Genomic DNA, 56,521 nt, shown 5'->3' on the forward strand with positions numbered 1-56,521 from the left:
AACTCCTGGCGCACGTCGCCGATCTTCTTTCGCACCTGGTACCAGGCGTTCTCCAACTCCTCCGTGCTGCTGCCGCCCTTCATCCACAGCGTGATGCCGCCGTAGCCCTGGCGCGAGAAGCTGCGCACGTATTCGAAGTGATCCAGCTCCTGCAACCGGCGCTCGATGCGGTTGAGCACCTGGTCTTGCACGTCCTGCGCGGTGGCGCCTGGCCACACGACGATGGCCGTCATCTGCGGCACGTCGAAGTTGGGGTCCTCCAGGCGGCCGAGCCGGCTGAAGGAAATGCCACCGACGATGAGCGTCGCGATGATCAGGAACAGCACCATCGGCCGGTGCGTGACGGCCCATTGCGAGAGGTTGAAGCGTTTCATGGGCTGCTCTTGGCGAGGGGAGCGGGACCGTTCTGGAGCGCACGTTCTGGTGCGCGTTCGATGGGCCGCACGGTGATGCCGGCATCGAGCTTCTGGGCACCAACGCTGACCACCCGGCTGCCGACGGTCAGGCCGGTGACGTGCACCGAGGCGTCGTCGCTCGATACCACCTGGACAGGGACGAAGACGAGGCCGGAGCCCTTGTCGTTGAGCATCCAAACGCCAGCTGGTCCGCTGGCCTTCACCAGCGCGGAGACCGGCAGCACCGCGGCCGCCGGCCCGGTGGACTGTCCCGACAGGTTCAGTTGCAGGGTGCTGCCCAGGGGCAGGGCACTGACCTGGGCGCGGGACTCCGGCGCTGCGGCGTAGCGCACGCGGAAGGTCCGGCCCTGCGCGCTGGCCAATGGAGAAAGCTCACGCAGCACCAGCCGCAGCGAGGACTGGGTGTCGGCCCAGGGCGTGGTATCCCGCCAGGGCGTTGCCGTGGCGGCCAGCGTGCGCACCCGGCCCACCCATTCCTCCGGCAGGTCGGCGACGATCTCTCGCTCACCTTCCCGGGCCAGCGACAGCACCGGCAGGCCTTCGGCGACCACCTGGCCACGCTCGAAGCGCAGTGCGGTGATCACGCCGGCATAGGGCGCCACCAGGGTGGTGTAGCCCTCGCGGTTGCGCGCCAGATCGAGTTGGCGGCGCGACTGCGCCAAGCGGGCCGCGGCCGCATCGGCGCGCGCCTTCTGGCGTTCGTGGTCGGCACTGCCCACCGAGCCATCGGCCAGCAGGCGGCGAAAGCGGGCCTCGTCGGCTGCGGCCTGCTGCGCATCCACGGCCGCGGCCTGCACCTGGTCGGCGGCGCCACTCACGGCGAGCTGATAGTCGGCCGCATCCAGCCGCGCCAGCGGCTGGCCGGCCTTTACGACGTCGCCCAGCTCGACCAGCCGGTCCACCACCTTGCCGCCGGTGCGGAAACCCAGGTCTGTTTCGACACGGGCCCGGACGACGGAGGTGAACGAGCGCGTTTGCGAGCGCGATGGCGAAGACATGGCCCCGGTCACGGTGGTCACGAAGACCGGCTTGACGACCGCAACGGCGGCGGGAGGGTCACTGCAGGCAGTCAGCAGCACGCTGGCGGCGACAACGGCCGTGAGGGACATGGTGGAAAGGGTCCTGTTCACTGGGGCGTCCTTGCGGTAAGAGAAGTCGTGGCAGTGCCGGCCCGGGCCGGCGCGAAACCGCCGCGAAACCCGCCACCGAGGGCCTTGTAGAGCTGCACGTCGGCCAGCACCTGCTGGAGGCGGCTGTCCGATAGCGCGAGTTCGCTGGACAGCACCGATCGCTGCACGTCCAGCAGCACCAGCAGATCGATCTGTCCTTCGCGCCGCAGCGATTGCGCGCGCTGCAGCGAGCGGCGGCGGTGGTCGACGGTGCTGGCCAGCGCAGCGGCGCGCTCGGCCTCCTGGGCGCGCACGAGCAGGCTGTCCTCGACCTCCTGAACGGCCACCAGCACCGCCTTCTGCCAGACCAGCAGTGACTCGTCGGCCCGCGCCGACTGCGCGCGGATGCCGGCGTCGATGCGGCCGGCGTTGAAGATCGGCGCGGCAAAGGCCAGCGCGACGTTCGAGAAGTGCACCGGCGAGAGATCCAGCGCGTTCAGTTTCAGGTCCTGGCGGCCGAGCAGTGCGCTCAGGAAGAGCTTGGGCCAATATTGGGCTCGGGCCTCGGCGCCGCGCAGCGTCTCGGCGGCGACGCGCGACTCGGCTGCGATCAGGTCGGGCCGGCGCCTCAGCAGTTCGCTGGGCTGGCCAGTGCCGATCTCGCGCGCCGCAGGCCAAACAAAGCCATCGTTCTCGCCGACGACGCGCACCGATGGACTGCGGCCGAGCAGCACCGCGAGCCGGGTCTGCGAGATGCCCGCCAGCATGCGCAGTGGAGGAAGCTGCGCATCGAGTGCGTCGGCCTCGGCAAGCGCGCGGTCCAGGTCGAAGGCGCTGGCCTGGCCCTCGCGCTGTCGGCTGGCCACGCGCATCGCCGTTTCGCGCTGCGCGGTGGCGAGGGCTTGCACGATGCGCAGACGCTCTTCGGCGCCCCGCAGCACGAAGTACTGCCGTGCTACCTCGCTGGCCACCAGCAGCCGTGCGCCTTCGACACCGGCTGCCGCGGCGGCTGCGTCTGCTTGTGCCGCGTCGCGCGCTGCACGCACACCACCGGCCAGGTCGATCTCCCAGGCCACATCGACGCCGACGCGCAGCGCCTGTGTGTCGGGCATGCCTTGCTTGACCGGAGCGGGCAGTCCGCTGTCGCTGCGCGAGGCGGACGCCTGCACGCCGACCGTCGGCCACAAGCGAGAGCCCTGGGCATCGCGGCCTGCGCGCGCCTGAGTCACGCGTTGCAACGCGATCGCCACATCCTGGTTGGCGATCAGGGACTGCGCGACCAGTGCTGTCAGCGTCGGATCGCTGTAGCCGGCCCACCAGGCGCCATCCAGGGCTTCGGGGGCAACGGCCACCGGCCCGGCCTGCGCGAATGCGTTGGGTAGTGGCACCGATGTCGCCGGTGCTTGCATCGGCGGCACAGAGCAGGCCGACAAGATTGCCAGCACTGCTGCGCTCGGCATGACGCGGATCGGCCGGTCACCGGGGTGTCGGTCGCGGTGCAGGGCGGGCGTTGTGAATGGCTTCATATGTTGTACCTGTGAGTACAGTAAGTGTAGTCGCATATAATGGACTGTCAAGTACAGAAAGTAGCCGATGTCTCACACCAAGGACGATGTCGCGCACCCGCCGCGCCGCGGCAGGCCGCGCGACCCCGAGCGCTTGCGGCGCATCCTGGAAGCGGCGCGCAGCCACTTCGATGCGCACGGTTTCGAGCGGGCCAACGTCGACGCCATCGCCGCCGAGGCCGGTGTCTCGAAGATGACCATCTACAGCCACTGCGCTTCGAAGGAAGGGCTGTTCGAGGCGGTGATTCGCGATCGCACCGATCGTGTGGTGGGCGGGCTCGCCGGCCTCGAAGCGCTGGACCCGAAGCAGCCCCGCAAGGCGCTGCTGGCCATCGGAGCGCAGTTCCTCACGCTGGCGCGCGAGGAGGCCACGCTGGGCCAGTTTCGCTCGGTCTACGGCGCCGCCGCCACGCAGCGCGAGGCGTGCCGAGCCTTCTACAGGCAGGGGGCCGACAGGCTGATAGGCGACCTCGCGGCCTATCTGCGCCGCGCCGATGCGGCCGGCACGCTGAACATACGGCAGCCGCGTCAGGCGGCGGACCTGTTCCTGGCCATGTTCCTTGGCGATGGCCACATCCGCGGGCTGATGATGCTCGATATGCCCGACGCGCGGGAAGACAGGGCGCTGCTGCAGGAAGCGGTGCGAGTGTTCATGGCGGCCTATGCGAAAGCACCTTGACCGAAGAGCACCAGGGTGAGATGAACTCACAGGCCCCGACGGGGAAGTCGTCGCCGCCTGATCCGTTGCTTGAGCGGGCAGGGTGATGTCGAGGCTGGCCGTCCCGGTAGGGAAGTCGGGCCCTTGGCGGAAACCTCAGGTGCTTCTCTTCTTGGTCTCCGTGAAAGTCGGGGACCAAGACTTGGCACGCGATCCGAACACTGCCCGCGCCACTGCAACAAAGGGGTCGACCAAGGGACTGACGAGGTCTAGCCGCCAGCACGCTGCCACGTCAAAACTCTCAGGCACGTCCTGCAAGGGCCGCAGGACCACGCCGGTCGGTGCGCTTGCCGCGGCACAGGCCGGGACGATGGCGTAGCCCTCGCCCGCGAGCACCAAGGCCATCGCCGCGTGCACGGTCTCGACGCGCTCGACCACCTGCATGCTCACCTGATGGCGCCGCAGCAGTGAGGCCACCAGGGACGTATCGGCGTCCTCCTTGAACGTCGGCAGACCGATCAGGCGCAGGCCTTGCAATTGCGGGACGGGCACGGCCTTCAACCGGGACAGGCGCGCGTTGGACGGCATCGCCAGGCGCAGCGGCTCCGATCCGACGACGGCGGTGGCCAGTTCGGCGCGCGTGGGCTGTGGCATGCACAGCCCGATCGTCACCCTGTGGCTGAGGATCTGTGCCTCGCAGGTCAGCGCACTCATCTCGACGAACTGCAGCTCGACGTTCGGCAGCGCCACGCGCAGTGCGGGTACCAGCCGCGGCAGCCAGGCGTAGCCCAGCGAGAACATGTAGCCGATGGACAGGCGGCCGCGATGTCCGCCGGCGATCGCCCGGGCCGACTCGAAGCCCTCGTTGGCGAGCGCCAGCGCTTCCCGAGCCCGTACATAGAGCGCGCTGCCCGCGTCGGTCAGGCGCATGCCGCCCGGCTCCCGGTGGAACAGCGCCGCGCCGATCTGGGTCTCGAGTTTGCGGATGTGGACCGAGAGCGGCGGCTGCGCCATGTGCAACTGCTGCGCCGCCTTGCCGACGCTTCCCGCCTCTGCGACAGCGACGAAGTGCCGCAGGCTCTTGAGTTCGTAGGGCATATGCGTTTCGTATGGGCCGATGGTTATCGAGTATTTGATCCTGTGCAGTCCGCGTGTCAATCTTGATCCACACGCAACGTTGCGTGCTTGCACAGCATCCGAAATGAACGAGGAACTTTGTCTCTTGCCGGCCACCCGATTGCGTGAAGCGATCGGTCGCCGGGACTTGTCGCCCGTCGAGCTGGTGCAGGCGGTCCTGCAGCGGGCCGATCGCCTGCAGGCGCGGCTCAATTGCTTCATCACGATCTGCCATGACGAAGCCCTGCGTGAGGCGCGCGCCGCAGAGAGCGCGGTGATGCGCGGCGAGCCGCTCGGCTTGCTGCACGGCATTCCCTACGCCTGCAAGGACTTGGTCAACACGCGCGGCGTGCGCACGACGCTCGGATCGAAGCTGCACGCGTCGACCGTTCCGGACCACGATGCGGTTGCGGTGCAGCGCCTTCGTGCACAAGGCGCCATCCTCATCGGCAAGACGACGACCTCGGAATTCGGTGCCAAGTGCCTCACCGACGCCCCCTTGTTCGGGCGCACGCCCAACGCTTGGAACCCGCTGCACACCAGCGGCGGGTCCAGCGGCGGCGCGGCCGTGGCGGTGGCGAGCGGCATCGCGCCCATCGGCGTGGCCACCGACGGTGGCGGCTCCACGCGCATACCGGCGGCGTGCAATGGCGTGGTGGGCTTGAAGCAGAGCATCGGCGTCGTGCCGCATTCGCAGGCGCTCGATGCCATCGGCAATCTGACCTACGTCACGCCGATCTCGCGGACGGTCGCCGACACGGCCTTGATGCTGCAGGCAATGGCCGGTGAGGATCCGTCGGATCCCTGGTCTGCCGGCGTGCGGCCGGCCGCTTATCTCGACGCTGCGCAATCCATGGCGGACCTGCGCGGCAAGCGGGTGTTGTTCGCCTTCGCGCCTTCGGGCCGCCCCATTGCCTCGGACGTTCGCGCCTGCTTCTCTCGCGCCATCGGCACGCTGCAGGATCTGGGTGCCGAGCCGATCGAGATGTCGACGGAAGGATGGGACATCGAGCCGATCTGGCGCACGATCAACCACACGGTATGGCGTGCACGATTCACGAGCCTGGCCGAAGCGCACCCCACCGAGTTGAGTCCCTCGCTGATTCGTCAGTTGGCGTTGGCCAGTGAGTACAGCGCGGTGGACTACCAGAACGCCAATTTCGAGCGCACTCGGCTGTTCCGTCGTGTCCAGGATCTGTTCGCTAAGGCCGACTTCATCGCCGTGCCGACGCTGTCGCGAACCGCGCCATCGATCGAACAGGACTTGTTCGATCCGCTGGAGATCGACGGTCGCTCGTACGCCGAGATGCGACCGAACTGGTTTCCCTGGACCATGCCTTTCAATCTGAGCGGCCATCCGGCCGTCACCTTGCACTGCGGATTCGGTGCCGACGGCCTGCCCGTCGGCGTGCAGCTGATCGGGCGCCTGCACGGCGAAGCCGAACTGCTGCAGGCCGCCACGCTCTTCGAACGGGAAAGCAATCTGCTCGGCCACTGGCCCAACCTGGACGCATCATCATGACAACTACCATCTTTCGTCGCCCTGCGGCCGCATGGCTCGTGTTCCTGCTCGTGGCCCTGGGTGTGTTCACGCTGCCCGTCTCGGCCCAGACCCCGGCATCCGCTGCGGGGGTGCCGTTGCGCCTTGTCGTCGGCTTTGCGCCGGGAGGTGCGCTCGACATGCTCGCGCGGGCGGTTGCAGAGCAACTGCGCGCCGGCGGAGAGGGGCAGGTGCTGGTCGAGAACAAGCCCGGCGCATCGTCGCGGATCTCGATCGACTACGTCCGCACCTCTCAGGCCAACGGCCGCACCGTGCTGCTGTCGTCGAATGCGCCGCTGATCCTCTTTCCGATGACCTACCGCAGCCTGAGCTACGACGTCGATCGCGATTTCATTCCGGTGGCGCATCTGGTCGAAGTTCCGACTGTCGTCTCCACCGGCGCGGATCAACCCTTTCGCTCCCTGCCGGACTACATCACCTGGCTGCGCGCCCATCCGGCCCAGGCGAATGTCGGCCTGACCTCGCTGGGCGGCGCGCTGCATTTCGCGGTGATCGGCATGGGACGCGAACTGGGCCTGCCGCTCACGCCCATTCCGTACAAGGGCGGCGCACCGCTGGTCACCGATCTGGTGGGCGGCCAGGTCCCGTTGTCGACCGATGCGCTGGCCAGCCAGTTGGAGCTGCACCGAAGCGGCAAGGTGCGCATCCTCGCGGTCTCCGGCCTGACGAGAAATGCCGCGCTGCCCGAGGTGCCCACCGTGCACGAGGCCGGCATCAAGGCCTTCGATCATGCGAACGCGGCCTACGGTGCCTATGTGCCGACCGGCACGCCGCCCGAGGTGGTGCGCAAGCTCGAAGCGGCGCTGATCGCCGCAATGCGCACGCCGCAAGTCAAGGAAGCGATGAGCCGGGCCGGCATGGGCGCCACCGGGCTGCCAGGCAAGGACTTGCGCCGGATTCTGGACGACGAACGCCGCTTCTGGCGGCCGATCGTGCAGGCCTCCGGCTTCCGCAGCGAAGACTGACCCGGGGAAACAGATGAAGACCACCGACATGGACCCCGCCGAATGGCAATTGCGCTGCGAGCTGGCCGCTTGCTATCAACTCACCGACCTGTACGGCATGTCCGACCTCGCATCCACCCACATCTCGGTGATGCTGCCCGGCCCGGCGCACCACTTTCTGGTCAATCCGCTGGGTGTGCTGTTCGACGAGATGCGCGCCTCCGACCTGCTGAAGGTCGATCTGCACGGGCGCGTCATCGACGGCGATCCGGCGCTGCTCAATCCCGCCGGCTTTGTGATTCACAGTGCGATCCACATGGCGCAGTCGAACATCGTCTGCGTGATGCACAGCCACACCGTGGCCAACAACGCGATCGCGATGCAGGCGGCGGGCCTGCGCCCCTTGAGCCAGAAGGCCTGTGTGATGCTCGACTTCCTGGGCTACCACGACTATGAAGGCGCGGCGCTGGACGAAGACGAGCGCGAGCGTCTGGTGCGCGACCTCGGCCTCGAGGGCCGGGTGCTGATCCTGCGCAACCATGGTGCCCTGACCGTCGGCCGCAGCGTGGGCGAGGCCTTCTGCTGGATGCACCGCCTCGAGACGGCCTGCAAGTACCAGATCGACGGCCAGGCCGGCGGACTGGCGCTGCATGAGTTGTCGGAAGCGACGATCCAGCACACGCGGGCCCAGGGCCGCAGGATGCTCGGGCCGGGCGGCTTCCTGGAGACCGGCAAGGTGGAATGGCCTGGCTTGCTGCGCAAGCTCGAGCGCGAGCGCGGAAGCGGCTTTCGGACCTGAATCAGAGAAACGAAAACGCCGTCGATTGGGCGAACGCATCGCGAATGTGCTGGATGCGTTCGCGGTTGAGCTGCTCGGCCGATGCCGCGTCGCCGCGCGTGATCGCGGCGAGCAGCTTCTCGTGCTCGGTGATCGAGGCTTCCATGCGGCCGGGCAGTGCGGCCGTGCGGTTGCCCACCAGGCGCAGGCGATTCTCGATCGCGAGCACGTGTTCGGCCAGCGACTCGCTTCTGCAGCACTCGACGAGCGTGCGGCGAAACGCCAGCGCATGATCGAGGTACGAGACCACGTCGCCCTTGTGTGCGGACTCGGTCAGGCGGCGCAATGACGCCTGAAGGCGTTTCAGGTGCGCATCGTCCATGTGCCGGGTCGCGAGCCGCGCCACCAGGCCTTCGAGCACCTCGCGGATCTCCAGCAATTCCAGCACCTCTTCGGGCGAGAGTTGCCGAACGGTGACGCCGACGAAGGGCACGCGCGTCAGCAGGCGCTCGACTTCGAGCTGTCGAATCGCCTCGCGGATCGGCGTGCGGCTGACCTCGAACTCGGCCGCCAGATCCTGCTCGGTCAGCTTCGTGCCCGGCTTGAGCTCGCCACGCAGGATCGCGGACCGGATCTTCTCGGCCACTTGCTCGACCGACAGGGCCTGGGGTTGGCGCTTGCGCGCAGTGCTCAACTTCTCGACGCTCATTTGCCCCTTATACAAGAGAAGTCGCCCGGGCCATGCGCTGTGCCGGGCGCGCGGTTCCAACGACGATCACGCGCCTACTCCAGCTTGGCGCCCGACTCTCTGACCACAGCGCCCCAGCGAATGACTTCGCTGCGCAGAAAGGCCTTGAACGCTTCAGCGGAGCTGGCGCGGGGCCGGCCGCCGAGCATCACAATGCGCTGCGAGAACTCGTTCGAACGCACGACCTTCTCCAGCGCCTGGCTCAGCTTCTCGACCGTGGGTGCCGGTGTGCCGGCCGGGGCCAGCATGCCGACCCACGGGACCAGGTCGAATCCGTCCAATCCGCTTTCCGACAAGGTCGGGATCGCCGGCATGGCGGACAGGCGTTCCGACGAGCTGACGGCAATCGCCCGCACCTTGCCGCCGGCCAGGAAGGGCTGCGCCCCGGCATAGGCATCGAAGGACACCTGGACTTCGCCGGCGGCGAGGTCGGTCAGGGACTTGGCGGCCCCTTGATAAGGTACATGGGTCATCGCGATGCCGGTGCGCCGCATCACTTCAGTCATCGCGAGGTGCGACACCGAACCATTACCGGGCGACGAGTAGTTGATGGTGCCGGGATGGGCCTTGACGTAGGCAACCAGTTCGCGGAACGAGTCGACCGGCAGCTTGCTGTTGACCATCAGGATCAGCGGCGCGTCGTAGACCAGGCCGATGGGTTCGAAGTCACGCACGCTGTCGTAGCGGAGCTTGTTGTAGAGGAAAGGGTTGCCGGCCAGCGCGGCCGATGCCGACAGCGTCAAGGCCGACCCATCGGCCGGCAAACGCGCGACCGCGGCGAGCGCGGCACTGCCCGATTGCCCGGGCATGTTCTCGACGATCAGCGTGCGCCCGAGCGCCGGGCCGAGCCGTTCGACGAGCAAGCGCGCCACCACGTCGACGGACTGCCCCGGCGGATAGCCGACGATCAGCTTGCCGACCTCGTTCTGCGCCTGTGCGCTCGCACAGGCGAAGAGCAGCGGCAGGGCGACGCTCAGGATGCGGGAGGCGATGCGCATGGGGTCTCCTTCGTTTCGGCGCGTGAGCGCGACGGGTCGAGCAACAGGATGATCGAAGAGAAGTCGAGCCGCCCTCGCCCGTTGGCGCAGTGCACGGCATACATCGCCGCCGCGGCGGCGCCGAGCGGTGTTGGCGACTGGCCGGTGATGGCTGCCTGCTGCGCCAGCCGCAAGTCCTTGAGCATCAGCTCGGAGGCGAAGCCGCCCTCGTAGTCACGGTTCGACGGTGCGCTCGGTACCAGGCCCGGCTCGGGCGCGTAACTCGTCAGCGCCCAGCACTGCCCCGACGATTGCGAGGCGATCTCGAAGAATTTGTGGCTGTCCAGGCCGAGCCGTCGTGCCAGCGCCAACGCCTCGGAGACCGCGAGCATCGAGATGCCGGCGAGCATGTTGTTGCAGATCTTGGCGGCCTGGCCAGCGCCCGCGGCCCCGGCGTGAACGATGGTCTTGCCCATCGCCTGCAACAGATCCTGAGCCCGATCGAAGGCGGCTTCCATGCCGCCCACCATGAATGTTAGCGTCCCTGCCGCAGCGCCGCCAACTCCGCCGGAGACCGGTGCGTCCAGCGTGGCGAGCCCTCGCTTGCCCAGCGCTTCGTGAAACGCGGCGCAGGAGGCGACGTCGATGGTCGAGCAGTCGATGACCAGTGCGCCGTCGCGAAACGGCAGATCGCCCGCGACCAGCACGTCGAGCACCAGCGGCCCGCTGGGCAGCATCGTGATGACGACGTTCGCGCCATCGACAGCGGCTGCGGGCGAACTTCTCGTGGGCAGGCCCGCCTGTTCGGCGCGTCCCGCTGCCGCCGCGCTGGTGTCGAAGCAGCGGACCTCGTGTCCCGCGTCCTTCAACCGGCGCGCCATCGGCAAGCCCATGTTGCCGAGTCCAATGAATCCGATGATCGCCATGTGGCCTCCGAAGTTGAAGACTTCAGGTCATGCTGAAGATGACCGTCTTCTTGTGCGTGAAGTGGTCCAGCATTGCCTCCAGCGAGGCTTCACGCCCGAGGCCCGATTGCTTGATGCCGCCGTAGGACAGGCCGGGCTGCACGACGATGTTCTGGTTCACCTGCACGAAGCCGGCCTGAAGACGCTTCGTGGCGTCCAGCGCGGTCTTCAGGTCGCGTGTCCAGATCGTCGCCGCCAGGCCGAAGTGGCTGTCGTTGGCCGCCGCGATGGCTTCGTCGTAGCTGCGAAAGCGGATCACGCAGGTGACGGGGCCGAAGATCTCCTCGCGTGCCAGGCGGCAGCTGTTGTCGACACCGGTGAAGATCACCGGCCTGACGAAGAGCCCCTGGCGCAGGTCCTCGTGCGTCGGCAGCGTGCTGCATTCCAGCGCCTGCGCGCCGGGGATTGCCCGGCCGCTCTCGATGTAGTCCAGCACCTTGGCCAACTGCCCGCGCGAGATGATGGTGCCGATGTCGGTGGCTTCGTCCAGCGGATCACCCATCTTCAGCGCATCGACACGCGCCTTCAGTGCCGCGACGAAAGCATCGTGGACTTTGTCGTGCACGAAGATCCGGCTGGCTGCCGTGCAGCTCTGCCCTTGGCGCGTGAAGCGCATGCCGGCCACCGCGCCGGCGACGGCCTTGTCCAGGTCGGCGTCGTCCATCACGATCATCGGGCTCTTGCCGCCGAGTTCGAGCGTGACGGGGATCAGCTTCTCGCCGGCGGTGCGAGCGACGATGCGTCCGGTCTCCACCGAGCCGGTGAACGTGACCTTGCCGACGGAGGGATGCGCGACCAGCGGCGCACCGCACTCCGGGCCGAAGCCCGAGACGATGTTCAGCACGCCGGCGGGCAGCTTCTGGTTGAGGATCTGGCAGACGCGCAGCACGGCCAGCGGCGCCTCTTCGGCCGACTTGACGACCACCGTATTGCCGGCCACCAGCGCCGGTGCGATCTTCAGCGCCATCAGCATCATCGGCGCGTTCCACGGGATGATCACGCCGACGACGCCGATCGGCTCGCGCTGCGTGACGGTCAACATCTCCGGGTGGAACGGCACCGATTCGCCCTTCAACTCGGAAGCCAGCCCGCCGTAGAACTGCAGCGCATCGGCGACGACGCCGGCCTCGACGCGACTCTCGGTGCGCAACGCCTTGCCGGTCTCCAGCGCAACCAGCCGGCCGAGCTCTTCGACGTGCTCAGCCAGCAATCGCGCGCAGTCGCTGACGAGTGCGCCCCGCTTGCGTGCCGGCATCGCCGCCCAGGCGACTTGCGCACGCGCCGCGGCGCCGACGGCGCGATCGATGTCGGCGGCATCGCTGAAAGCGGCGCTGGCGATCTCGCGGCCGGTGGCCGGATTCACGACCGGAAACGTCCGGCCGGACGCGGCGCGAACCAGTTGGCCGGCGATCAGGTTGTGTCCGCCGATGGCGGCGGCAAGCCTGTGGGGATCGGTGTCGGGAATGAGGGGTTGCGTATTCATCGGGCGATCCTTCAAGTGGTCTCACTCGGCGTCGGAGCCAGCGGCGGCCAGCGCTTCTTGACCTTGATCACCCGCGCGCTGCCGCGGCGCACGAAGCGCTTGCTGTCGTCGACCTGCGCCTGGTAGTCCCACACCGGCTGCGACTCGGCCGGCAGCGCGTTGATGAACTTGCGGCGTGCCTGGCTGGCCAGCACCTGCGTGGTGATGGCCTGCGGATCCCAGCGCGCCAGCACCGCGGCCTTCAGCTCGGCCAGCACCTCGGGCCGCGTGGCTGCGATGTCGTGCAGCTCGTTGGGGTCCTGCGCCATGTCGTACAACAAGTCGGGGTGGCCATGCGTGTAGATGTACTTGTAGCGGCCGCGCCGCAGCATGCAGCAGGGGCCGGTCACGCCCTCGGCGGTGTATTCGACGAAGGCCTCCGCCGATTCGACGTCTTGTCCGCTCTCGTCGCCGGTGGCCACCAGCGGCGCGAGGCTGCGCCCGTCGATTTTCTCGACCCAGGGTGGCGATCCGCCGCCCTCGGTTGCGAAGTCCAGCAAAGTCGGCAGCAGGTCGACATGCGACACAGGCTGTGCAATGCGCCGATGCCGAGGCTTGCGGGGATCGTGGATCAGCAGTGGGACTTTTGTCGACCAATCGAAGAACACGCGCTTGAACCACATGCCGCGCTCGCCCAGCATGTCGCCGTGGTCGGAGGTGAACACGACGATGGTGTTGTCGTCGAACTTCGTGCGCTTCAGTGTTTCGAGCAGGCGGCCGACCTTGTCGTCGATGTAGCTGACCATCGCGTAGTACGCGTGGCGGGCGCGCCGCACCTGCTCGTCGGTGGCGCCTGCGCGGTCCAGGCCGTGCGAGTACTGCACCCACTGGCTGAGCTTGTCGCGCTGATCCATCGGCATGTCGCCGACGATGGGCAGGTTGATGTCGTCCAGAGAATAACGACCAAGGTACTCGGGCAGGATGTGGTACGGCGGATGCGGGTGCGTGTACGAGACGCACATCATGAAGGGCTGCTCGTCCTCGCGCGCCAGGTCGTACAGGCGCTGGATGGCCTTGGCCTCCACCTCCTCGTCGAAGTCCAGCTGCAGGCTGCGGTAGCAGGAGCCGCTCTCGTCGACCGTGCTCAGGTTGTGGCCCGGTGAATAGAAGCTGAATTCACCTTCCGCCCAGTCGGCCACCCAGCCGAAATCGGCGGGGTAGATGTCGGTGGTCAGCCGCTCCTGGAAGCCGTGCTTCTGGTCCGGGCCGACGAAGTGCATCTTGCCGCTGAGGATGGTCTTGTAGCCCTGCTGGGCCAGGTAGTACGGCAGCGTCGGCGTCGCGGCCTGGAACTCGCAGGCGTTGTCGAAGGCGCCGATGCGCGAAGCGAACTGGCCGGACAGCAGCGAGAAGCGCGCCGGCGCGCACAGCGGGAAGTTGCAGTACGCGTTGTCGAACACGGTCGATCGCTGTGCCAAGGCCGCGAGATGCGGCGCCTTGACGGCGGCGTTGCCATGGAAGGGCAGCACCGGCGCCGACAACTGGTCGGCCATCACGAACAGGATGTTGGGCTTGCGGATGTCGGGCTTGCGCATGCGGGTCCTTGGTTGCGTTGGATTGAATAATAATTGAATAACGGTTGTATGCAATGTAGACTGTGGTCCTCCGTCGAACATGGGGACAAACCATGAGTGATGCCCAATCGCCTCACGCCCATTCGCTGCCTACCCACTCGCTTCCGTTGGCCGGCGTTCGTGTGCTGGACCTGACGCGGGCCTTGGCGGGCCCCTTCTGCACAATGATCCTGGGCGACCTCGGGGCCGATGTGATCAAGGTCGAGCCACTGGCCGGCGACATGATCCGCCAGTGGGGCCCGTTCGACCGCGGCACCAGCGCCTATTACCTGAGCGGCAACCGCAACAAGCGGGCGATGGCGGTGGACTTCCGCGATCCACGCGCGCTGGAGTTGCTGCGCGCGATGGCCGTGCGCTGCGACGTGGTGGTCGAAAACTTCAGGCCCGGCGCCGCCGAGGCCATGGGCCTGGACCACGACAGCCTCGCCGCCCGCAACGAACGGCTGATCCATGCCAGCGTCACCGGCTTCGGCCGCACCGGCCCGGCCGGCGATCGTCCCGGCTTCGACCAGATCGCGCAGGGCTATTCGGGCCTGATGAGCGTCACCGGCTCCGAGGCGTCGGGACCGGTTCGCGTCGGCGTGGCGATCGGCGATCAGACGGCTGGCATGTGGTGCGCGATCGGCATCCTGGCGGCGCTGGCAGAGCGCAGCACGACGGGCAAGGGACGGCGCGTCGAGACCTCGCTGCTGGCCGGCCTGGTCGGGCTGATGAGCGTGCAGGCCCAGCGCTACCTCAGTCTGGGCGAGGTGCCCGGCCTGGCCGGCAACACGCATCCGGTGATTGCACCCTACGGTGTCTTCGAGACCGCGGACGGGCCGCTGAACATCGCACCGGCCACCGACGACATGTGGAAGCGGCTGTGCGCGGTACTCGGCTTGCAGCACCTGCCCGATGACTCGCGCTACGCGACGAATGCCGCACGCATCGAGCGCAGGCAAGCGCTGAAGGACCTCATCGAAACGAAGCTGCGAGAAGGCACGCGCAAGCAGTGGTCGGACAAACTGCTGGCCGCCGACATTCCGGCCGGCCCGATCAACACGCTGGCCGACGTGTTTGCCGACGAGCAGGTGCAGCACCTGCGGCTGGCCGAGGAAGTCGAGCATGCCGAACTCGGCCGCATCCGCCAGGTCGGCAGCCCCATCGTGCTCGACGGCCGGCATGGGCAGAGCATTCGTCGCGCGCCGCCGGTGTTGGGCGAGCACACCTTCGAGATCCTCGAGGAGTTCGGTTACTCACGCAGCGACCTCGATGCGCTGGCCAGCGCCGGCGTGATCCGGCAGCATGGGCAGCCCGCATGAGCGCCGACGTGGCTCCCACGCTCGACATCGAGGGCGATACCGCGACGATCACGCTGCGCAGGCCGTCGCAGCACAACCGCATCGACCCTGACGATCCGCCGCTCATCTGTCGGTATATCGATCAGGTTCGCGCGCAGGTGTCGTTGCGGCTGCTGGTGCTGACGGGCGAGGGCGGCAAGACCTTCTGTTCGGGCTACACGCTGGGGCGCATCGGCACGCACCTGGACCGCTCGTTCGAAGACATGCTCGACATGCTCGAAGCGATCGAGTTGCCCACGCTGTGCCTGATGAACGGCAGTGCGTATGGTGGCGGCACCGATCTGGCGATGGCCTGCGACTTTCGCATCGGCGTGCGGGGTTGCCGGCTGTTCATGCCGGCTGCGCGATTCGGCCTGCACTACTACCCGGGCGGCCTGCGCCGCTTCGTCACCCGCCTCGGTCCCACGGCGACGAAGAAGATCTTCCTCACCGCGGCGACGATGGTCGACGAAGAGTTGCTGCGCATCGGCTTTCTCACCGAGCTCGTGGACAGACCCGATCTCCCCGCAACCATGGCCAGGTACCGGGAAGACATCCGGCGCTGCGAGCCCGACGCGGTCCGCTCGATGAAGCATCACATCGACAGCATCGCCGCCGGCACCTGGAGCGAAGAAGGGGGACGTGCCGCCTACCAGGCCTCCCTGCGATCGCCCGAGACCCTGCGACGGCTGGCGCTGCTCAATGCGGGTCCCGTGTCGTCGCCCTCGGCGCCGACGACGTGCTCGTCCCGGACCCTGTCGTAGAGGCCTTGCGTGATCGCTTCATAGGCCTCATCACAGCGATTTCAGGTACTGCGCGAGGTCCGCGATCTCCTGCGGCGTCAGACCGAGTGCACGCTTGGTGTTGTAGGCGATGCCCACGTCTTCCAGCGTCGCTGCAGACCCGTCGTGGAAATACGGCGCGTGCTGCCAGAGGCCTTTCAGCGGCGACGTGCGGTACATCTTCGTGGCGGAACGCGAGGCGTAGCTCGGCGCCTCGGGTTCGACCACCGAGTCGCCGGGCGGGTGCAGCATCGTGTTCGCATCGGTGAAGCGTGCGCCGGTGTGGCAGCTTGCGCACTGGCCCTTGCCCTCGAACACGAGTTTGCCGCGCGCGGCGGCATCGGTGTCGAAGCTGCCCGACGGAGCGGCCGGTGCGGCGAGCGACAGCTGGTAGGCCTGCAGTGCCGGCAGCTTGTCGCTGACGAGGTCGACCCTGCCGTTGGTGACGCTCAGCGGCAGGCGCGGGTCGGAGAAGCTGCCCAGGCCACCCATCTGGGTCACCGCGACATAGCGGTTCCAGTAGGCGATCGCATTGCCGTCGCCGGTGAAGGTGATCTTGTGGATGCCTGCCAGCCCATATGCCGGCGGAATGACCACCGGCTTGTTCAGGCCGTCGATGTTGTACCGCGGGTCGTACATGCCGGGGCCCCAGCTGTTGAACACCGCCTTCTCGCTCGCGCTCAGGGCCGGCGACAACGCGATGATGGCGCCGACGTTCAGGTCGCGATTCGGCCAGCCGTCCAGCCGCTTGCCGATGCCGGGCGCGAAGGCGTTGTCGACCGTCGAGTGGCACAGCGCGCAGGTGACACCCACGCGCTTGAGCTTGGCGACGCCGTTGTCCATGTCGACCCGGCCCTTGAGCCCGACGACGGCGTCGAGCTCGAGCAGCACAAGCGTCGTGGCCGGGCTCTTGAGGTCGACGCTGCCGTCGACGATGCCGTCCTTGAGCGCCTGCGGCAGTGCGTCGGCATCGACCTTCAGGCCGACCGACAAGGCCGTCGTCGGGTCGACGGCCGCGGCGATCACTTCGTGCATGCGCAGGGCGTCGGTCCACTTCGCCTCGTCGCCGAAGGTCGCGAAACGGAAGATGTGCCTGCCCTGGGCGATGAGGCTGTTGCCGCGTGCCGCCTGGGCGGTTTGCATCTCCGCGCTGTCGGCGTGGCTGCTGCCGCCACCACCGCCGCATCCATTCGCCAGCATGGCGAGCGCGCCCACCACCGTCAGTCCGAAGCGTTTCATCGCATGATCCTCGTTGTCGTCTGTCGGCATAGACGACAGCAGCAGGCCTGGCGTTCCGGCCTACTCGTCGAGTCGGGTATTGACCGCGGCGACGATGCGGTCGCAGTGTTCGCCGCCGAAATCGAACAGATCGCGCGCGGCGACGTCGATCTCCCGTGCCAGCGATTCGCGCAGCAGGCTGCGCGCCCGGAAATGGCGGCTGCGCACCGTCGCCTGCTCGATGCCCAGCACGTCGGCCGTTTCGTCGATGCTCAGTTCTTCCACCGATCGCAGGATGAAGACAAGGCGGAAGTCCCTCGGCAGCGCATCGAGCTTGCGTTCGATCAGCGCGAGTATCTCGCCGCGCAGCAGCGCCTTTTCCGGATCGTCGTGTTCGTCGGCGTGAATGTCTTCCATCTCGTCGCTGGTCCCCATCGGGATGATGTTCTGCCGCCGCGCGCTCTTGCGCAGGCGCCCCATGCATTCATTGAGCACCATGCGCGACAGCCAAGTGGCCAGTGACGACTCGCCGCGAAAGTGAGCGATGCCGCGGTAGGCCGCGAGGTAGGCCTCCTGCAGAGCCTCCTCCGCTTCGGCGTCGTTGCGCATCGTCGCGCGCGCCAGTCGGTACAGCCGCCGGTTGTTGCGGCGCATCAGCAGATCGAACGCGGCCCGGTCACCGGCTGCAACACGGTGGGCAATCGCCATGTCGTCGGGTGGCAAGGCCGCCGTGCCCTCGATGCTGGACAAGTGATTCATGGCCCGAGGCCTCCTCTTGTCATTCTGCCGCCAAGGCTCCCGCGGTGGCAGGCCCCGTAGCTTCCCTAGCTCGGGTACCTCCCATTTGGGAGGTGAACGCTGGCGCAGCGCCTCGTAACCTGATCTCGCAGTTTCAACCACCCCTTGATGCGAGAGCGCGCGATGAGCAGGCACAGTCTTCAGAGTCCTTGGATCCATGGCGCCGTTCTCGGCCTGCTGGCCGCAGCGGGGGCGGCCCAGGCCGTGGAGAACGGCGCGCCGATCACGCCTTTCGGGGTTTTCGACTTCGGCTCCGGCATGCTGCCGCCGCCGACCGAGGTGGCCACCGTCGGCCTGCGCACCGCGTTCTACCGCGCCAGCCAGCTGCGTGACGATGCCGGCCAGCGTTCGCCGGTCGGCTTGAAGCTCAAGGTCGACAGCATCGGCGTGGCGCTGGTGAAGATGACCGACATCTCGGTGCTGGGCGGCAAGTACGGTGCCTATGCCGTGCTGCCCTACCTGAACATGAGCAACCGGCTGAGCATTCCGACGCCGGTCGGTCCGCTGAACCTGGCCGGCAGCGATTCGGCGCAGGGCGACATCCAGATCGCGCCGCTGGTGCTGCAGTGGACGCCGTCACCGGGCTTGTTCGCGAATGCCGCGCTGCAGCTGCAGCTGCCCACCGGTTCCTACGACAAGAACCGGCTCATCACCGCCGGCACGAATCACTGGACGATAACGCCCAATGCCGCCGTCACCTACATCCTGCCCAGCGGCTTCGAGCTGTCGTCGACCTTCCAGCTGAACTTCAATGGCCGCAACAAGGACACCGACTACCGCTCGGGTGTTGAATACCAGCAGGAGTTCGCATTGGGCCAGCACGTCGGGCCGTGGACTTTCGGCGTTGGCGGTTATGTCTACCAGCAGCTCACCGACGACAAGCGCGCGGGGCAGGACATCGGCAATCGCTCCCGCGTGATGGCGCTGGGCCCGGTGATCAACTTCTTCGAGCTGGGTTCGGGCTGGCCGCTGGTGTGGGTGCATGCCTACAAGGAGTTCAACGCCAGGAACCGCGCGCAGGGCACGCACGCGGCCCTGCGCGCAGCCTGGTCGTTCTGAAGGCCGGCCCGCGTCAACCGGGAGCCAGCAATTGCGCCGCGGCCGACGACAGCACCAGCCGCACCAGTTCCGACTGGCGCCGCGCGCCGGTCTTGGATTGCACCTGCTTGAGCTGGCCGCGGGCCGTGCCCACCGAGATGCCGCGATGCTGCGCGTACTGTTCCACCGTGCTGCCGGTGACCATCGCGCCGACCAGGCGGGCCTCAGCCTGGGTCAGGCCGAACAGCTTGGCCAGCGCCGCGGCGGGGATCTCGCCGATGGCACTGACTGGCGTGATGACCAGCATCACCGTCGGTTCGCCCACGCAATGCGGCGTGGCCAGGTTGACGGCCTGCGCCGCCACATGCAGCGCGGCGGCGCCACGCCCGACATTGAGGTAGTGCACGCGGCCTTCACGGTCGACGGCTGCCGCGGCGACTTCACGCAGGAAGGCCTCGGTCTCGGCATGCGTGCGCGCCCGCAAGCCGGCTGGGCTGAGGTGCAGCGAGCCGGGCTCGCACAACAGTGCTTCGGCGCTGCGGTTGAACCACTGCGCGTGGCCTCCGGCGTCGCAGACGATCAAGGCGCAGCGCAGCTGGTCGAAGTGCTGGCGCAGGCGCTCGTCCAGCACGCGCCGCGTCTGCAGCCTGTCGGCCAGCACGAAGGCCTGGCCGATGTGCGGCGCCAGGCTGGCCACGCGCTCGATCTGCGGTGCCGAGAAGACGCGCCGGTCCTCCACCGCGCGGTGCAGCGCCAGCCCGAGGTAGTGGCCGCGGCTGACCTCCTGCAAGCTGCCGATGAACTGGCCCAGGCCCAGCGTGGCCAGCTGCTGCTGCAGCCGCGGCCGGGCGATGTCGCCGGGATCGAACAATTCGTCGTCGCCGGCAATGCGGTTCAGACCGCGCAGCGCGCGCTGCGGGTCCAGCCGCGGATTGCCGCTGTCGGAGATGCCGGCGCTGGACAGCGCATGGCGTTTGCGCGTCTGCGAGTCCTGGGCGGACCAATGGATCTGCGCCCGCGCCCCGTCGAAGCTGAAGGCCTGCACCACCGCGGAGTACGCACCCGTTTCGGCGCACAGGCGATCCAGCGTGCTGGACCAGCGCGTCGGCTCGGCCGCGCTGGCATAGAGATCGAGCAGCAGTCCGTCGGGGGTCATGGCATGCGCTCAGCAGCCCAACGCCAGGCCATCGCGCCGGCCGTCGGAGGCCGCGACATGGTGATCGCCGGCACAGGCCACGATCTGCGCGGCGCCGAAATCCAGATGGCCGGTGGCCAGCACGTCGACACGATGGCCGCGCGCACGCAGGCCCTCGGCCACGCCGCCGGGCATGTGCGCTTCGAGCTTGACCGTGCCATCCAGCGGCGACACCATGAAACGCGGCGCATCGATCATCGCCTGCGGGTTCTGCGCAAAGTCGGCCAGCCGGCACATCATCTGCACATGGCCCTGGGCCTGCATGAAGCCGCCCATCACACCGAAGGCCATGTGCGGTGCGCCAGCGGCATCGGTGGCGAAGCCGGGAATGATGGTGTGCAGCGGTTTCTTGCCGGGGCCGACCTCATTCGGATGGCCGGGTTCGAGGCTGAAGTTCCAGCCCCGGTTGTGCAGTGCGATGCCGGTGCCCGGCACGACGACACCGGAGCCAAAGGCGTAGTAGTTCGACTGGATCAGCGAGACCATGCGCCCGGCTGCATCGGCCGCGGCCAGGTACACCGTGCCCCCCTGGCGCGGCGCGCCGGCGCGGGCCGGCGATGCGTGCCGGGCGTCGATGCCGCGTGCGCGTTCGGCCAGGTAGTCCGGGTGCAGCAGCTCGTCGGCCGAGACGCGCATGCTGCGTGGATCGGCCACATGCGCGTGCAGGTCGGCGAAAGCGAGTTTCATCGCTTCGATCTGCAGGTGCAGCGTCGCGGCGCTGTCCAGCCCGCTGGCCCGCAGATCGAAGTGCCGCAACATGCCCAGCGCCATCTGCGCCGCGATGCCCTGGCCATTGGGCGGGATCTCGTGCAGATGGAAGTCGCCGTAGCGCTGCGACAGCGGGCTCAGCCACTGCGCCTGCTGGCGCGCCAGATCGTCTTCGGTCAAGGCACCGCCTTGTGCACGCGCGCCATCGACGATGCGCCGCGCCAAGGCACCGCGGTAGAAGGATTCCCCCCCGGTCTCGGCGATCTCGGCCAGCGTGCGCGCCTGGTCGGCGAAGCGCCAGCACTCGCCGGCTCGGGGCGCACGGCCCGCGGGCAAGAAGGCCTCGGCGAAACCCGGTTGATCGGCCACCAGCGCGGCCAGTTGCGGCCAGGCCGATGCAATCACCGGCGAGACCGGGAAACCTTCGTCGGCATAGCGGATCGCGGGCTCGAACAGGCGTGCAAACGGCAGCGCACCGAAACGATCGGACAGCGCCTTCCAGCCCGACACCTGGCCGGGCACGGTGACCGAATCCCAGCCGCTGCGCGGCATCTCGCGCCGGCCCGCAAAGCGCTGCGGCAACCAGGCCAGCGGTGCCGCGCCGGTGGCATCCAGGCCATGCAGTTGCCGGCCGTCCCAGACCAGCGCGTAGAGATCGCCGCCAATGCCGTTCATGATCGGCTCGACGACGGTCAGCGTGATCGCCGTGGCCAGCGCGGCATCGATGGCATTGCCGCCGGCCTGCAGCATGGCCATGCCGGCCTGCGCGGCCAGCGGCTGAGATGTCGCAACGACATTGCGCGCCAGCACCGGTGCACGTTGCGTCGGGTAGGGAAGTGTCCAGTCCATGGGAGCGCAAGGCTACGCCTCGGCGGTGGGCTTGAAAACCGGTGCAGCCCGCGAATCGGTGTTCGCCTTGCAAGTTTGCGGAAATCCGATAACGGCTGTTGTGGCGCATCACTAGGCTCGGGTCATGGTCTTGTGGATGGACTGCGGGCATGTCCGCTTCCGCGGCATCCCGGCCGAGGAGACCTCGCATGATCCGATCCGTCCGTTCGCTGCTGGCGCTGTGTCTTGCACTGGGGGTCGACGCCGTGTTCGCCCAGGCCAGTGATGTGCCGGCGCGCATCGTCGTCGGCTTTCCGGCCGGCGGCTCGGCCGACACCATCGCGCGGGTGCTGGGCGACAAACTGCGCGAGGACTTGAAGCGCCCGGTGGTGGTCGAGAACCGGCCGGGTGCCGGCGGCCGCATCCTGGCCGCGGCGCTGAAGACCTTGCCCACCGATGGCTCGGTGGTGATGCTGGCGCCGGATTCCCTGGCCACCACCAACCCCTTCGTGTTCAAGAAGCTGGGCTACGAGGTGGCCGACCTGGTGCCGGTGTCGATGGTCGCGGAGTTCCCGTTCGCGCTGGCCACCAGTGCCGAGGTCGGGCCCAAGACTTTCGCTGAATTCCTGAAGCTGGTGCGCGACAACCCCAAGCGCGCCGACTTCGGCTCGCCCGCCGCGGGCAGCCCGCTGCACTTCGTCGGCCTGATGGTCGGGCGCGACATCGGCGTCGATCTGCTGCATGTGCCGTTCCAGGGCGGCGCGGCGCTGGTGACGGCGCTGGTCGGTGGCCAGCCGACGGCAGGCGTTAACACGCTGACCGACATGCTGGAGATGCACAAGGCCGGCAAGCTGCGCATCCTGGCCGTCACCGGTGCCCAGCGCGCGGCGGTGCTGCCCGATGTGCCGACCTTCGCCGAGCTCGGCGTCAAGCAGGTCATTGCACGCGGCTTCTTCGGCCTGTATGCGCCGGCCGGCACCAGCGCCGCGGCCGTCACCACCTGGAACACCGCGCTGCGCCGCGTGCTGCAGCTGCCCGATGTGCGCGAGCGCCTGGGCGCACTGGCCTTCACGCCGCGCGCCAGCACGCCGGAGGAACTGGTGCAACTGGCCCGCGACGACGCCGCCGTCTGGGGTCCGGTGATCAAGGCCTCCGGCTTCTCGGTCGATTGACCCCGTCTCTCACACACATGCCTTCATGAGCACACCTGCGTCCACCACCGCCCTGATCCTGCGCCATCCGGCGATCTACACGATGAACGCCGCGCGGCCCTGGGCCGAGGCCCTGGCCATTCGGGAGGGTCGCCTCGCTGCGGTGGGCACGCTGGCCGAGGCGCGCAGCGCGGCGCCGGGTGCGCGCGAGATCGCGCTGCCCGGCCGCATGGTGATGCCCGGCCTGCTGGACGTGCACAACCACTTCGTCTGGGCCGGCCGCGCCGAGCTCTACGAACTGTTCTTCCCGCCCATGCTCACACTCGACCAGATCATCGATCAGGTCAGCGTGGCGGCCGCGAAGAAGGCCCCCGGCGAATGGCTGGTCGGCGGCATCTGGGGCTCGGGCCTGATCGGTGAACTCACGCACGAAGCCCGGCTGCGCCTGGACCGGGCAGCTGGCGGGCGGCCGGTGATGCTGCGCGACGACTCACACCACAACCGTTTCGTCAGCAGCGCCGCGCTGCGCCTGGCGGGCATCGGCGCCGACACGCCGAACCCGGTCAACGGCGAGATCGTGCGCGACCCGCTCGGCGGCGAAGCCACCGGCCTGCTGCTCGAATCGGCCTCCAGCCTGGTCGAGGCGGCCGTGGCGCGCGCGCTCGATGCGGCGCCCCAGCTCGATGTCGAGGCCGCGGCCCATGCCGTGCGGCGCATGAATGCCTGCGGCGTGATCGGCGCGCAGGAAGCGCTGACCACGCGTGCGGTGCTGCGTGCCGTGAAGGCGCTGGAGGATTCCGGCCGCCTGAGCGCCTGGATCGTCGGTTCGCTGCCGGTGACCGACGCACCCTTGGCGCCCGGCGAATACGGCGAAGAACTGCTGGCGCTGCGCGATACCTATCGCAGCCGCCATTTCCGCCCCGACGCCGGCAAGATCTTTCTCGATGGCGTGCCCACCTCGCGCACTGCCGCGATGCTGGAGCCCTACCTGCCCGATGCGGTGCATGGCTGCTGCTTCCGCGGTGGTGCCACGCTCAGCGTGCCGCAGCTGGCCCGCGTGCTGTCCGACTGCGAAAAGCGCGGCATGTCGGTCAAGATCCATTGCGCCGGCGATGCCGCGGTGCGCATCGCGCTGGATGCGGTGGACGTGCTGCGCAGCTTCAACGGCCCGGGCCTCGCGCACCACATTGCCCACGCCAGCTTCGTCGACCCGGCCGAAGTGCCACGCTTTGCCGAGCTCAACGTGGTGGCCGACCTCTCGCCGACGCTGTGGTTTCCCGGTGTCATCGTCGATGCGATCCGCAGCACGGTGCCCAAGGAACGCGTCGACCGCTTCTGGCCGATCCGCGACCTGCAGGAATCCGGCGCGCTGATCGCCGGTGGCTCCGACTGGCCGGTGGTGCCCGACCCCAGCCCCTGGCCCGGCATCCAGGGCATGGTGACCCGGCGCGACCCGACAGGCCGCGTCGACGGTGCGTTATGGCCCGAGCAGGCCCTGGGCCTGGCCGAGGTGCTGCGGGCCTACACGATCAACAGCGCCCAGGCGATGCGGCTGGCTGACACCACCGGCTCGCTGGAAGTCGGCAAATCGGCCGATCTGGTGGTGCTGGACCGCCACCTGTTCGAGGTGCCGGCCGAGCAGCTGGCCGGCACGACAGTGCTGTCGACCTGGTTCGAGGGCCGCGTCGTGCATGAGGTGACTGGGGCGGTGACTGAGGCGCTTGCATGAATAGCACGGAAGATGAGCGGCTACCCTTGACGCTGCTGACCGGCTTTCTCGGCAGCGGCAAGACCACGCTGCTGAACCGCCTGCTGCAGCACCCGGGTTTGAGCGACACGGCGGTGATCATCAACGAGTTCGGCGAGATCGGCCTGGACCATCTGCTGGTGGACCACGTCAGCGAGAACCTGCGTGTGCTCAACAGTGGCTGCCTGTGCTGCACCGTGCGCGGTGACCTGATCGAGACCCTGGGCGGGCTGGAATCCCGCCGCGCCCGCGGCGAGATCCGCTTCAGCCGCGTCATCGTCGAGACCACCGGCCTGGCCGACCCGGCGCCCGTGCTGCACACGCTGATGGTCGAGCCCGGCATCACGCGTGCCTTCCGGCTGGCCGGCGTGGTCACGACCGTCGATGCGGTCAACGGCGCGGCCTCGCTGGACCGCCACCGTGAAGCGCTGAAGCAGGCCGCGATGGCCGACGTGCTGCTGCTGACCAAGACCGACATCGCGGTGCCGGCCCAGGTCGCCGTGCTGCTGGAGCGCCTGCAGGCGATCAACCCGGGTGCGGCACAGCTGAACGTCGTCGATGGCGAGCTGGCGCCGGAGGTGCTGCTGGCCTGCGAACAAGCCGGCGCAGCCGCCGATCTGCGCCTGGCCTTCGATGACGAGGTCGGCGCGAGCCACGATGGGCACCACGCGCATCACGCGCATCACGCGCATCATGCGCATCACGCGCACTCGCACCCCCACGACCTCAACCGCCACGACGATCACATCCGCGCGCATTGTTTCGTTGTCGACGCTCCGGTGGCAGAGGCCGCGTTCACGCAGTGGCTGGCGCTGATGGCGGCGATGCGCGGCGACCAGCTGTTGCGCGTGAAAGGCCTGGTGTGGACCCACGAGCGCCCCGACGAGCCGCTGGTGGTGCACGGTGTCCAGCATGTGTTCCACCCGCCGCAACGCCTGGCGGCCTGGCCGACGGCCGGGCGCCGCACGCAGCTGGTGTTCATCACCGATGAGCTCGACCGCGCGGAGATCGCGCGCACCTTCCTGAAGTTCGCCGGGCTCTCGCCGGCGGCGGCTTCGGCCATGACATGACCTGGAGACCCCGATGACTGAATCCACTCAAGCAAACGACGGCGTGGTGGCCGACGGCCAGCGGCGCCGCATGCTGGCGCTGGCCGGTGCTGCCGGCGCCGCGGCCGCGCTGCCGCACTTCGCGATTGCCCAGCAGCGGCCGCTGAAGATCGGCTACATCACCGTGCTGTCCGGCCCGCGGGCGCCCTTCGGCGTCGCCGACGAGTGGCACCTGGCGAAGATCCGCGAGCTGCTGAAGAACGGGCTGGAGCTCGGCGGCAAGCGCGTGCCGGTGGAGATCGTGCTGAAGGACAACCAGTCCGACCCGAACCGCTCGATCCAGGTCGCCAACGACCTGGTGCTGCGCGACAAGGTCGACCTGATGCTGGTGCAGGACGGCGATGCCACCACGCCGGCCGGCCAGCTCTGCGATGTGCACGGCATCCCGATGATCAGCACCATGTCGCCGTGGCAGGCCTTCCTGTTTCCGCGCAATGGGTCGATCAGCAAGGGCTTCCCGTTTTCGTACCACTTCTTCTGGGGCGCCGACGATGTGGTGAAGAACTTCGTCGCGCTGTGGGACGGCGTGAAGACCAACAAGGCCGTGGGCACGCTGTACATCGACAACCCGCCGGGCCAGGCCTTTGCCGACCCGCTGCGCGGCATGCCACCGGCCTTGCGCAGTGGCGGCTACAAGGAGACGAGCGGCGGCTTCTTCAAGATCGCCACCGACGACTTCAGCAACCCCGTGGGCAGCTTCAAGAACGCTGGCCTGCAGATCGTCTCCGGCTTCATGTACGAGAGCCACTTCGCCACCTTCTGGAAGCAGGCCCAGCAGGCCGGTTACCGGCCGGAAGCCTGCACGGTGGCCGCGGCCTTCCTGTTTCCCAGCGCGCTGAAGGCGCTGGGTGCGGCTGGCAACGGCATGTCTACCGAGGTCTGGTGGACGCCAACCTTCCCGTTCAAGTCTTCGCTCACCGGACAGACCGCGGCCGAGTTCGCCGCCGATTGGGAGAAGTCCACCGGCAACCAGTGGACCCAGCCGCTGGGCTACGCGCACGCACTGTGGGAAGTCGGCCTGGGCGCGTTGAAGCGGGCCGCCGATCCCTTCGACAGGAAGTCGGTGCGCGACGCGATCCGCGAGATGACGCTGGACACCATCGTCGGCAAGGTCGACTTCAAGGGCAGTCCGATCAAGAGCGTGGCGCAGACCGCGCTGGCCGGCGGGCAATGGCGGCGCACGGCGGACGGTGCCAGGCATCCCTTCGAGCTGCAGGTCGTCAGCAACCCCAGCGCGAAGCAGATTCCGCTGACGGGTGAGCTGAAGCTGCTATCCCAGCTGAAGTAGGAGTCGCGCGTGGTGCTGGCAGTACGGGGCCTGTGCAAGGCCTATGGCGAAGTGATCGTTGCCGACCAGGTTGAGCTCGACTTGGCCAGCGGCGAATGCCTGGGCGTCATCGGCCCCAACGGCGCGGGCAAGAGCTCGCTGTTCCACCTGCTCACCGGCACGGTGGCGCCGGACGCCGGCAGCATCCGGCTGGCCGGCCGCGAACTGGTGGGCCTGCCGGCGCACCGCCGTGCGCGGCTGGGCATCGCACGGGCCTTCCAGGTGCCGCAGCCCTTCGCACACCTGAGCGTCTACGAGAACGTGCTGGCGGCGGCCAGCTTCGGCGCCGGCCAACGCGGTGACGCGGCGGCCGAGTCCGCGCTGCAGGCCTTGCGCCGCTGCGGCCTGGACGCTCAGGCTGAGCGTCAGGCCGGCACGCTGCCGCTGCTGGACCGCAAGCGGCTGGAGGTGGCCAAGGGCATTGCCGCGGCGCCGCAGCTGCTGCTGCTGGACGAAGTGGCCGGTGGCCTCACCGAACGCGAGGTGCAGGCCATGGTGGCGCTGGTGCACGAACTCAAGCGGGCCTATGCGGTGATCTGGATCGAGCACATCGTGCACGCGCTGAAGGCCGTGGCCGAGCGTGTGATGGTGCTGCATTTCGGCCGCAAGCTGCTGGAGGACGCGCCCCAGGCAGTGATGGACAGCGCCGTCGTGCGCGAGATCTACATGGGGATTCCCGCCGATGCCGCTGCTTGAACTGACATCGGTGGATGTCTTCCACGGCGACCTGCAGGCCGTCTACGGCGTGTCGCTCGGCGTCGACACCGGCGAGGTGCTGGCGCTGATCGGCGCCAATGGCGCAGGCAAGAGCACGCTGCTGCGCACCGTCACCGGCTTGATGTGCGCCAGGGCAGGGCAGCTGCGCTTCGACGGCACATCGATCGCCGGCCTGCCGGCAGAACGCATCGCTGCGCTGGGCATCGCGATGGTGCCGGAAGGGCGCTTGCTGTTCGCCTCGCTGTCGGTCGAAGAGAACCTGCTGATGGGCACGCTCACCCGCCGCGGTGGGCCCTGGACGCTGCAGGCCGTGTACGCGCTGTTCCCGATGCTGCGCGAGCTGCGCCACCGCAATGCGCTGCAGCTGTCCGGTGGCCAGCAGCAGATGGTGGCGGTCGGCCGCGCGCTGATGGGCAACCCGCGGCTGCTGCTGTGCGATGAGCTGTCGCTGGGCCTGGCGCCGCTGGTGATCGAGGAAATCTACCGCGCGTTCGCACGCATCCGCGCCGAGGGCCTGGCCATCGTGCTGGTGGAGCAGGACGTGGCGCGCGCCTGCGCCGTGTCCGACCGCATGCTGTGCCTGCTGAAGGGCCGCGTGACGCTGCAAGGCCCCAGTGCCGGTGTTTCCCACGCGCAGGTCGCTGCCGCGTATTTCGGAGAATAGACTTGGACTGGATCTCCACGGTGGTCAACGGCGCGCTGCTCGGCGGCCTGTACGGCCTGTTCGGCCTGGGCCTGGCGCTGGTGTTCGGCGTGATGCGGGTGGTGAATCTCGCGCATGGCGAGTTCATCGTGCTCGGCGCCTATGCCGGCTTCTTTCTTGTCGGCTCGATGCCGCAACTGCCGCCGTGGGTCATGCTGGTGCCGGTGGTGGTGCTGGGCTACTGGGCTGGCTGGCTGCTGCAGGCCGGCGTGGTGAACCCGGCGCTGAAGAGCGGTGATCCGCTGACGCCGCTGATGCTGAGCTTCGGCCTGTCGGTGATCCTGCGCAACGGCATGGTGGCGCTGTTCGGGGCCGATTCACGCGCTGTCGATGGCGGCGCCTTGACCCGTGCCGGCATCGATGTGTTCGGCCTGCGGCTGGGCCTGTACCCGCTGCTGGTGCTGGGGCTGGCGCTGCTGCTGTTCGGCGGCCTGCAGTGGCTGCTGCGCCGCACCGAGTTCGGCCGCATCGTGCGCGCCACGGCCGATGCGCCGGAAGTGGCGCGCCTGATGGGCGTGGCGCCGCAGCGGGTGTTCAACCGCGTGATGGGCTTGTCGCTGGCCTTCGCGGCCGGCGCCGGCTTCCTGCTGGCGCAGCGCAGCTCGTTCACGCCGTTCTCGGGCGTCGAGCGCATGCTCATCGCCTTCGAGGTGGTGATCATCGGCGGCCTCGGCTCGTTCTGGGGCGCGCTGGCCGGCGGCGTGGCGCTGGGCATTGCGCAGCTCGTCGGCCAGAAGTTCGATTCCAACGCCGGCTCGCTGTATGCGCACCTGCTCTTCGTGCTGATCCTGATGTTCCGGCCGCAAGGTCTGGCGGGGGCGCGCAAGTGAAGACGATGCCCCGTGTCATGCCCCGTGTCATGCCCTGGTTGGCCGCAGCGGCCTGCCTGCTCGCCGCCGTGTTCACGCCACGCTTTGCCGATGGCGGCACGCTGCGCCTGGTGGCCGAAGTGCTGCTGGGCATCTGCATGGCGCAGATGTGGAACCTGATGGCGGGCTACACAGGCCTGCTGTCGCTGGGCCACCAGATCTTCGTCGGCATCGGCGCCTACACCTTGTTCGAAGCGACGCAGCGCCTGGGCCTGCCGCCTTACTGGCTGCTGCCCTTGTCCGGCGTCGCCGGCGCCGCGGCGGCGGCGCTGCTGGCGCCCGCGCTGTTTCGCCTGCGCGAGGCGTACTTCTCGATTGGCTTGTGGGTCTTCGCCGAGATCGCCACCCTGGTGGTGTCGAAGATGCCGGCGCTGGGCTCCACCGCCGGCCGGCCGCTGGACATCTCCAAGGTCGGCGATGTCGAAGCCTTCCAGGCGCTGTCATTCTGGATCGCCTGCGCCATCGGCGCCGGAGCGCTGATCGGCGTCTACGCGCTGATGCGCTCGCGCCTGGGCCTGGCGATGCTGACGGTGCGCGACAACGAACTGGCCGCCGGCAGCATCGGCGTGGACATCTGGTGGGTGCGCTTCCCGGCGCTGGTGGCCTCGGGCTTTGGCTGCGGCATCGCTGGTGCGGCCTACTTCATGGGCTCGATGTTCGTCTCGCCCGATTCGGCCTTCGACATCAACTGGGTGGTGATGATGATGTTCGCCACGCTGATCGGCGGCATCGGCACGCTGGAAGGCCCGGTCATCGGCGTGCTGGTGTGGTTCGCGCTGCGCGAGCTGCTGAGCACCTGGCTGGGCCTGTCCGGCGGCTGGTACCTCATCGCGATGGGCGCGGTGGCCATGGCCGTCAGCCTGTATGCGCCGCGCGGGCTGTGGGGCGTGGCGCAGCGGCGTTTTGGCTGGGCGGGCTGGTCGGTGAAGCGATTGCCGCCGCGAGCGGAGGAGCCTGGCCAGGTCGCGGCGGCGCGGCGATGAAGCTGATCCGTCATCAGTCTTGATGACATCCGGCTGAGGACTTCGATGCCTTGCCATTGAGTCGCCGAGGATCCCGTCGAGGTGCAGGGTCCAGGAACAGCGGCGCCGACCGAGCTGACGGCCACCGATTTCAGATCAAGCGCCCGGTGGCGATGCTGTCGGCAAACCGGCCTTGCGGTTGCCCGCGCGTTCGTGGAGACTTGCCGGAAACAACTGCCCGCGGGTGCATCTTCTCGGGTGGTCCACGGCGTCTGATGACAGTCGGGAGGAGCCTTCAATGCGATACGGGACCGCGAGTCGTCTTTTGCTGGTGGTGGTTGGCATGGCGCTCGTCCACACTCGAACGGAAGGCGCCAGTTGCGATTCGTCCGCCGCTGCCCAACGGTTTCCGTCCGCGAAGCGCGCGATCTCTGCCTGGGAGGCAAGCAACAAGACACGGTTGCTTGAGCCGGCAAAGGAGCGCTTGTTGATCGACTTCTGCGACGCCGCCGTCGCAACCGCCGCCGATCCGAAGAACACCCCTGAGAAGCTGGAGTCGGCAAGTGAAGCTGCCGTGAAGGACTACCTCGACCGGGAACTGGATGCTTCCTCGACGCCGAGAACCATCGCGGCTGCGTTGCGCTCCGCACTCGGCGCTTCCGGGTTCTCCCGGCCGGCGCTGCGCAAGCTTGGCACCGTCGACATCAAAGGCAATGGCGAGCGCATCAAATTGTCGGCAGAGGAGAGTGAAAGCAAGCGAACGACGCGGGAAGAGCACGCCGCCCCTGTCGTGCTCCTCCTGGCCCCGGGGAAGATCACCGTGGAGCCATTGACGAAGGACAAGGCTTGCAGCTGGGAGGGTCCGGTGGTGGTGCAGGCCGGTGCGACAGTGGTGATTCGGTGCGTGAAGCCATGACGGGAGACAGACCCTGGCGACATCGCGTTCCATACTGGGTCATCTTCCTGGCCATCGTCGGCAGCCTCTACTGGGCGTCAATGGCGGGACCCGAAGGAAGCTTCTCCGGAACGAAGAAGCTGGATGACACCAAACAGGCAGAAGCGATCGTTGCCCAACTGAACGAACTTGTGAAGTTCATGGCGGGGCTCAACACATCGCTCGTGGCGGGCGCGCTCGCTGTCGCGATCAATGGGCGATCCTGGAATGCCCGCTGGGGTCACTTCGACGCGGTGTCGCTGATGGGGGTGCTGTGCAGCTGTGCTGCCGTCTACTACGGAACCTACCTGGTGTTTGCGCAGACCCTCGAAATGATGGCCAATGGATTCATCGATCCGTTCCAGAAGCGACTGGAAATGGCGCTGGCGATTCAGTTTAATGGTTTCATGATCGGATTCATCTTGCTTGGTATCGTTTTCTGCCGGGTTATGGAGTTCAGGCCGAACGGGCCACCGCCGTGACGGCAATCGATTGAGGGGAGGATACAAATGACTATCACGACGATGAATCACATCAGGCCATGCCTGCTGTTGCTGGCACTCCTGTGCTGGACCGTGGGTGCCTTTGCAGATCCTCGAGCCCAGAACCAGGGCGCGCAGCGGTATGTCAAGGGTCTTGAGCGGCAAATGAGGTGTCCGGCGGCCGTCGAGGAAAAGGTCCAGCGGGCATCGGACAAGAACGAGCTTCCGCCGCACTTGCAGCTTTCCGATGCCGCCCGTCAACAAATGACGCAGACGATGTTTGCCGAGTCGTTCAAGCAGTTGCCCGCGGCGATGCAGCAAATGCTGGTCACGGCACCGCCTGAGGCGCTTGCGATGCAAGCCCGGAGCATGGGCATGACGGCCGAGCAGATGAAACACCTCATCTCCGGCGGGACGGTGCCCGCTCCCAAGACCTCTGAGTTCCTGACCCGTCGATCGGCGGAGATCACGGTCGCCAGTGAACTGGGCTCATCGTGTGACGCTCAATGCATGAGCAACATCCGCTGGAGCCTGATCGTCGCGATCTCTGGCTGGAAGGCCGTCTGTGCTACCTGCTCTGACGACTACCTGTCCGTGCTGACCGTCGATGGGCAGGTCTGGCTCGATCCGCGGGTCAGCAAGTGGATCCGTGAGACGCCCTCACTGACACCTGCACAGTACCCGTTCAAGGGGAAGGCGAATTCCCTTCATGCGACAGTGATGCCGCAATCGTATGGCATGGCACCCAAGTCGCGCAGTGAACTCAACAAGCCCACTGAGATTGCATTGATGGAGCTTGTGGATGCAGGCGATGTCAGCTTGCGCAAGGTGTGCAGCGCGCCGAGGGCCGCGCCGGGGGAGACCGACGTATTGCAACGCGTGCAAGCGGTACTGTGCGGTGGCGACAAGGGTGCGTTTGCCGCAAGCACGGCAAAACTGCAATTGAAGTTGATGGCGGGTCCCACTTCGTGTGGACCATCAGATGCATTTCTCGGCTGCGGCAAGCCGGACAACTCTGTTGAGCTGACCTTCGATAAGACACGCTACACCTTCGTCAATGTCCATGGTGACAAGGACGCGGTTGTTGGGCCCGGCAACGATCCTCCCCTGTCTGGTCTGGCAGTCTTGTTGCACGAGATAGGGCACTGGTTCGGACTGCCTCACCTGAACTATCGGATGAACGAGATTCCCGACTTCATGCAAGACACCTATTTGGAGAACGCGTGCGTCAGCGGGCTGAACATCATGCTGATGAGTGGCATGAGTGATGAGCGCCACGCGCAGCGGTTTCGCGTCGGAGGCGGCTTCAAGCGCGGCCCGGCAGGAAGGGGGACGCGGACCCCGTAGGGGCTGACTGCTCATCCCGCGCCCGGCGCAGCGTCTCCGACGGCAGTTCACCGAACTGGCGCTTGTAGTCGGCCGAGAAGTCGCCCAGGTGCCAGAAGCCCCAGTGGGCGGCCATGTCCTGCACGCAGACACCCGATCCGGCGCTGCGCTTGAGGCCGCGCCGCACGCCGTTCAGCCGCACGGCGCGCAGGTACTTCACCGGGCTGATGCCCAGCACATCGCGAAAGCAGTACTCCAGCTTGCGCGGGCTGGCACCGATGTGGCTGCAGACCTGCAGGATCGTCGGCGGCTGGTCGGGCTGCGACAGCATGGCCTCGCAGGCCCGGTCGACGACCCGTTTGCGTGCGGTGCTGCTCTTCAGGCCGGAGATGTCCACCTTGGCCGGTATGGCCGCTATCCATTCGATCAGGATCGCATCGCGCATCTGCCGCACGGCGCCCGCGTCGGCCAGCACCTGGGGGGAGGCGGTGATGCGGGACAGCAGGTCCAGGTGCGCGGCCCGCAGCGCCTGGGCGACTTCCGGGCGCATCTTCACGACGAGCTGGTGATCGAGCCAGGCCGTCAGCGGCTTCTGGTACATGCGCTCCCAGAGCGAGTTCAGCAAGGCATGGTCGACCACCACGGCCACCATGCTGAAGTCGGCCGGGCTGGACAGGTCGAGGTCCTCGCTGCGGCCGATCATCATCGATTCGCTGTCCAGGCGCTGACCGTTGAAGTACGCGTCCCCCGGTTGATCCAGCGCCATCGCAAAGCCGTACTGGCGCTGGCCGATGTGGCCGCGCTGGCGCAGCGCGCAGGTGGACGACTCCAGCACCACGCGCAGGTCCGGCAGCTGCACATGGGTCAGCTTGCCGGCGAAGCTGCCGTGAGAAATCTGGTCGTAGTGCAGCGACCAGTTCGGTTGCGCCCCGGCATGTTCATCCAGATCGTCGGTCTCCAGCACATGAAGCCAGGCGGTCTGCGAAGCGTCGTGCATCGGTGAGGGCGAGTGGGCAGGCATGGACATCGGGGGTTGCGCCGCAGCAAGGGTTGGCGAGTTCAACGAGGTGACGGGCACGCGCAAGTTACGTGCCGCGAAGGCCCGCGTCAATGCGGGACAGCCATGCCATCCCTGCGTCGCCTGGGTCAATGATCGAGCCTGGGGTTTACCCTCGGCGCAGGCTTGCGGGATGGCGATAACGCACCCGCACCGTCAGCACTTACCTTCTCGTCCACGGCAAACGCAGCGGCGTTGCCGCCCTTCAGGACGAGGAGTGCACGATGTCGATTTCCAGGGTTCCCGCCAGCCGCGTGCTGCTTGCGGCCCTTGCGCTGGCGGTGTCCGGCGCCTGCGCCGCGCAGGGGCGTGATGCCTCCCGCTTGGGCAAGGACTTGACGCCGGCCGGCGGCGAGGCCGCGGCCAGCAAGGACGGCAGCATCCCGGCCTACGCCGGCACTGAAGCGCCGACGGCCGGCTGGGCCTGGGGCAAGAAGCGCCTGGACCACTGGAAGCACAAGGCCGAGGCGCCGCTGTACACCATCGATGCGTCCAACGTCGACAAGTACGCCGACAAGCTGTCGCCGGGCCAGCTGGCGCTGGTCAAACAGACCAAGGGCTACAAGATGGCGGTGTACCCCACGCACCGCAGCTGCGGCGTGCCGGATTTCGTCGCCGAGAACACGAAGAAGAACCTCGCCACGGCCAAGCTCAAGGACAACGGCTGGGCGCTGCAGGAGGCCGTGCTGCCGGGCTTTCCGTTCCCGCTGCCGGAGAACGGCGCACAGGCGATGTGGAACGCCAAGATGCGCTACCGCGGCCTGGCGGTGGACTACAAGAACGTCATCACCGCCGCCTCGCCGCGCAAGGGCAGCGACGAGTGGATCAAGGCCTTCTCCGAGCAGACCAACTACTTCCCTTGGGGCGCCAAGGGCTCGCAGCTGTTCAGCAAGCTGCCGCAGGTGGAGAACTACGTCTACTTCGGCTACAACGCGCCGGCCGCGCTGGCCGGCCAGGCGCTGGCGATCACCATCTACACCGAGCTGCCGACCGAGACGCAGTACTACTTTCCGGGCCAGCGCCGCGTGCGCCGCATGCCCACCTATGCCTACGACGCACCTCAGATCGGCTTCGAGAACCAGTACACGCTGGACGAGCCCTATGTCTTCAACGGCCTGATGGACCGCTTCGACTGGAAGCTGGTGGGCAAGAAGGACATGATCGTGCCGTACAACGCGTTCGGCGCCTACGACTTCAGTGCCAAGTTCGACGAAGTGGCCGGCAAGGACTTCCTGGCCGCGTCACATCGACGCTATGAACTGCATCGCGTGTGGGTGGTGGAGGCCACGGTGAAAGCCGGCATGCGCCATCTGGCGCCCAAGCGCACCTTCTACCTCGACGAGGACAGCTGGAATCCGCTGGTCGCCGACGACTACGACGGCCAGGGCAAGCTGTGGAAAGTGCGCGAGGGTTATTCGATTCCGGTCTACGAGACGGGAACCTGCGATGTCTCGGCCTTTGCCCAGTACAACCTGCTCGAAGGCCGCTATGTCTTCGACGAGCATGCGGCCGGCACCGGTGCCGACGTGCGCTGGATCACCGAGCCCGGCGGCAATGCGCGCCTGACGCCCAACTTCTACACCGCCGAGAACCTGCGCTCGATCAGCGAACGCTGAAGCACGGACGCTGACACCACCGAGGGGAATCACGATGAATCAACTGCACCGCATCGCGGGCGCGGTGGCCGCGGCCTGCGCCGGCTGGGCCGCCTGCGCCGGGAACGCCGCCGCGTTCACCTTCGAGACCGAGGCTATCAAGGGATCCTTCGATTCGACCATCACCGTCGGCGCCGGCAAGCGTCTGCAGCAGCAGAGCTGCGGCCTGCTGGGCGCGCCGACTGCACAGTGCAGCGAAGACCAGGTCAACCCGCTGACCTGGTCCGGCGCCGACGACGGCAACCTGAACTACAACAAGGGCGACTTCTTCACCGCCTACCTCAAAGGCAGCCACGAGCTGCTGCTGAGCATGCCTTCGCAGGGGCTGAAGTTCATGGCCCGCGCCAACTGGCTGAAGGACTTCAAGGCCGACGACACGCGCAGCACGCCGCTGCTGCCCGATGCGAAGAAGGAGATCGTCAACGACGTCAATCTGGTGGACCTGTGGGTCAGCAAGAGCTTCAGCGCCGGTGAACAGACCGGCCGGGTCAAGATCGGCAACCAGGTCATCAGCTGGGGCGAGAGCCTGTTCGCGCTGGGCGGCATCAACGCCACCAATGCCGTCGACATCGTGCGCCTGTCCAGCCCTGGTTTGCAGCTGAAAGAGGTCTTCCTGCCGGCGCCGATGGCCAGCGTCAGCAGCTCGCTGGCGCCGGGCGTCAGCGTCGAGGGCTACTACCAGTTCAAGTGGAACCGCTACAAGTTTCCGCCGGCCGGTTCGTACTGGTCGCAGGGCGACATCTTCGACAAGGGCCGCGGCGATCTGCCCTTCCTGGATGCCGACAAGACGCCGAAGGACGGCGGCCAGTTCGGCCTCTCGCTGCGCTGGAAGTCGGATGCGCTGGACACCAATTTCGGCTTCTACGCGATCAACTACCACGACAAGACGCCCAACCTGAACTATGTCAACGCCAAGGGCCTGACGCAGTGGACCTTCCTGGAGAACCGCAAGCTCTACGGCGTCAGCGCCAACACCTCGGTGGGGGATTGGGCGCTGGGTGCCGAAGTGTCCTACCGGCCGAAGGACGCGGTGGCGCTGTCGGCCTGCGCCGACGCCGGCACCGGCGGCACGGCGCGTGACTTCACGCCCACCGCGGCGCCGAGCACGCAGTGCCCGGGCTGGATCGACAACAAGCGCTACCAGCTGCACGTGACGGGGCTGTACAGCTTGATTCCGAGCAATGCCGGTGCTTTCCTCAAGCTGCTGGGCGCCGACACCGGCACCTTCCTGGGCGAATTCGTCGCCATCCGCTACCCCGGCATCAGCCCCGACAAGCTGATCTCGCGCAGCGTGAACGGCGTGGCCATCGAGCAGGTGCCGGTGGCCGGCCTGTGGTGGCTGCCCTCCAGCGGCAGCGGCGTGACCCAGGGTTTCGGCGACGCCACTTCGATGGGCTTCATGGCCGACTTCAGCCTGGTCTACGACGGCTCGCTGATCCCCGGCTGGCAGGTCATTCCCGGCATGTTCGTGCAGCAGGCGCTGAAGGGCTCGACACCGAACTTCTTCGGCAACTGGCTGGAAGGCGGCAAGGCGGTGAACTTCTACGTCAACTTCGTGCAGAACCCCGCCACCTGGCAGGCCGGCATCAATGTGACCAAGTTCTTCGGCGGCAAGACGCCGACGCACCAGCCGCTGGGTGACCGCGACTTCTTCGGCTTCTATGTCTCCCGCAACTTCTGACGCCGCGCCGGCGCTGCTGCGCGCTGTGCACGGGCTGGAGGCCTTCGCCTTCGGCCACCGCCGCGCCATCCTGCTGCTGCTGGCGCTGTTCACCGCGGCGATGGCCTGGTTCGCGCTGCAGCTGAAGATGGATGCCGGCTTCGAGAAGCAGATGCCGATCGGCCACGAGTACATCCAGACCTTCCAGGCCTACCGCAGCGACCTGCTGGGCGCCAACCGGCTGAATATCGTGCTGAAGGTGCGCGACAAAGGGGTACGGGAGAAGAACGGCCAAGCCGGCGACATCTGGACCCCCGCCGCGCTGAAGCGCCTGTACGAGCTGACCCAGGCCGTGACCTTTCTGCCCAGCGTCGAGCGGCTGGGCGTGCAATCGCTGTGGACGCCGAACAGCTTCGTCAACGAGATCACCGAAGAAGGCTTCCGTGCCGACCCGCTGATAGACGGCACCATCACGCCCGAACAGCTGACGCCGGAGATCATCGGCAACATCCGCCGCGCGACGGCGCAGGGCGGCTTCGTCGGCACGCTGGTGGCGCGCGACGAGCGCAGCGCCATGATCACCGCCGAGCTGATCGAGGTCGACAAGGACGGCGCCAGGCTCGACTACATCGCCTACAACCGCATCCTCGAAGACCAGCTGCGCGCGAAGTTCGAGGACGCCGACTACGAGGTGCAGATCATCGGCTTCGCCAAGCAGATCGGCGACATTGCCGATGGCGCGCAATCGGTGCTGAAGTTCTGCGCCATCGCGCTGCTGCTCACCGCGCTGGCGGTGTACTGGTACTGCCACTCGATCCGCTTCACGCTGCTGCCCATCGTCTGCTCGCTGACCTCGCTGGTCTGGCAGTTCGGCACGCTGCGGCTGCTGGGCTTCGGGCTGGATCCGCTGGCGGTGCTGGTGCCGTTCCTGGTGTTCGCGATCGGCGTCTCGCACGGCGTGCAGCAGATCAATTTCATCGTGCGGCAGATCTCGCATGGCCGCTCGACGCTCGATGCCTGCCGCGACAGTTTCACCGGCCTGCTGATTCCCGGCACGCTGGCGCTGGTGACGGCCTTCCTCTCCTTCATCACCTTGCTGCTGATCCCGATCCCGATGGTGCGCGAACTGGCCATCACCGCCTCGCTGGGCGTGGCCTACAAGATCGTCACCAACCTGGTGATGCTGCCGGTGGCAGCCTCGTACTTCGATGTGAAGCCGGCTTATGCCGAGAAGGCGGTGCGCAAGCGTGAGCAGCGCTCCGGCTGGCTGCGCACGCTGGCACGGGTGGCCGAGCCGCGTCCCGCGGCGCTGGTGCTGGCCGCCACCGCCGTGGTCTTCGCCGCGGCGGTGTGGCAGAGCCGCGACCGCGTGGTCGGCACGCTGCAGCCGGGCGCGCCGGAGCTGCGCGAGGATGCCCGCTTCAACCGCGATGCGGTGGCCATCGCCACGCACTACGACACCGGGCTGGACTGGCTGAGCGTGGTGTTCGAGACGCAGCCAGGCGCTCAGCGAGCGGGACAGGCAGCGTCCTCCTGCGACGACACCGAAGTCGGCCTCTACCAGGACCGCTTCGTCTGGGCCTTGCAGCCGGTGCAGGGCGTGCTGTCCACCGCTTCTTATGCCGGCCAGCTGCGGCTCTACAACGAGGGCTACAACGAAGGCAACCCGAAGATGAGCGTGGTGCCGCGCGACCCCGGCAACTACGCCGCGCTCTCCACCGAGATCGCACGTTTGCGCGGCACGCTGCGCAAGGACTGCAGCATGACGGCGGTGCACCTGTACCTCACCGACCACAAGGCGACGACCATCCAGCGCGTGATCGACGCGGTGAAGGACTTCCGCACGACGAACCCGGTGCCCGGCGTGCGCATCCGCCTGGCGGCGGGCAATGCCGGCGTGCTGGCGGCCATCGACGACGAGGTCGAGCACAGCGAGCTGCCGATGATGCTGTACGTCTACGCCGCGATCGTGGTGCTGGTGTTCGTCGTGTACCGCGACCTGCGCGCCGTGCTGGCCTGCTGCCTGCCGCTGACGGTGGGCACCTTCATCGGCTACTGGTTCATGAAGGAGCTGCAGATCGGCCTGACCGTGGCCACCTTGCCGGTGATGGTGCTGGCGGTGGGCATCGGCGTCGACTACGCGTTCTACATCTACAACCGGCTGCAGCTGCACCTGGCGGCCGGCCAGCCCATCGTCAAGGCCATCGAGCACGCGATTCAGGAGGTGGGCACGGCGACGATCTTCACCGCCATCACGCTGGCTGTGGGCGTGGCGACCTGGTCGTTCTCGCAACTCAAGTTCCAGGCTGACATGGGGCAGCTGCTGGCCTTCATGTTCATGGTCAACATGGTGATGGCGATGACGGCCCTGCCGGCGCTGGCGGTGTGGCTGGAACGGCTGTTCCCACGGCGCACGCCGGTGCGGGCCTCCGGGCTGCTGCAGCATTGAGGGGGCGACGATGATTTGGCGTGTTATGCGTTCACGGCTGGTTGCCGCGCTGGTGGGAGTGTCGCTGGTGTCGCTGGCGCTGAGGTCGCCGGTCTTCGCGGCCGAGGCCACCAAGCCCGCGGCCCTGGTGCCGGCCGCCGAGCCTGCCAGCAAGGCCGCCGGCCTGGTGCCGGCCGTCCGCGTGGCCCATGCCACGCAGGCCACGATGCTGGCGGCCACGCGGGCCGGCGCGCGCATCGTCGCGGTGGGCGACCATGGCGTGGTGCTCTTGTCCGACGACGGCGGCAAAAGCTTTCGCCAGGCACAGCAGGTGCCGGTGGACGTGACGCTGACGGCAGTGAGCTTTGCCGACGCCCAGCAAGGCTGGGCCGTGGGCCATGCCGGCGTGGTGCTGCACACGGCAGACGGCGGCGAGACCTGGGCGCTGCAGCGCAGCGATCTGCAGAACGACCGACCGCTGTTTGCCGTGAAGTTCTTCGATGCGAAGCGCGGCGTGGCGGTCGGCCTGTGGTCGCTGGTGCTGGTCACCGACGATGGTGGTGTGACGTGGCAGACCGTGCAGCCGCCCGTGCCCGAGGGCGCGAAGAAGGCCGACCTGAACCTGCTGGGCCTGTTCACTGATGCGCAGGGCCGCGTGTATGCGACAGCTGAACGCGGCATGCTGGCGCGATCGGACGACCAGGGCCGCAGCTGGACCTATCTGCGCAGCGGCTACGCTGGTTCGTTCTGGACCGGCCTGGGCCTGGCCGACGGCACGCTGCTGGCGGCCGGGCTGCGCGGCTCGCTGTACTGCAGCAGCGACGAGGGCCGCAGCTGGACGCGCATCGAGACGAACAGCAAATCGTCGATCACCGCGCTGGCGCAGGTCGGAAGCGAGGTGATCGCGGTCGGCCTCGACGGCCTGGTGCTGCGCAGCACCGATGGCGGCGCGAGCTTCAAGACCGAGCTGCGCGCCGACCGCGTCTCGCTGACCGCCTTGAGCACCGGCGCCGATGGCCGGCCGCTGCTGTTTTCCCGCCAAGGCCTCGTCGCCGCCGGCGAATCCCGGAAGTGAAGCACACGATGAACTATCCCGAACTTGCCTTGCACGTGGCCGGCCGCTGGCTGAGCCAGGCCTCCGGCGGCGAGCGTGCCGTGATCAACCCGGCCGACGAATCGGTGCTGGCGATGCTGCCGCTGGCCGGTGAAGCCGAACTGCAGGCCGCGGCCGAATCGGCCCAACGCGGCTTCCTGCAGTGGCGCAAGGTCTCGGCGCTGGAGCGCTGCACGATCCTGCGCCGCGCGACGGGCCTGATGCGCGAGCGTTGCCAGGCCATTGCCACGATCCTGACGCTGGAGCAGGGCAAGCCGCTGGCGGAAAGCCAGCGCGAAGTTTTGCTGTCGGCCGACATCATCGACTTCCAGGCCGAAGAGGCCAAGCGCCTGTACGGCCGCACCGTGCCGCCGCGTGTGCCCGGCATCCTGAGCCAGACGGTAATGCGCCAGCCGGTGGGCCCGGTGGCCGCGTTCACCGCCTGGAACTTTCCGGTCAACCTGCCGGCGCGCAAGATCGGCAGCGCGCTGGCGGCGGGCTGCAGCGTGGTGGTCAAGCCGGCGGAAGAAACGCCGGGCAGCTGCATCGCGCTGCTGCGCTGTTTGCTCGACGCCGGCGTGTCGCCCGAGGCGCTGAACCTGGTCTGCGGCGAACCGGCGCAGGTGTCGTCGCGGCTGATCGCGCACCCGGCCATCGCCAAGGTCTCGTTCACCGGCTCGGTGGCCGTGGGCAAGCTGCTGGGCGAGCTGTGCGCGCGCGGCGTCAAGCGCTACACGCCGGAGTTGGGCGGCCATGCACCGGTGATCGTCTGCGACGACGCCGACATCGGCTTCGCGCTGAAGAGTTCCATTGCCGCCAAGTACCGCAATGCCGGCCAGGTGTGTGCGTCGCCGATCCGCTTCTATGTGCAGCGTCGGCACCATGAGCGCTGGTGCGCCGGCTTCGCGCAGGCCGCGTCGGTGCTGCGCCTGGGCCCGGGCCTGGACGCTCAGACGCAGATGGGCCCGCTGGCCCATGCCCGCCGCATCGCCGACATGGAAGCGCTGATGGCTGATGCGCTGGACCACGGCGCGCGGCTGCTGTGCGGCGGCAAGCGCGTGCAACGGCCCGGCTATTTCTTCGAGCCTACGGTGATCGCTGACGTGCCGGCCAGCAGCCGCTTGGCCCACACCGAGCCCTTCGGCCCGATCGCGACGATCGAGGCTTTCGACACGCTGGACCAAGCCATTGACCGCGCCAACGATTCGCGCTACGGCCTGGGCGCTTATGCCTTCACGCGCGACCTCGTCACCGCACATCGCCTCGGCGAGGAACTCGAAGCCGGCATGGTCGGCATCAACCACTTCGGCGTCTCGCAGCCCGAGATGCCCTTCGGCGGCTGGAAAGAAAGCGGCCAGGGCCAGGAGATGGGCGCCGAGGGCCTGCTGGCCTACACCGAACTGAAGACCGTCATCGTCGGCGTGCCGAGCTGAGGCTGCCGACCCCTGAAATCGCGAGGACGCACCATGACACCCGACATCGACCAATTGAAGCAGGACAACGCCCGCTTCCTGTTCCACCCGATGGCCCACCCCCAGGCCATGCAGAAGAACAAGCCCGACATCATTGCCCGCGGCGAAGGCTGCTGGGTCTGGGACATCGACGGCCACAAGATGATCGACGGCGTGGCCGGGCTGTGGAGCAGCAACCTCGGCCACAGCAACCAGCGTGTGCGCGACGCCATCGTCGCGCAGCTCGACGAGCTGCCGTTCTACAACACCTTCCGCGGCACGACGCACCCGCGCGCCATCGAGCTGTCGGCCCGCGTGGTCAAGACCATGGCGCCCGACGGCGTCGGCGCGGTGATGTTCGGCAACAGCGGGTCCGACGCCGTGGAGGGCGCGCTGAAGATCGCCCGCCAGTACTGGAAGGTGCTGGGCCAGCCCGAGCGCACCAAGTTCATCAGCCTGAAGCAGGGCTACCACGGCGTGCACTTCGGCGGCATGAGCGTCAACGGCCTGGCCAACATCCGGCGCGCCTACGAGCCGCTGATGCCGGGCTGCTTCCATGTCGATGCGCCCTGGCTTTACCACAACGCCTACACGCAGGACCCGGAGGAACTCGGCCGCATCTGCGCCGGCCTCCTGGAACGCGAGATCCTGTTCCAGGGCGCCGACACGGTGGCCGCCTTCGTCGCCGAGCCGGTGCAGGGCTCGGCCGGCGTCATCGTGCCGCCGGCCAACTACTGGCCGCTGGTGCGCGAGATCTGCGAGCGCCACAAGGTGCTGCTGATCGCCGACGAGGTGGTGACCGGCTTCGGCCGCAGCGGCGCAATGTTCGGCACGCGTCTCTGGGGCGTTACGGCCGACATCTGGTGCCTGGCCAAGGGCATCAGCTCGGGCTATGTGCCGCTGGGCGCCACGGCGCTGAGCCAGAAGGTCGCCGACGCCTTCCTCGCCGACACCGCCGGCCTGGGCACCGTGGCGCATGGCTACACCTACAGCGGCCACCCGGTGGCCGCGGCGGCCGCGCTGGCCACGCTGGACGAATTGGAGCGGCTGGACGTGGTCGGCAACGTCGCGCGCGTCGGTGCGCATTTCCAGGCCCGGATGGCCGAATTCGAGCGCAAGTTCAGCTTCGTCGGCGATGTGCGCGGCGTCGGGCTGATGACCGGCATCGAGATGGTCTCGGACAAGGCCGCGCGCACACCGGTGCCGCGCGGCAGCGACATCCCGCAGCGTGTGGCACGCGAGGCCTACCAGCGCGGCGCGATGGTGCGCATCTCCGGGCCGAACATGATCCTGTCACCGCCGCTGGTGATCACGCGTGAGGAGGTCGATCACCTGGTCGACATCCTGGAAGCCTCGTTTGCTGCGGTGGATGCGAGCTTGTGACATGAACATTCTGCTGATCGGCACCGTCGACACCAAGAGCGACGAAATGGCCTACATGCGCGAAGTGATTGCCGCGCAAGGCGGCCGCGCGCTGGTGATGGACGTCGGCGTGCTGGGTCGCGGCGGTTTCACGCCGGACATTGCTAACACCGATGTAGCACTGGCCGCCGGCGTCAGCCTGCAGCAGGTGATCAACAGCGGCGACGAGAACAGCGCGATGATCCTGATGGCCCGCGGCGCCACTGCGCTGGCCGTGCAATGGCACGCCGAGCGCCGCATCGACGGCCTGCTGGTGCTCGGCGGCACCATGGGCACCGACCTGGCGCTGGACGTCGCGAATGCCTTGCCGCCGGGATTCCCGAAGGTGGTGGTGTCGACCATCGCCTACTCGCAGCTGCTGCCGCCCGATCGCATCCCGCCCGACCTGATCATGGTGCTGTGGGCCGGCGGGCTGTACGGGCTGAACAGCCTGTGCCGCTCGGCGCTGGCGCAGGCGGCGGGCGCGGTGATGGGTGCGGCGCGCAGCGCGGTGGCGGTGCACTTCGAGCGGCCGCTGGTCGGCATGACCTCGCTGGGCTCCAGCGCGATGACCTACATGAAGACGCTGAAGCCGGCGCTCGAAGCGCGCGGCTTCGACCTGGCAGTGTTCCATGCCACCGGCATGGGCGGCCGGGCGTTCGAGGCGCTGGCCGCGCAGGGCCGCTTCGTCGCGGTGATGGACTTCTGCCTGCAGGAACTGGTCAACCACCTCGGCGGCTCCTGTGTCAGTGCCGGGCCCGACCGGCTGCGCATCGCCGGACGCGCCGGCGTGCCGCAGATCGTGGCGCCGGGCGCCACCGACATGCTCGACTTCCCCGCCTGGAGCGAGGGCCCGGCGCGCGCCGAGGGCTGGCTGCGCCGCGACCACAACCGGCTGATCGCGTCGGCCTGCATCGACGCCGGAATGCGCCGCGAAGTCGCCCGAGCGATCTGTTCGCGCCTGGCCGAAGCCACCGGCCCGACCTGCCTGCTGCTGCCGACCCATGGCATCGAGGGCTGGGACCGCCCCGGGCAGCCGCTGCACGACCCGGACGGCCTGGCCGCCTTCGTCGACGAGACGCGGCGCCATGTGCCGGCCCAGGTGCAGCTGGAGGTGCTGGACGCGCACATCAACGACCCGGCCTTCTGCGACGCCGCGCTGCGTGTGTTCGACCAATGGGTCGCCGACGGTCGCGTTGCCGCGCGCCCGTGGGCCGGCGCGGTCGCCTGAGCAGGCCGAGCACATCCCGCCATGCCACTCTTGAACAAAGCCCTGGTGCTCGACTTCGGCGGCGTGATCAGCCGCACGCTGTTCGAGACGCATGCGCTGTCCGAGCGCGCGCTGGGCCTGGCGCCCGGCACGCTGCGCTGGCGCGGCCCTTTCGATCCGGCCGGCGACGCGCTGTGGCGCGACATGCAGGCCGACAGGATCAGCGAACGCGACTACTGGCTGGCGCGGGCTCGCGAAGTGGGCCGCCTGCTCGGCGAAGACTGGGACCGCATGGAGACCCTGGTGCAGCGCGCCCGCGGCGCCGACGTGGACGCGGTGATCCGCCCGGAGGCCGTGGCCGCGATCGAGCTGGCCCGGGCCGCGGGCTGCAAGCTGGCGGTGCTGTCCAACGAGCTGGACCTGTTCTACGGCGCCGATTTCCGCCAGCGCCTGCCGCTATTGCAGCAGTTCGACGTGGTGGTCGACGCGACCTACACCCACATCCTCAAGCCCGACCCGCGCGCCTATGCGCTGTGCGTCGAGCAGCTGGGCCTGGCCGCCGGCGACTGCGTGTTCGTCGACGACCAGCTGCGCAATGTCGAAGGCGGCCGGCGTGCCGGGCTGCAGGTGGTGCATTTCGATGTGATGCAGCCGGCCCGCTCTTACCACCAGGCGCTGGCGCTGCTGGGCCTGACGCCTGAATGACGCGGCCGCCGCAACGCTCACCTCTTCTTCCTTCCGGAGTTTGACGATGACCCCCACTGTTCCGCAACGCGCCCGCGTCAGCGCGCTGATGGCCGCCGAGCAGGCGCGCTACGCGGTCACGCATGCCCGCTCCGGCGCGCTGTATGCGCAGGGCAAGAGCCACTGGCTGTACGGCGCGCCTTCGCACTGGATGCGGCGCTGGATCGGCGGCTGGCCGATCTACCTGCAGGAGCCGCCGGCCGACCAGCCGCGCGACTACGGCGTGCGCTTCGGCGATGTCGACGGCAACGAGTATGTCGACTTCTGCCTCGGCGACACCGGCGGCATGTGCGGCCACGGCCACCCGGCGGTGGTGGCGGCGATGGCGCGGCAGGCGCGCCTCGGCACTTCGCTGATGCTGCCCAGCGGCGATGCCGAATGGGTCGGCGAGGAACTGACGCGCCGCTTCGGCCTGCCGTACTGGACGCTCACCACCTCGGCCAGCGATGCCAACCGGGCCTGCATCCGCCTGGCGCGCATGGTCACCGAGCGGCCGCGGGTGCTGGTGTTCTCGGGCGCGTACCACGGCAGTGTCGAAGAAGCGCATGTCGAGCTGCGCGGCACCGAGGTGCAGATGCGCAACAACATCCACCACAACTTCTTCCCGCACGATGCGCTGTCGCGCGTGGTCGAGTTCAACGACATCCCGGCGCTGGAAGCCGCGCTGCGGCAGGGCGATGTGGCCTGCGTGCTGGCCGAGCCGGCGATGACCAACTACGGCATGATCGCGCCGCAACCCGGCTACCACGACGCGCTGCGGCGCCTGACGCGCGAGACCGGCACGCTGCTGATCATCGACGAGACGCACACGATCTCCAGCGGCCCTGGCGGCTACACCGCGCTGCACGGCCTGCAGCCCGACATGTTCGTGATCGGCAAGGCGATTGCCGGCGGCATTCCTGCAGCTGCCTTCGGCCTCAGCCAGGCCAGCGCCGAGCGCGTGTGGCAGGTGCTGCCGCCTGTGCCGCCGACGGTGCGCCAGAGCGCGCATGCTGGCTTCGGCGGCACCCTGGCCGGCAATGCGCTGACGGTAGCGGTGATGCGCGCGGTGCTGTCCGAGGTGCTGACGCCGGACGCCTTCGAACGCATGCTGGCGCTGGCCGATCGGCTGCAGCGCGGTGTCAACGACAGCATTGCGCGTGCCGGATTGCCCTGGCATGCCACGCGCGTCGGCGCACGTGTGGAGACCCTGTTCGCTGTCGACGAGCCGCAAAACGCCAGCGAGGTCCGGCAGCACCGCGACGCCGAACTGGAAGCGCTGCTGCACCTGTACCTGATGAACCGCGGCGTGCTGATCACGCCCTTCCACAACATGATGCTGTGCTGCCCCGGCACCACCGCGGAGGATGTCGACCGGCACAACGCCGTGTTCGATGAACTGGTGGCGGAGCTGACGTCGTGAGTCTCGAGGCCTACAGCCTGCGCGGCAAGGTGGCGCTGGTCACCGGCGGCGGGCGCGGCATCGGCGCGGCGATTGCCGCCGCCTTCGCGCAGGCCGGCGCACAGGTGCTGATTGCCAACCGCACGGCCGAGGCCGGCGCGGCCGTGGCGGCCACGATCCGCGCCGCCAGCGGCATGGCCGAAGCGATGGGCTGCGACATCGGCCAGCACGCACAGGCCGACAGCGCCGTGGCCGAGGCGGTGCGCCGCTTCGGCGCGCTGGACATCGTGGTGCACAACGCCGCGATCAATCCTTGGGCGCGCCTTGGCGCGATCACCGACGACGCGCTCGATCAGACCCTGGCCGTCAACCTGAAGGCCTGCTTCTGGCTCACGCGGGCGGCTCTGCCGCACTGGCGCGCACGCGGCGGCGGGCGCATGCTGGTCACCTCGTCGGTCACCGGCCCGCGCGTCGCGATGCCCGGCAGCGCCGCGTACGCCGCCAGCAAGGCCGGTGTCAACGGCTTCATCCGCAGTGCGGCGCTGGAGCTGGCGGCCGAGCGCATCACCGTCAACGGTGTCGAGCCTGGCTACATCGCCAAGCAGGGCGGCTCACTGCTGTCGAACCCCGAGCGTGCGGCGCGCATCGCCCGCCACATTCCGGCCGGTGAACTGGGCCGGCCGGAGGACATCGCGCTGGCGATGGGCTACCTGGCCAGTGATGCTGCGCGTTATGTCACCGGCCAGACGATCGTGGTCGACGGCGGCTCGACGCTGCCCGAGAGCCCTTTTTTCAATGAAACCTGAGCGGAGCGCGCGATGAGCCTCGAAGAACGTACCAACGCCCACCTGCGGCGCGGCGTCGTCGGTTTCCCGACGGCGCTGGCCACCTCGGTCGGTGTGGTCATGGCCAGCCCGGCGATCCTGACGGCGACCACCGGCTTCTCGATCGGCGGCAGCAGTTTCGTGCTGGCGATGGTCATCGCCGTGGCACTGATGTTCATGCAGGCCACGACCTTCGCCGAAGCGGCGGCGATGATGCCCACCGCCGGCTCGGTATACGACTACATCGCCTGCGGCCTGGGCCGCGTGGCGGCGATCACCGGCACGATCTCGGCCTACATGCTGGTGCATGTGTTCGCCGGCACGGCCGAGACCATCCTCAGCGGCGTGATGGCCACTGTCAACTTCCCGGCGCTGCACGGCCTGCTGGTGACGCACCAGGTCACCTGGGCGGTCGGCGTGGCGATGGTGCTGCTGTTCGCCGCGCTGAACTACTTCGGGATCAAGGCGTTCGCACGCGTCGAGATCTTCCTGACCTTCAGCATGTGGGCCACGCTGATGATCTTCGGCGTCAGCGGCCTGCTGCAGGCGCCGCAGGTGCCGCTGCAAGGCTTCTTCGGCGCCTCGCAGGTCGGCACGGATCCGTATGCGGTGATGTCACTGGTCGGCATGGCGATGTTCATGTTCCTGGGCATCGAGTTCGTCACGCCGCTGGCGCCCGAGCTGCGCAATGCTCACCGCAACATCCCGCGCGCGATGATGCTGGGCCTGGTGCTGGTGTGGCTGTGCATGGTGATCTGGGGCGCGGCGATGGCGCGGCAGGTGCCCAACACCGCCGTCGATGCGCAGGGCACGGTGCACATCCTCGAGACGCCGGATGCGATTCCGCTGTTCGCGCAAGCGGTGATGGGGCCGGTGGGCCGCTTCTGGCTCGGCATTGCCTTCCTGCTGGCCGGCGCGGCGACGATCAACACCTTGATGGCCGCGCTGCCGCGCATCCTGTACGGCATGGCACTCGACGGCGCCTTGCCCAAGGCTTTTGCCAGGCTGCATCCGAAATACAAGAGTCCGGTGGTCGGCATTGCCGTGGCCGCCGCGATTCCGATCGCCCACACGGTGGCGATCCAGGGCGACCTGGACCGCATCCTGCCGCTGGTGCTGGCGGCAGTGTGCGCCTGGGGCGTGGCCTACCTGCTGGTGAACCTGTCCATCGTGGTGCTGCGCATGCGCCGGCCGGACCTGCCGCGGGCCTACCGCGCGCCGTTCTTTCCGCTGCCGCAGATCGTCGCGTCGCTGGGCATCTTCGTCGCGATCTGGTACATCACGCCGCCGACGATGAAGGCGGCGGACATCTACCTGCCCTTCGGCTCGATGCTGGCGTTGACTGCGCTGTATGCGCTGGTGTGGTGCTTCGTCATCCAGCGGCAGCAGGGCTTTTCACCGGTGCCGGTGGAGCAGGTGCTGGAGCAGGAGTTCGCGCGTGAACCTCGCGATTGACACGGCCCGCCTGCGCTTGCAGAACAAGGTAGCGCTGGTCTGTGGTGCGGCCAGCGGCATCGGCGAGGCCGTGGTACAGCGTTTCGTGCAGGAGGGCGCGCGCGTGGTCGCCGCCGGCTGGCCGCAGCCGGCCGGCGACGCGGCGCTACGCTGCGACGTGACCGACGACGCGCAGGTGCGCAGCCTGGTGGCCACGGCGCTGCAGCGCCACGGCCGCATCGACGTGCTGGTGAACGCCGCCGGCGTGATCGCCGCCGACGACGCCGGCACCATCGACGACGCGCTGTGGTCCCGCCAGCACGAGGTGAACCTGGCCGGCACGATGCGCACGATGCGGGCCGTGCTGCCGCACATGCTGGCGCGCGGCAGCGGCGCCATCGTCAACATCGCATCGGTGGCGGCCTTCAATGCCGGCGCCGGATCGGCCAGCTATGCCGCCAGCAAGGCCGGGGTGGTGGCGCTGACACGCTCGGCCGCGATGGCCTATGGCGGGCAGGGCGTGCGCGTCAACGCGCTGTGCCCCGGCTGGGTGGCCACGCCGATGGCCGAGCGCGAGATGCAGGAGCTGGCGCTGGCGCTGGGCATCAGCGAGCAGGAAGCTCACCAGCGCACCGTCGCCCGCATCGCCCTGCAGCGCATGGCGCGGCCGGACGAAATGGCGGCGGTGTGTCTGTTCCTGGCCTGCGATGAATCTTCGTTCGTCACCGGCGCGGCGCTGGTGGCCGACGGCGGCACGCGGGTGCCGGCGGCGATGCGGGCGATCTGAAGCAGGCGCCGGCCCTCGGGTGTGCCCTCTTGCCGGCGGCCGGCGGCGCAGCAGAATCGGGCGAAGGCCTGTTGCTCACGGGCGGCTGCTCACGGGCTGCCCATAGCGGGCCAAAGCGGGCCACAGCGGGCCACCCGGCCCGCTGTGGCTCGTCCCTGTCCCTCACGTCCTCGCCTGCCATGTCGTCGCTCGCCATCTCGACCATCCCCGTGGAGCCCTCAGTCGCCCACGCCACGCCGTTCAGCACGGCCTGGCCGGCGGTGATCGAGCACATCGGCGAGCCGGCCTTCGTGCCCGCGCTGCTGCAGCTGTGCCACGATCTGGCGGCGGCCAGCGATGTGGCGGTGTTCCTGCTGCAGGATCAGGTGCCGACACTGGTGGGCGCCGTCAGCCTGCGCGGTGATGCGGCACAGCGTTCGGGGCGGCGCTACCTGCTGGAGCATTACTACCGGCAGGACGGCAACCTGCACATCGCGCGGGCGCCGGCGCATCAGCTGTGCCTGAGCCATGTGCTGGCGGCGCAGATCAGCGACGCCGGCTACCGCAGCGCCTGCTACGACAGTGCGGGCCTGCAGGAGCGCGTGTCGCTGCTGATCCCCTGCGGCGAGCGCTGGGTCTTTGTCAACACCTACCGGCAGCAGCAGTGCACGCTGCCGCTGGACGCGGCGGTGAACGGCCTGCGCGCGCATGCGCCGGCGCTGGCCGCCGCGACGCGCCGCCACCTGGCCCTGGTCGCCGCGATGCCGCCGGTGCACAACGAGCCGGCCGACCCGCTGGCCGCGCTGTCACGCCGCGAGCGTGAGGTCGTCGAGCAGATCCTGGCCGGCCGCAGCGCCAAGGAGGCCGGCAAGCTGCTGGGCCTGAGCCCGACCAGCGTGGCCACCTACCGGCAGCGGGCCTTCGACAAGCTCGGCGTGCGGCGCCAGGTCGAGCTGTTCCAGCGCCTTCACGGCGTGCCGGCCGGCCGCGCTTGAGCCTTGGCCTGCTCGTCGGCCAGCAGGGCCGCGTACACACGGCGGTAGTGCATCAGCGCGCTGTCCATCGCCAGCGGCAGCATCTCGAAATCCGGGTCCAGCGCCAGGTTGCGCTGCTGCGCGCTGATCATGTGCTCGTCTTCGGCGAAGGCCTGCTTCACGATGTCGTGTACCGCCTGCGTCACCGCCGGCTGGTCGAGCGCGAAGTCGTGCGGCTGGGTGAAGAAATAGTGCGTGGAAGACGCGGCCTCGGGCGTCAATGCCTGGCAGCTGTGAAACTGCAGCGCGCCGGCACGGTTGCCTTCACGCGCGCCCTGGCCGGCCGGCGCGCTGCCCGAGTCCATCACCAGCAGGCCGGGCACCGTGAAGTCATAGATGTTCCAGCGGTCCACCGGCCCGGTCCAGCCGGCCACCTGGGTGACGAAGGGCGGCGGCGGGATGTTCATCACCCAGCGTGTCACGCGCACGCCGCGCGCCAGGCGCTCGACCAGCGGCCGTTCCTGCGCGTACTGCTCGCTGCCGCCCAGCGTCGTCGGGTGCACGTAGGGCAGGTGGCTGAAGTCCAGCAGGTTGTCGGCGATCGCCAGGTGCGGCACGTCGTAATGCATGGTGCCGGGCAGGCTGCGCCACTGCGGATCGTCCAGCCAGTGCGTGTCGGGGATCCCGGCCGGATCGGCCCGCGCCGGGTCGCCCATCCACACCCACAGCCAGCGTGCGCGCTCGACCACAGGCCAGGACCGCACCCGGGCCTTGGGCGGCACGTTGGCCTGGCCCGGGATCTCGACGCAGGCGCCGCCGGGTTCGAACTTCAGCCCGTGGTAGAGGCAGCGCACACAATCGCCTTCGCGGCGACCCAGCGACAGCGGCGCGCCGCGGTGGCAACAGCGGTCCTGCAGCGCCACCGGCGCGCCGGCTTCCGTGCGGTACAGCAGCAGCGGCTCGCCCAGCACGGTGCGCGCCAGCAGCCGGCCATCGTCGATCTCGTCGCGCCAGCCGGCGACGTACCAGCAGTTTTTCAGGAACATCTCAGGTGCTCCACTGGGGTGAGCAATACCTGCCCCAGGAGGGGACAGGGCGCCGCCAGGCGGCCGGGGCTAAGGCAGGTACACCCATTTGCCGGACTCGATGCGCACCAGCACCTGGGCGCGGCGGTCGGTGCCGTTGTGGTCTCTCTCGCTGAGGCTGAACACGCCTTGTGCGCCGACCACGTCGCGCGACTGTTCGAGCGCGTCGCGCAGCGCGGTGCGGAACTCGGGCGTGCCGGGCGCGGCCTTGGCCAGCGCCTTGGGCACCGCCTTGTCGAGCAGCACGTAGGCATCCCACGCGGTGGCGCCGAACAACGAGCGGCTGCCGCTGCCGAACTTGCCTTCGTAGCGCGCCAGGTAGTCCAGCGCCACCGCGCGCACGGGGTTCGAGGCCGGCAATTGTTCAGCCACCAGCACCGGCGACACCGGGAACAGGCAGCCGTCCAGATCACGCCCGCCAACACGCAGGAAGTCGGCATTCGCAATGCCTTGCTGCAGGTAGATCTGGCCCTTGTAGCCGCGTTTCTTCAGCTCGATCACCGGCAGCGCGCCGGCCGTGCCCGAGGCGGCGATGATCACTGCATCGGGGTTCGCCGCGCTGACCTTCAGTACCTGCGCCGCCACCGTGATGTCGTTCGGGGCATAGCGCTCGTCGGCCAGCACCTTGATGCCGCGCTCGGCGGCGATCTTGTTCATCTCCTTGATGAAGGAATCGCCGAAAGCGGTGTTGAAGCCGATGTAGGCCAGCGTCTTGCGCTGCGCGGCCTGCAGGTGGTCGAAGATGTAGGCGCCCATCGTCGGCTCGTTGGGCGCCAGCTTGAAGGCCCAGCGCCGTGCGCCTTCGGGCGGCAGCACGATGGCACCGGAGCCGGCCAGGCTGATCATCGGCGTTTGCGCCGCGCCGGCCACTTCCAGCGCGGCCAGCGAGGTCGGCGTGACCGTCGGGCCGATGATGAGGTCGACCTTGTCCTCCTCGACCAGGCGGCGCGCATGCTTGGTCGCGCCCACCGTGTCGGTGGCGTCGTCCAGCACGATGTAGCGCACCGGCTGGCCGCCCAGCGTGGGCGGCAGCACCTCGATGGTGTTCTTCTCGGGAATGCCCAGCGAGGCGCCGGGCCCGCTCAAGGACAGCAGCACGCCGACCTTGATGGTTGCCGGCGCCTGGGCCCGGGCGCCCAGGCTCGCCAGACCGAGCGCCGCTGCTGCCGCGGCCATTGCATCACGCCTGTTCATGCCCGTCTCCTGTGGTTTGGCGCCATCGTGCAGCGCGGCTTGCGGCCTGTCTGTCCTGGCGCTGCAGGACACGGTGCAGGTTCACGGAGATGCCCGGCATCGCGATCCTGCAGATTGCGCTGGGTAATCCGTGCTCGGCACCGATGCCGTCAACCAGAAGGGGCGTCCGTGTCAATCGACCTGTCAGGCCGCGCGGGGCTCGGCTTCAGCAAAAGCCTAGGCTTCACCCCTCGCTGCCGAACTCCTTTTCGGTTCGTTCGGCACCTGGCGCCTGTTCATCCAGCGACTGCCGACACCTCACGCAGCCGCGCATGAACTGAGGCCATGCTGGCACCGAGATCTTCATCCACGTGATGGCCTCGCTTCTGCCGCGCCGGTCATGGCCGTGTGCCGCGCCTCCGCCATAGCACTGCCGCGACCAGCAAAAGCACAAGACCACAAGGCGTCGCAGCAAGGGGAATGATGCCCGCCATTTCGTCGAACGCGGCGCGCCCGGAGATTGTGTTCAGGCCCCAATATGAGAAGCCAAAGCACGCCAACGCAGCTACCAACAGCAGGATCGGGACATCGCGCATTTGATGACGCCTAGACGTTTGACATGAGAGGCGCTGCCCGGCTTGCCGAATAGCGCCTCTCGATAGAAGGGTCAGCCAACTTTCCGCAGAGCGCGTACCCGCTCAAGAAACCTGGTGAATAGGGCGCGCTTCTCCGGGAACTTGGTCACTTGACGGAGAGGCCCGGCGTCATGCGGGCTTCTGCGGCACCAGCTTGACCTGCAGCTCGCAGCCCACAGCGGCAGCGTATTTTTTCAGCGTTGCGAGCGACGGGGCGTGCCGCCCGGCGGCTTCAAGCCTCGAAATGGCACTTTTGGTGGTGCCCATGCGCTCCGCAACAGCATCCTGCGTGAGGCCCGCCTTGGCGCGAGCCTTGAGCATTTGGCTGGCCAGCGCGTACTCGAGCTCAAGCGACTCGTACGCCTCGGCGAAGCCGGGTCTTTGCTTGGCCTTTGCCAGGAACTCGGCGTGGTTGTGACGAACGGGCTTGTACTTCAGGTCAGCCATGCTGGACCTCCTTGAGGCGCTTGCGCGCAAACTTCAATTCACTATCAGGCGTTTGGCGCGACTTCTTGATGAATGCGTGAAGGACGACGACACGCTTGCCGACAAGGAAGCAGTAGAACGCTCGGCCGATTCCGGAGCGTCCGCGAGGACGCAACTCGAACAGGCCATCACCGAAGGCGCGCGAGTGCGGCAGGCGAAGACTTGGGCCATGCTCCGTCAGGAGCTCGACCAGGCGAGCGTAGTCAGCAAGAACATCAACTGGCCATGACTGGATCTCGGCGAGAACGCGCTCATGGAAGTAGGTGATCTCAAACGCCATGAGCGATGTTAGCAAGTTCGCTAACATGGCACAACCGGGCTTTCATGACGCCGAATGTTCGAGCCGAGGCATCAAGCGCGGCCGGAACATCTTGGCCATGGATGCGAGGACTGCTGCCGTTTGCACGAAGACCCGCTGCCGACGCGCGGCAGCCCTCGTCAGCGCCGGCGCGCCCCGGTTCTCGGACTGCGCGCCGCCGGCGCGGCCTCTTCGTCGCTGTCGACACCGGGCTCGGCAATGCGCGCCAGCAGCGAGTCGATCGCGTCGTAGACGTCGTGCATCGGCCGCACGCCGATGCCGGCTTCCAGCTCTTCATAGCGCTGTTCGATGCGCGGCACCAGCTTGCGCGCGAGGGCCAGGCCGCGTGAGGTCAGCGCCACCTGCAGGCGGCGCTGATCGTGTTCCATGCGTTCGCGGGTGATCAGCCCGGTTTCCTCCAGGCGCAGCAGCACGCCGACGATGCTGGGGCTGGAGATCGAGCACTGCTCGCTGAGCTGGCGCGATTCCAGCGCACCATGCTCCAGCAGCGCGCGCACGATGCGCCATTGCTGCTCCGTCAGCCCGGCTTCGTTGAGCAGCGGGCGGAACTGCGCCATCAGCGCCTCGCGGGCGCGCAGCAGCAGGTGGGGCAGGTTGCGATGACGCAGCGAGGACATGGCGGCTGGGGTAGGGGATGCAAAACACTCACATGATAGTGTCCGGTCGCCGGCGAAGCCATCACGATCCGGGTAAACGCCGAGGCCTCTGCCGGGGCGGGGCGCTTGATTCACTAAGATCTTAGTGGTTAAATCACGCACATCTTAGCGAGATGCGCATGCCAGCTCCCGGCCTTCCTGTTCAAGCACCTGCTCAATCACTTGTTCCCGCACCCGTGCGCGGCACCGTCTACGGCGCGCTGCTGAACCACCACGACGCGCTGGCGGCGCTGGGCGATGCCGTGCACCAGCCGCCGTACAAGGCGCCGCCGCGCGCGCCGGTGCTCTACATCAAGCCGCGCAACACCTGGGTCGGCAATGGCGATGCGGTGCGCGTGCCTGCCGGCGTGGATGCGCTGGAGATCGGCGCGACGCTGGGGCTGGTGCTGGGCCGTGTTGCCTGCCGCGTCAGCCCGGCGCAGGCGCTGTCGTTGGTGGCCGGCTATGTGATCGTCGTCGATGTCAGCGTGCCGCACGCATCGTTCTACCGGCCTTCGCTGCGCTTCAAGGCGTGCGACAGTTTCTGCCCGATCGGCGCCTTCGTGCCGGCGGATCGTGCCGTTGATCCCGATGCGCTGGACATCAGCGTGGCGATCGACGGCCAGACCGTGCATCGCTGCAGCACTGCCGGCTTGGTACGCAGCTGCGCGCAGTTGCTGGCCGATGTCAGCGAGTTCATGACGCTGTCGCCGGGTGATGTGCTGTCGGTCGGCGTGGCCGCCGGTGCGCCGCTGGCCCGGGCGGGGCAGCGTGTCCGGGTGGCGATCAGCGGCCTGGGCCAGATCGAGAATCCCTTGATCGCCGAAGGAGCCGCAGCATGAAACGCGCCCGTGTGGCCTACGGCGGCGCCGTGCACGAAGCCCGGCCGCATCCCCAGGGCCTGCAGCTGGCCGATGGCCGCGTGCTGGCCGAAGACCAGGTGGTCTGGCTGCCGCCGCTGCAG

General features: G+C 68.1%; 52 protein-coding genes (1 of these 52 cut by a window edge). 33 read left to right on the plus strand and 19 right to left on the minus strand.

The features are described 5' to 3' along the window. From VLK61_RS22065 to VLK61_RS22075, 3 genes are all read right to left on the minus strand, one after another. On the minus strand, positions 1-374 hold a 374-nt coding region (locus VLK61_RS22065; protein WP_325423981.1), incomplete at its 3' end, for an efflux RND transporter permease subunit. Beyond that, the gene (locus VLK61_RS22070; RefSeq protein ID WP_325423983.1) at positions 371-1,525 is read right to left on the minus strand and encodes an efflux RND transporter periplasmic adaptor subunit; all 1,155 of its coding nucleotides are present in this window, start codon (positions 1,523-1,525) and stop codon (positions 371-373) included. The genes VLK61_RS22070 and VLK61_RS22065, both read right to left, overlap by 4 nt. Before the next feature lie 17 nt (positions 1,526-1,542). Next, complete coding sequence (locus tag VLK61_RS22075; RefSeq protein WP_325424164.1) at positions 1,543-3,087, minus strand: efflux transporter outer membrane subunit; 1,545 nt, start codon at positions 3,085-3,087, stop codon at positions 1,543-1,545. 97 nt (positions 3,088-3,184) lie between these two features. Here VLK61_RS22075 and VLK61_RS22080 point away from each other — a divergent pair, with 97 nt between their 5' ends. Continuing rightward, positions 3,185-3,769: a TetR/AcrR family transcriptional regulator gene (locus tag VLK61_RS22080; RefSeq protein WP_325423985.1), complete on the plus strand. Its 585-nt coding sequence runs from the start codon at positions 3,185-3,187 to the stop codon at positions 3,767-3,769. 135 nt (positions 3,770-3,904) lie between these two features. Here the strand turns inward: VLK61_RS22080 and VLK61_RS22085 are convergent, their stop codons facing one another. Beyond that, a complete protein-coding gene (locus VLK61_RS22085) occupies positions 3,905-4,846 on the minus strand; it encodes a LysR family transcriptional regulator (RefSeq protein WP_325423987.1) in 942 nt (313 codons plus the stop codon). A gap of 103 nt (positions 4,847-4,949) precedes the next feature. On the opposite strand from VLK61_RS22085, the gene VLK61_RS22090 reads away from it, so the two are divergent. The 3 genes from VLK61_RS22090 to VLK61_RS22100 are packed head-to-tail and all read left to right on the plus strand — an operon-like array spanning position 4,950 to position 8,168. Beyond that, the gene (locus VLK61_RS22090; protein WP_325423989.1) at positions 4,950-6,386 is read left to right on the plus strand and encodes an amidase; all 1,437 of its coding nucleotides are present in this window, start codon (positions 4,950-4,952) and stop codon (positions 6,384-6,386) included. Further along, the gene (locus VLK61_RS22095) at positions 6,383-7,390 is read left to right on the plus strand and encodes a tripartite tricarboxylate transporter substrate-binding protein (protein WP_325423991.1); all 1,008 of its coding nucleotides are present in this window, start codon (positions 6,383-6,385) and stop codon (positions 7,388-7,390) included. The genes VLK61_RS22090 and VLK61_RS22095 overlap by 4 nt, the downstream gene beginning before the upstream one ends. Before the next feature lie 13 nt (positions 7,391-7,403). Continuing rightward, complete coding sequence (locus VLK61_RS22100) at positions 7,404-8,168, plus strand: class II aldolase/adducin family protein (protein ID WP_325423993.1); 765 nt, start codon at positions 7,404-7,406, stop codon at positions 8,166-8,168. A gap of 1 nt (position 8,169) precedes the next feature. Here the strand turns inward: VLK61_RS22100 and VLK61_RS22105 are convergent, their stop codons facing one another. From VLK61_RS22105 to betC, 5 genes are read right to left on the minus strand one after another with little or no spacing between them, the layout of a single operon-like run. Then, positions 8,170-8,916 (minus strand): GntR family transcriptional regulator, encoded by a 747-nt coding sequence (locus VLK61_RS22105; RefSeq protein ID WP_325423995.1) that lies wholly within the window; start codon positions 8,914-8,916, stop codon positions 8,170-8,172. 14 nt (positions 8,917-8,930) lie between these two features. Next, positions 8,931-9,893 (minus strand): Bug family tripartite tricarboxylate transporter substrate binding protein, encoded by a 963-nt coding sequence (locus VLK61_RS22110; protein WP_325423997.1) that lies wholly within the window; start codon positions 9,891-9,893, stop codon positions 8,931-8,933. Further along, positions 9,869-10,798, minus strand: coding sequence for a 3-hydroxyisobutyrate dehydrogenase (gene mmsB / locus VLK61_RS22115; protein WP_325423999.1), 930 nt, complete (start codon positions 10,796-10,798; stop codon positions 9,869-9,871). Before mmsB ends, VLK61_RS22110 begins: the two co-directional genes overlap by 25 nt. Before the next feature lie 22 nt (positions 10,799-10,820). Continuing rightward, complete coding sequence (locus VLK61_RS22120) at positions 10,821-12,320, minus strand: aldehyde dehydrogenase family protein (protein ID WP_325424001.1); 1,500 nt, start codon at positions 12,318-12,320, stop codon at positions 10,821-10,823. 11 nt (positions 12,321-12,331) lie between these two features. Further along, entirely contained in the window at positions 12,332-13,894 is a 1,563-nt protein-coding gene (betC, locus tag VLK61_RS22125) for a choline-sulfatase (RefSeq protein ID WP_325424003.1), read from the minus strand. A gap of 92 nt (positions 13,895-13,986) precedes the next feature. Between betC and VLK61_RS22130 the strand changes: the two genes are divergently transcribed. After that, on the plus strand, positions 13,987-15,234 hold the full coding sequence (locus VLK61_RS22130; protein ID WP_325424005.1) for a CaiB/BaiF CoA transferase family protein: 1,248 nt from the start codon (positions 13,987-13,989) through the stop codon (positions 15,232-15,234). Next, positions 15,231-16,016: an enoyl-CoA hydratase/isomerase family protein gene (locus VLK61_RS22135; RefSeq protein WP_325424007.1), complete on the plus strand. Its 786-nt coding sequence runs from the start codon at positions 15,231-15,233 to the stop codon at positions 16,014-16,016. The genes VLK61_RS22130 and VLK61_RS22135 overlap by 4 nt, the downstream gene beginning before the upstream one ends. A gap of 30 nt (positions 16,017-16,046) precedes the next feature. Here VLK61_RS22135 and VLK61_RS22140 read toward each other — a convergent pair whose 3' ends face one another. Beyond that, entirely contained in the window at positions 16,047-17,273 is a 1,227-nt protein-coding gene (locus VLK61_RS22140) for a c-type cytochrome (protein WP_325424009.1), read from the minus strand. 60 nt (positions 17,274-17,333) lie between these two features. Beyond that, positions 17,334-18,011, minus strand: coding sequence for an RNA polymerase sigma factor (locus VLK61_RS22145; protein ID WP_325424012.1), 678 nt, complete (start codon positions 18,009-18,011; stop codon positions 17,334-17,336). 162 nt (positions 18,012-18,173) lie between these two features. On the opposite strand from VLK61_RS22145, the gene VLK61_RS22150 reads away from it, so the two are divergent. After that, a complete protein-coding gene (locus VLK61_RS22150; protein WP_325424014.1) occupies positions 18,174-19,109 on the plus strand; it encodes a SphA family protein in 936 nt (311 codons plus the stop codon). Between the two features lie 13 nt (positions 19,110-19,122). Here the strand turns inward: VLK61_RS22150 and VLK61_RS22155 are convergent, their stop codons facing one another. Further along, positions 19,123-20,244 carry a helix-turn-helix transcriptional regulator gene (locus tag VLK61_RS22155; RefSeq protein WP_325424016.1) on the minus strand — a complete coding sequence of 374 codons (1,122 nt, stop codon included), beginning with the start codon at positions 20,242-20,244 and terminating at the stop codon, positions 19,123-19,125. Positions 20,245-20,253: 9 nt separating this feature from the next. After that, on the minus strand, positions 20,254-21,840 hold the full coding sequence (locus tag VLK61_RS22160; protein WP_325424019.1) for a gamma-glutamyltransferase family protein: 1,587 nt from the start codon (positions 21,838-21,840) through the stop codon (positions 20,254-20,256). A 188-nt stretch (positions 21,841-22,028) separates the two neighbouring features. Between VLK61_RS22160 and VLK61_RS22165 the strand changes: the two genes are divergently transcribed. From VLK61_RS22165 to VLK61_RS22215, 11 genes are all read left to right on the plus strand, one after another. Further along, on the plus strand, positions 22,029-22,991 hold the full coding sequence (locus VLK61_RS22165) for a Bug family tripartite tricarboxylate transporter substrate binding protein (RefSeq protein ID WP_325424021.1): 963 nt from the start codon (positions 22,029-22,031) through the stop codon (positions 22,989-22,991). Between the two features lie 25 nt (positions 22,992-23,016). Continuing rightward, positions 23,017-24,699, plus strand: coding sequence for an amidohydrolase (locus tag VLK61_RS22170; RefSeq protein WP_325424023.1), 1,683 nt, complete (start codon positions 23,017-23,019; stop codon positions 24,697-24,699). Continuing rightward, on the plus strand, positions 24,696-25,787 hold the full coding sequence (locus VLK61_RS22175) for a CobW family GTP-binding protein (RefSeq protein WP_325424025.1): 1,092 nt from the start codon (positions 24,696-24,698) through the stop codon (positions 25,785-25,787). The genes VLK61_RS22170 and VLK61_RS22175 overlap by 4 nt, the downstream gene beginning before the upstream one ends. A 13-nt stretch (positions 25,788-25,800) precedes the next feature. Further along, a complete protein-coding gene (locus tag VLK61_RS22180) occupies positions 25,801-27,114 on the plus strand; it encodes an ABC transporter substrate-binding protein (protein WP_325424027.1) in 1,314 nt (437 codons plus the stop codon). A 9-nt stretch (positions 27,115-27,123) separates the two neighbouring features. Continuing rightward, on the plus strand, positions 27,124-27,849 hold the full coding sequence (locus VLK61_RS22185; protein WP_325424029.1) for an ABC transporter ATP-binding protein: 726 nt from the start codon (positions 27,124-27,126) through the stop codon (positions 27,847-27,849). Continuing rightward, positions 27,836-28,534, plus strand: coding sequence for an ABC transporter ATP-binding protein (locus VLK61_RS22190; protein ID WP_325424031.1), 699 nt, complete (start codon positions 27,836-27,838; stop codon positions 28,532-28,534). Before VLK61_RS22185 ends, VLK61_RS22190 begins: the two co-directional genes overlap by 14 nt. Positions 28,535-28,536: 2 nt before the next feature. Further along, positions 28,537-29,403, plus strand: coding sequence for a branched-chain amino acid ABC transporter permease (locus tag VLK61_RS22195; protein WP_325424033.1), 867 nt, complete (start codon positions 28,537-28,539; stop codon positions 29,401-29,403). A 17-nt stretch (positions 29,404-29,420) separates the two neighbouring features. Then, entirely contained in the window at positions 29,421-30,425 is a 1,005-nt protein-coding gene (locus VLK61_RS22200) for a branched-chain amino acid ABC transporter permease (protein ID WP_325424035.1), read from the plus strand. A gap of 277 nt (positions 30,426-30,702) precedes the next feature. Continuing rightward, positions 30,703-31,320: a hypothetical protein gene (locus VLK61_RS22205; RefSeq protein ID WP_325424037.1), complete on the plus strand. Its 618-nt coding sequence runs from the start codon at positions 30,703-30,705 to the stop codon at positions 31,318-31,320. Beyond that, positions 31,305-31,820 (plus strand): hypothetical protein, encoded by a 516-nt coding sequence (locus VLK61_RS22210; RefSeq protein WP_325424039.1) that lies wholly within the window; start codon positions 31,305-31,307, stop codon positions 31,818-31,820. Before VLK61_RS22205 ends, VLK61_RS22210 begins: the two co-directional genes overlap by 16 nt. A 27-nt stretch (positions 31,821-31,847) precedes the next feature. Beyond that, entirely contained in the window at positions 31,848-33,167 is a 1,320-nt protein-coding gene (locus VLK61_RS22215) for a hypothetical protein (RefSeq protein WP_325424041.1), read from the plus strand. On the opposite strand, the gene VLK61_RS22220 is transcribed toward VLK61_RS22215, so the two are convergent. Next, a complete protein-coding gene (locus VLK61_RS22220; RefSeq protein ID WP_325424042.1) occupies positions 33,127-34,173 on the minus strand; it encodes a helix-turn-helix domain-containing protein in 1,047 nt (348 codons plus the stop codon). The genes VLK61_RS22215 and VLK61_RS22220 overlap by 41 nt on opposite strands. A gap of 254 nt (positions 34,174-34,427) precedes the next feature. Here VLK61_RS22220 and VLK61_RS22225 point away from each other — a divergent pair, with 254 nt between their 5' ends. The 13 genes from VLK61_RS22225 to VLK61_RS22285 all read left to right on the plus strand — a co-directional run bounded on the left by VLK61_RS22225 (position 34,428) and on the right by VLK61_RS22285 (position 51,245). Continuing rightward, the gene (locus VLK61_RS22225; RefSeq protein WP_325424043.1) at positions 34,428-35,819 is read left to right on the plus strand and encodes a DUF1329 domain-containing protein; all 1,392 of its coding nucleotides are present in this window, start codon (positions 34,428-34,430) and stop codon (positions 35,817-35,819) included. A 34-nt stretch (positions 35,820-35,853) separates the two neighbouring features. Continuing rightward, complete coding sequence (locus VLK61_RS22230) at positions 35,854-37,539, plus strand: DUF1302 domain-containing protein (RefSeq protein ID WP_325424044.1); 1,686 nt, start codon at positions 35,854-35,856, stop codon at positions 37,537-37,539. Continuing rightward, positions 37,520-39,967: an efflux RND transporter permease subunit gene (locus VLK61_RS22235; RefSeq protein ID WP_325424046.1), complete on the plus strand. Its 2,448-nt coding sequence runs from the start codon at positions 37,520-37,522 to the stop codon at positions 39,965-39,967. Before VLK61_RS22230 ends, VLK61_RS22235 begins: the two co-directional genes overlap by 20 nt. Positions 39,968-39,977: 10 nt before the next feature. After that, positions 39,978-41,021 (plus strand): WD40/YVTN/BNR-like repeat-containing protein, encoded by a 1,044-nt coding sequence (locus tag VLK61_RS22240; RefSeq protein ID WP_325424048.1) that lies wholly within the window; start codon positions 39,978-39,980, stop codon positions 41,019-41,021. Positions 41,022-41,029: 8 nt separating this feature from the next. Further along, complete coding sequence (locus tag VLK61_RS22245) at positions 41,030-42,472, plus strand: NAD-dependent succinate-semialdehyde dehydrogenase (protein WP_325424050.1); 1,443 nt, start codon at positions 41,030-41,032, stop codon at positions 42,470-42,472. Positions 42,473-42,526: 54 nt separating this feature from the next. Continuing rightward, positions 42,527-43,873 (plus strand): aminotransferase class III-fold pyridoxal phosphate-dependent enzyme, encoded by a 1,347-nt coding sequence (locus VLK61_RS22250; protein ID WP_325424166.1) that lies wholly within the window; start codon positions 42,527-42,529, stop codon positions 43,871-43,873. Between the two features lies 1 nt (position 43,874). Then, entirely contained in the window at positions 43,875-45,122 is a 1,248-nt protein-coding gene (locus VLK61_RS22255) for a Tm-1-like ATP-binding domain-containing protein (protein ID WP_325424053.1), read from the plus strand. A gap of 21 nt (positions 45,123-45,143) precedes the next feature. Next, positions 45,144-45,806: an HAD-IA family hydrolase gene (locus VLK61_RS22260; protein WP_325424055.1), complete on the plus strand. Its 663-nt coding sequence runs from the start codon at positions 45,144-45,146 to the stop codon at positions 45,804-45,806. A gap of 46 nt (positions 45,807-45,852) precedes the next feature. Then, positions 45,853-47,247, plus strand: a complete 1,395-nt coding sequence (locus tag VLK61_RS22265) for a transaminase (protein WP_325424057.1) — start codon at positions 45,853-45,855, stop codon at positions 47,245-47,247. Continuing rightward, positions 47,244-48,032 (plus strand): SDR family oxidoreductase, encoded by a 789-nt coding sequence (locus VLK61_RS22270; protein ID WP_325424059.1) that lies wholly within the window; start codon positions 47,244-47,246, stop codon positions 48,030-48,032. The genes VLK61_RS22265 and VLK61_RS22270 overlap by 4 nt, the downstream gene beginning before the upstream one ends. Positions 48,033-48,044: 12 nt before the next feature. Next, positions 48,045-49,505: an APC family permease gene (locus VLK61_RS22275; RefSeq protein ID WP_325424061.1), complete on the plus strand. Its 1,461-nt coding sequence runs from the start codon at positions 48,045-48,047 to the stop codon at positions 49,503-49,505. Next, entirely contained in the window at positions 49,489-50,271 is a 783-nt protein-coding gene (locus tag VLK61_RS22280) for an SDR family NAD(P)-dependent oxidoreductase (protein WP_325424063.1), read from the plus strand. The genes VLK61_RS22275 and VLK61_RS22280 overlap by 17 nt, the downstream gene beginning before the upstream one ends. Before the next feature lie 179 nt (positions 50,272-50,450). Next, positions 50,451-51,245 (plus strand): helix-turn-helix transcriptional regulator, encoded by a 795-nt coding sequence (locus VLK61_RS22285; RefSeq protein WP_325424065.1) that lies wholly within the window; start codon positions 50,451-50,453, stop codon positions 51,243-51,245. Here the strand turns inward: VLK61_RS22285 and VLK61_RS22290 are convergent. From VLK61_RS22290 to hpaR, 5 genes are all read right to left on the minus strand, one after another. Further along, on the minus strand, positions 51,218-52,270 hold the full coding sequence (locus VLK61_RS22290) for an aromatic ring-hydroxylating dioxygenase subunit alpha (RefSeq protein WP_325424067.1): 1,053 nt from the start codon (positions 52,268-52,270) through the stop codon (positions 51,218-51,220). The two genes, VLK61_RS22285 and VLK61_RS22290, sit on opposite strands and share 28 nt — an antisense overlap. A 69-nt stretch (positions 52,271-52,339) precedes the next feature. Continuing rightward, positions 52,340-53,485, minus strand: coding sequence for an ABC transporter substrate-binding protein (locus VLK61_RS22295; protein WP_325424168.1), 1,146 nt, complete (start codon positions 53,483-53,485; stop codon positions 52,340-52,342). 761 nt (positions 53,486-54,246) lie between these two features. Next, a complete protein-coding gene (locus VLK61_RS22300) occupies positions 54,247-54,564 on the minus strand; it encodes a helix-turn-helix domain-containing protein (protein WP_325424069.1) in 318 nt (105 codons plus the stop codon). After that, positions 54,557-54,883 carry a type II toxin-antitoxin system RelE/ParE family toxin gene (locus tag VLK61_RS22305; protein ID WP_325424071.1) on the minus strand — a complete coding sequence of 109 codons (327 nt, stop codon included), beginning with the start codon at positions 54,881-54,883 and terminating at the stop codon, positions 54,557-54,559. The genes VLK61_RS22300 and VLK61_RS22305 overlap by 8 nt, the downstream gene beginning before the upstream one ends. Positions 54,884-55,041: 158 nt before the next feature. Continuing rightward, positions 55,042-55,539: a homoprotocatechuate degradation operon regulator HpaR gene (gene hpaR, locus VLK61_RS22310; protein WP_325424073.1), complete on the minus strand. Its 498-nt coding sequence runs from the start codon at positions 55,537-55,539 to the stop codon at positions 55,042-55,044. A gap of 158 nt (positions 55,540-55,697) precedes the next feature. On the opposite strand from hpaR, the gene VLK61_RS22315 reads away from it, so the two are divergent. Both VLK61_RS22315 and VLK61_RS22320 read left to right on the plus strand, forming a co-directional pair. Beyond that, complete coding sequence (locus VLK61_RS22315) at positions 55,698-56,399, plus strand: fumarylacetoacetate hydrolase family protein (RefSeq protein ID WP_325424075.1); 702 nt, start codon at positions 55,698-55,700, stop codon at positions 56,397-56,399. Next, a protein-coding gene (locus VLK61_RS22320; RefSeq protein WP_325424077.1) for a fumarylacetoacetate hydrolase family protein crosses the window boundary here: on the plus strand, positions 56,396-56,521 show its 5' end (the start). Its footprint extends 642 nt past the window's final position; only the first 126 of its 768 coding nucleotides appear in the window; it begins with the start codon at positions 56,396-56,398; the stop codon falls past the right edge of the window. Before VLK61_RS22315 ends, VLK61_RS22320 begins: the two co-directional genes overlap by 4 nt.

The sequence above is a fragment of the Aquabacterium sp. genome (assembly GCF_035476535.1).
Classification (GTDB): Bacteria; Pseudomonadota; Gammaproteobacteria; order Burkholderiales; family Burkholderiaceae_C; genus Pseudaquabacterium.

Bases quoted from the DNA above. Each gene is read 5' to 3' on its own strand.
- mmsB (WP_325423999.1), bottom strand. From the start codon at position 10,798: ATGGCGATCATCGGATTCATTGGACTCGGCAACATGGGCTTGCCGATG.
- VLK61_RS22170 (WP_325424023.1), top strand. From the start codon at position 23,017: ATGAGCACACCTGCGTCCACCACCGCCCTGATCCTGCGCCATCCGGCG.
- VLK61_RS22090 (WP_325423989.1), top strand. From the start codon at position 4,950: ATGAACGAGGAACTTTGTCTCTTGCCGGCCACCCGATTGCGTGAAGCG.
- VLK61_RS22180 (WP_325424027.1), top strand. From the start codon at position 25,801: ATGACTGAATCCACTCAAGCAAACGACGGCGTGGTGGCCGACGGCCAG.
- VLK61_RS22130 (WP_325424005.1), top strand. From the start codon at position 13,987: ATGAGTGATGCCCAATCGCCTCACGCCCATTCGCTGCCTACCCACTCG.
- VLK61_RS22135 (WP_325424007.1), top strand. From the start codon at position 15,231: ATGAGCGCCGACGTGGCTCCCACGCTCGACATCGAGGGCGATACCGCG.
- VLK61_RS22245 (WP_325424050.1), top strand. From the start codon at position 41,030: ATGAACTATCCCGAACTTGCCTTGCACGTGGCCGGCCGCTGGCTGAGC.
- VLK61_RS22190 (WP_325424031.1), top strand. From the start codon at position 27,836: ATGCCGCTGCTTGAACTGACATCGGTGGATGTCTTCCACGGCGACCTG.
- VLK61_RS22215 (WP_325424041.1), top strand. From the start codon at position 31,848: ATGACTATCACGACGATGAATCACATCAGGCCATGCCTGCTGTTGCTG.
- VLK61_RS22315 (WP_325424075.1), top strand. From the start codon at position 55,698: ATGCCAGCTCCCGGCCTTCCTGTTCAAGCACCTGCTCAATCACTTGTT.
- VLK61_RS22200 (WP_325424035.1), top strand. From the start codon at position 29,421: ATGCCCCGTGTCATGCCCTGGTTGGCCGCAGCGGCCTGCCTGCTCGCC.
- VLK61_RS22285 (WP_325424065.1), top strand. From the start codon at position 50,451: ATGTCGTCGCTCGCCATCTCGACCATCCCCGTGGAGCCCTCAGTCGCC.
- VLK61_RS22075 (WP_325424164.1), bottom strand. From the start codon at position 3,087: ATGCGACTACACTTACTGTACTCACAGGTACAACATATGAAGCCATTC.
- VLK61_RS22085 (WP_325423987.1), bottom strand. From the start codon at position 4,846: ATGCCCTACGAACTCAAGAGCCTGCGGCACTTCGTCGCTGTCGCAGAG.
- VLK61_RS22140 (WP_325424009.1), bottom strand. From the start codon at position 17,273: ATGAAACGCTTCGGACTGACGGTGGTGGGCGCGCTCGCCATGCTGGCG.
- VLK61_RS22145 (WP_325424012.1), bottom strand. From the start codon at position 18,011: ATGAATCACTTGTCCAGCATCGAGGGCACGGCGGCCTTGCCACCCGAC.
- VLK61_RS22205 (WP_325424037.1), top strand. From the start codon at position 30,703: ATGCGATACGGGACCGCGAGTCGTCTTTTGCTGGTGGTGGTTGGCATG.
- VLK61_RS22260 (WP_325424055.1), top strand. From the start codon at position 45,144: ATGCCACTCTTGAACAAAGCCCTGGTGCTCGACTTCGGCGGCGTGATC.
- hpaR (WP_325424073.1), bottom strand. From the start codon at position 55,539: ATGTCCTCGCTGCGTCATCGCAACCTGCCCCACCTGCTGCTGCGCGCC.
- VLK61_RS22290 (WP_325424067.1), bottom strand. From the start codon at position 52,270: ATGTTCCTGAAAAACTGCTGGTACGTCGCCGGCTGGCGCGACGAGATC.
- VLK61_RS22110 (WP_325423997.1), bottom strand. From the start codon at position 9,893: ATGCGCATCGCCTCCCGCATCCTGAGCGTCGCCCTGCCGCTGCTCTTC.
- VLK61_RS22155 (WP_325424016.1), bottom strand. From the start codon at position 20,244: ATGACCCCCGACGGACTGCTGCTCGATCTCTATGCCAGCGCGGCCGAG.
- VLK61_RS22225 (WP_325424043.1), top strand. From the start codon at position 34,428: ATGTCGATTTCCAGGGTTCCCGCCAGCCGCGTGCTGCTTGCGGCCCTT.
- VLK61_RS22160 (WP_325424019.1), bottom strand. From the start codon at position 21,840: ATGGACTGGACACTTCCCTACCCGACGCAACGTGCACCGGTGCTGGCG.
- VLK61_RS22100 (WP_325423993.1), top strand. From the start codon at position 7,404: ATGAAGACCACCGACATGGACCCCGCCGAATGGCAATTGCGCTGCGAG.
- VLK61_RS22235 (WP_325424046.1), top strand. From the start codon at position 37,520: ATGTCTCCCGCAACTTCTGACGCCGCGCCGGCGCTGCTGCGCGCTGTG.
- VLK61_RS22220 (WP_325424042.1), bottom strand. From the start codon at position 34,173: ATGTCCATGCCTGCCCACTCGCCCTCACCGATGCACGACGCTTCGCAG.
- VLK61_RS22275 (WP_325424061.1), top strand. From the start codon at position 48,045: ATGAGCCTCGAAGAACGTACCAACGCCCACCTGCGGCGCGGCGTCGTC.
- VLK61_RS22240 (WP_325424048.1), top strand. From the start codon at position 39,978: ATGATTTGGCGTGTTATGCGTTCACGGCTGGTTGCCGCGCTGGTGGGA.
- VLK61_RS22265 (WP_325424057.1), top strand. From the start codon at position 45,853: ATGACCCCCACTGTTCCGCAACGCGCCCGCGTCAGCGCGCTGATGGCC.
- VLK61_RS22230 (WP_325424044.1), top strand. From the start codon at position 35,854: ATGAATCAACTGCACCGCATCGCGGGCGCGGTGGCCGCGGCCTGCGCC.
- VLK61_RS22300 (WP_325424069.1), bottom strand. From the start codon at position 54,564: ATGGCTGACCTGAAGTACAAGCCCGTTCGTCACAACCACGCCGAGTTC.
- VLK61_RS22295 (WP_325424168.1), bottom strand. From the start codon at position 53,485: ATGGCCGCGGCAGCAGCGGCGCTCGGTCTGGCGAGCCTGGGCGCCCGG.
- VLK61_RS22070 (WP_325423983.1), bottom strand. From the start codon at position 1,525: ATGTCCCTCACGGCCGTTGTCGCCGCCAGCGTGCTGCTGACTGCCTGC.
- VLK61_RS22120 (WP_325424001.1), bottom strand. From the start codon at position 12,320: ATGAATACGCAACCCCTCATTCCCGACACCGATCCCCACAGGCTTGCC.
- VLK61_RS22175 (WP_325424025.1), top strand. From the start codon at position 24,696: ATGAATAGCACGGAAGATGAGCGGCTACCCTTGACGCTGCTGACCGGC.
- VLK61_RS22255 (WP_325424053.1), top strand. From the start codon at position 43,875: ATGAACATTCTGCTGATCGGCACCGTCGACACCAAGAGCGACGAAATG.
- VLK61_RS22095 (WP_325423991.1), top strand. From the start codon at position 6,383: ATGACAACTACCATCTTTCGTCGCCCTGCGGCCGCATGGCTCGTGTTC.
- betC (WP_325424003.1), bottom strand. From the start codon at position 13,894: ATGCGCAAGCCCGACATCCGCAAGCCCAACATCCTGTTCGTGATGGCC.
- VLK61_RS22165 (WP_325424021.1), top strand. From the start codon at position 22,029: ATGATCCGATCCGTCCGTTCGCTGCTGGCGCTGTGTCTTGCACTGGGG.
- VLK61_RS22305 (WP_325424071.1), bottom strand. From the start codon at position 54,883: ATGGCGTTTGAGATCACCTACTTCCATGAGCGCGTTCTCGCCGAGATC.
- VLK61_RS22150 (WP_325424014.1), top strand. From the start codon at position 18,174: ATGAGCAGGCACAGTCTTCAGAGTCCTTGGATCCATGGCGCCGTTCTC.